51 protein-coding genes and 2 pseudogenes are annotated in these 50,219 nt (G+C 30.3%); 33 read left to right on the top strand and 20 right to left on the bottom strand.

Translation table 11 applies throughout. The features are described 5' to 3' along the window. The 6 genes and pseudogenes from F7B34_RS05680 to F7B34_RS05655 all read left to right on the top strand — a co-directional run. Positions 1–449: pseudogene (locus F7B34_RS05680) on the top strand (hypothetical protein); the annotation flags it as partial. Positions 450–518: 69 nt separating this feature from the next. Beyond that, positions 519–1,262 (top strand): hypothetical protein, encoded by a 744-nt coding sequence (locus tag F7B34_RS05675; RefSeq protein ID WP_292460867.1) that lies wholly within the window; start codon positions 519–521, stop codon positions 1,260–1,262. Between the two features lie 99 nt (positions 1,263–1,361). After that, a complete protein-coding gene (locus tag F7B34_RS05670) occupies positions 1,362–2,876 on the top strand; it encodes a hypothetical protein (protein WP_292460866.1) in 1,515 nt (504 codons plus the stop codon). Further along, positions 2,863–3,183 carry a hypothetical protein gene (locus tag F7B34_RS05665; RefSeq protein WP_292460865.1) on the top strand — a complete coding sequence of 107 codons (321 nt, stop codon included), beginning with the start codon at positions 2,863–2,865 and terminating at the stop codon, positions 3,181–3,183. The genes F7B34_RS05670 and F7B34_RS05665 overlap by 14 nt, the downstream gene beginning before the upstream one ends. Before the next feature lie 21 nt (positions 3,184–3,204). Next, positions 3,205–4,353, top strand: coding sequence for a winged helix-turn-helix transcriptional regulator (locus F7B34_RS05660; protein WP_292460864.1), 1,149 nt, complete (start codon positions 3,205–3,207; stop codon positions 4,351–4,353). A gap of 80 nt (positions 4,354–4,433) precedes the next feature. Further along, positions 4,434–5,213, top strand: coding sequence for an NAD+ synthase (locus tag F7B34_RS05655; protein WP_292460863.1), 780 nt, complete (start codon positions 4,434–4,436; stop codon positions 5,211–5,213). A gap of 189 nt (positions 5,214–5,402) precedes the next feature. On the opposite strand, the gene cofG is transcribed toward F7B34_RS05655, so the two are convergent. The 3 genes from cofG to F7B34_RS05640 all read right to left on the bottom strand — a co-directional run bounded on the left by cofG (position 5,403) and on the right by F7B34_RS05640 (position 7,968). Continuing rightward, on the bottom strand, positions 5,403–6,599 hold the full coding sequence (gene cofG, locus F7B34_RS05650) for a 7,8-didemethyl-8-hydroxy-5-deazariboflavin synthase subunit CofG (RefSeq protein ID WP_394355315.1): 1,197 nt from the start codon (positions 6,597–6,599) through the stop codon (positions 5,403–5,405). Next, on the bottom strand, positions 6,592–7,506 hold the full coding sequence (locus F7B34_RS05645; RefSeq protein WP_292460862.1) for a dihydroorotate dehydrogenase: 915 nt from the start codon (positions 7,504–7,506) through the stop codon (positions 6,592–6,594). Before F7B34_RS05645 ends, cofG begins: the two co-directional genes overlap by 8 nt. A 69-nt stretch (positions 7,507–7,575) precedes the next feature. Next, positions 7,576–7,968 carry an Rpp14/Pop5 family protein gene (locus F7B34_RS05640; protein WP_292460861.1) on the bottom strand — a complete coding sequence of 131 codons (393 nt, stop codon included), beginning with the start codon at positions 7,966–7,968 and terminating at the stop codon, positions 7,576–7,578. 202 nt (positions 7,969–8,170) lie between these two features. Between F7B34_RS05640 and nadC the strand changes: the two genes are divergently transcribed. Both nadC and glmU read left to right on the top strand, forming a co-directional pair. Then, complete coding sequence (gene nadC, locus F7B34_RS05635) at positions 8,171–9,022, top strand: carboxylating nicotinate-nucleotide diphosphorylase (protein WP_292460860.1); 852 nt, start codon at positions 8,171–8,173, stop codon at positions 9,020–9,022. A gap of 173 nt (positions 9,023–9,195) precedes the next feature. After that, positions 9,196–10,422, top strand: a complete 1,227-nt coding sequence (glmU, locus tag F7B34_RS05630) for a bifunctional sugar-1-phosphate nucleotidylyltransferase/acetyltransferase (RefSeq protein ID WP_292460859.1) — start codon at positions 9,196–9,198, stop codon at positions 10,420–10,422. Between the two features lie 90 nt (positions 10,423–10,512). Here the strand turns inward: glmU and F7B34_RS05625 are convergent, their stop codons facing one another. Next, the gene (locus F7B34_RS05625) at positions 10,513–11,733 is read right to left on the bottom strand and encodes an acetylornithine transaminase (protein WP_292460858.1); all 1,221 of its coding nucleotides are present in this window, start codon (positions 11,731–11,733) and stop codon (positions 10,513–10,515) included. A gap of 166 nt (positions 11,734–11,899) precedes the next feature. Here F7B34_RS05625 and F7B34_RS05620 point away from each other — a divergent pair, with 166 nt between their 5' ends. Both F7B34_RS05620 and flaK read left to right on the top strand, forming a co-directional pair. Then, on the top strand, positions 11,900–12,496 hold the full coding sequence (locus F7B34_RS05620; protein ID WP_292460857.1) for a class I SAM-dependent methyltransferase: 597 nt from the start codon (positions 11,900–11,902) through the stop codon (positions 12,494–12,496). 171 nt (positions 12,497–12,667) lie between these two features. Further along, on the top strand, positions 12,668–13,363 hold the full coding sequence (gene flaK / locus F7B34_RS05615) for a preflagellin peptidase FlaK (RefSeq protein ID WP_292460856.1): 696 nt from the start codon (positions 12,668–12,670) through the stop codon (positions 13,361–13,363). 29 nt (positions 13,364–13,392) lie between these two features. On the opposite strand, the gene F7B34_RS05610 is transcribed toward flaK, so the two are convergent. Together F7B34_RS05610 and F7B34_RS05605 are read right to left on the bottom strand one after the other, a co-directional pair. Continuing rightward, a complete protein-coding gene (locus F7B34_RS05610; protein WP_292460855.1) occupies positions 13,393–14,238 on the bottom strand; it encodes a TatD family hydrolase in 846 nt (281 codons plus the stop codon). After that, positions 14,235–14,690, bottom strand: a complete 456-nt coding sequence (locus F7B34_RS05605) for a UPF0146 family protein (protein ID WP_292460854.1) — start codon at positions 14,688–14,690, stop codon at positions 14,235–14,237. The genes F7B34_RS05610 and F7B34_RS05605 overlap by 4 nt, the downstream gene beginning before the upstream one ends. A 129-nt stretch (positions 14,691–14,819) precedes the next feature. Between F7B34_RS05605 and F7B34_RS05600 the strand changes: the two genes are divergently transcribed. Then, positions 14,820–15,575, top strand: a complete 756-nt coding sequence (locus tag F7B34_RS05600; RefSeq protein ID WP_292460853.1) for a class I SAM-dependent methyltransferase family protein — start codon at positions 14,820–14,822, stop codon at positions 15,573–15,575. Positions 15,576–15,882: 307 nt separating this feature from the next. Here the strand turns inward: F7B34_RS05600 and F7B34_RS05595 are convergent, their stop codons facing one another. The 3 genes from F7B34_RS05595 to F7B34_RS05585 form a co-directional block, all read right to left on the bottom strand. Next, positions 15,883–16,572: a DUF166 domain-containing protein gene (locus F7B34_RS05595; RefSeq protein ID WP_292460852.1), complete on the bottom strand. Its 690-nt coding sequence runs from the start codon at positions 16,570–16,572 to the stop codon at positions 15,883–15,885. A gap of 21 nt (positions 16,573–16,593) precedes the next feature. Beyond that, positions 16,594–17,211, bottom strand: a complete 618-nt coding sequence (locus tag F7B34_RS05590) for an OsmC family protein (RefSeq protein WP_292460851.1) — start codon at positions 17,209–17,211, stop codon at positions 16,594–16,596. A 73-nt stretch (positions 17,212–17,284) separates the two neighbouring features. Next, on the bottom strand, positions 17,285–17,656 hold the full coding sequence (locus F7B34_RS05585) for a ferredoxin family protein (protein ID WP_292460850.1): 372 nt from the start codon (positions 17,654–17,656) through the stop codon (positions 17,285–17,287). A 343-nt stretch (positions 17,657–17,999) separates the two neighbouring features. On the opposite strand from F7B34_RS05585, the gene F7B34_RS05580 reads away from it, so the two are divergent. The 10 genes from F7B34_RS05580 to F7B34_RS05535 all read left to right on the top strand — a co-directional run bounded on the left by F7B34_RS05580 (position 18,000) and on the right by F7B34_RS05535 (position 26,210). Then, a complete protein-coding gene (locus F7B34_RS05580; protein WP_292460849.1) occupies positions 18,000–18,467 on the top strand; it encodes a 4Fe-4S binding protein in 468 nt (155 codons plus the stop codon). Between the two features lie 2 nt (positions 18,468–18,469). Continuing rightward, positions 18,470–19,537, top strand: coding sequence for a tungsten-dependent formylmethanofuran dehydrogenase subunit FwdF (fwdF, locus tag F7B34_RS05575; protein WP_292460848.1), 1,068 nt, complete (start codon positions 18,470–18,472; stop codon positions 19,535–19,537). Positions 19,538–19,582: 45 nt separating this feature from the next. Beyond that, on the top strand, positions 19,583–19,822 hold the full coding sequence (locus tag F7B34_RS05570; protein ID WP_292460847.1) for an ATP-binding protein: 240 nt from the start codon (positions 19,583–19,585) through the stop codon (positions 19,820–19,822). Positions 19,823–19,854: 32 nt separating this feature from the next. Then, complete coding sequence (gene fwdD / locus F7B34_RS05565) at positions 19,855–20,244, top strand: tungsten-dependent formylmethanofuran dehydrogenase subunit FwdD (protein ID WP_292460846.1); 390 nt, start codon at positions 19,855–19,857, stop codon at positions 20,242–20,244. Positions 20,245–20,277: 33 nt separating this feature from the next. Further along, on the top strand, positions 20,278–21,981 hold the full coding sequence (gene fwdA / locus F7B34_RS05560) for a tungsten-dependent formylmethanofuran dehydrogenase subunit FwdA (protein ID WP_292460845.1): 1,704 nt from the start codon (positions 20,278–20,280) through the stop codon (positions 21,979–21,981). Positions 21,982–22,031: 50 nt separating this feature from the next. Next, positions 22,032–22,847, top strand: a complete 816-nt coding sequence (fwdC, locus tag F7B34_RS05555) for a tungsten-dependent formylmethanofuran dehydrogenase subunit FwdC (protein ID WP_292460844.1) — start codon at positions 22,032–22,034, stop codon at positions 22,845–22,847. A 162-nt stretch (positions 22,848–23,009) separates the two neighbouring features. Next, complete coding sequence (locus tag F7B34_RS05550; RefSeq protein ID WP_292460843.1) at positions 23,010–23,516, top strand: 6-carboxytetrahydropterin synthase; 507 nt, start codon at positions 23,010–23,012, stop codon at positions 23,514–23,516. 113 nt (positions 23,517–23,629) lie between these two features. Next, positions 23,630–24,193 (top strand): CBS domain-containing protein, encoded by a 564-nt coding sequence (locus F7B34_RS05545; RefSeq protein WP_292460842.1) that lies wholly within the window; start codon positions 23,630–23,632, stop codon positions 24,191–24,193. Positions 24,194–24,386: 193 nt separating this feature from the next. Beyond that, positions 24,387–25,223 (top strand): CBS domain-containing protein, encoded by an 837-nt coding sequence (locus tag F7B34_RS05540; protein ID WP_292460841.1) that lies wholly within the window; start codon positions 24,387–24,389, stop codon positions 25,221–25,223. A gap of 126 nt (positions 25,224–25,349) precedes the next feature. Beyond that, positions 25,350–26,210 carry a fumarate hydratase gene (locus F7B34_RS05535; protein WP_292460840.1) on the top strand — a complete coding sequence of 287 codons (861 nt, stop codon included), beginning with the start codon at positions 25,350–25,352 and terminating at the stop codon, positions 26,208–26,210. Between the two features lie 62 nt (positions 26,211–26,272). On the opposite strand, the gene F7B34_RS05530 is transcribed toward F7B34_RS05535, so the two are convergent. The 3 genes from F7B34_RS05530 to F7B34_RS05520 form a co-directional block, all read right to left on the bottom strand. Then, on the bottom strand, positions 26,273–27,361 hold the full coding sequence (locus F7B34_RS05530) for a DUF123 domain-containing protein (protein ID WP_292460839.1): 1,089 nt from the start codon (positions 27,359–27,361) through the stop codon (positions 26,273–26,275). 40 nt (positions 27,362–27,401) lie between these two features. Further along, a complete protein-coding gene (locus F7B34_RS05525; RefSeq protein ID WP_292460838.1) occupies positions 27,402–27,947 on the bottom strand; it encodes a hypothetical protein in 546 nt (181 codons plus the stop codon). A 194-nt stretch (positions 27,948–28,141) separates the two neighbouring features. After that, positions 28,142–29,164 (bottom strand): type II glyceraldehyde-3-phosphate dehydrogenase, encoded by a 1,023-nt coding sequence (locus tag F7B34_RS05520; protein ID WP_292460837.1) that lies wholly within the window; start codon positions 29,162–29,164, stop codon positions 28,142–28,144. A gap of 249 nt (positions 29,165–29,413) precedes the next feature. Between F7B34_RS05520 and F7B34_RS05515 the strand changes: the two genes are divergently transcribed. Together F7B34_RS05515 and F7B34_RS05510 are read left to right on the top strand one after the other, a co-directional pair. After that, complete coding sequence (locus F7B34_RS05515) at positions 29,414–30,271, top strand: zinc metalloprotease HtpX (RefSeq protein ID WP_292460836.1); 858 nt, start codon at positions 29,414–29,416, stop codon at positions 30,269–30,271. A 42-nt stretch (positions 30,272–30,313) separates the two neighbouring features. After that, entirely contained in the window at positions 30,314–30,967 is a 654-nt protein-coding gene (locus F7B34_RS05510) for a DUF5612 domain-containing protein (RefSeq protein ID WP_292460835.1), read from the top strand. Between the two features lie 24 nt (positions 30,968–30,991). Here the strand turns inward: F7B34_RS05510 and F7B34_RS05505 are convergent, their stop codons facing one another. After that, entirely contained in the window at positions 30,992–32,125 is a 1,134-nt protein-coding gene (locus tag F7B34_RS05505; RefSeq protein ID WP_292460834.1) for a tRNA (guanine(10)-N(2))-dimethyltransferase, read from the bottom strand. 131 nt (positions 32,126–32,256) lie between these two features. On the opposite strand from F7B34_RS05505, the gene mfnF reads away from it, so the two are divergent. Beyond that, positions 32,257–33,237, top strand: a complete 981-nt coding sequence (mfnF, locus tag F7B34_RS05500) for a (4-{4-[2-(gamma-L-glutamylamino)ethyl]phenoxymethyl}furan-2-yl)methanamine synthase (RefSeq protein ID WP_292460833.1) — start codon at positions 32,257–32,259, stop codon at positions 33,235–33,237. Between the two features lie 146 nt (positions 33,238–33,383). Further along, a complete protein-coding gene (locus F7B34_RS05495) occupies positions 33,384–34,586 on the top strand; it encodes an argininosuccinate synthase (RefSeq protein WP_292460832.1) in 1,203 nt (400 codons plus the stop codon). A 68-nt stretch (positions 34,587–34,654) separates the two neighbouring features. Here the strand turns inward: F7B34_RS05495 and F7B34_RS05490 are convergent. Both F7B34_RS05490 and F7B34_RS05485 read right to left on the bottom strand, forming a co-directional pair. Continuing rightward, positions 34,655–35,282, bottom strand: a pseudogene (locus tag F7B34_RS05490) (sulfite exporter TauE/SafE family protein). A gap of 230 nt (positions 35,283–35,512) precedes the next feature. Next, positions 35,513–36,454 (bottom strand): malate dehydrogenase, encoded by a 942-nt coding sequence (locus F7B34_RS05485; RefSeq protein ID WP_292460831.1) that lies wholly within the window; start codon positions 36,452–36,454, stop codon positions 35,513–35,515. 236 nt (positions 36,455–36,690) lie between these two features. Here F7B34_RS05485 and F7B34_RS05480 point away from each other — a divergent pair, with 236 nt between their 5' ends. Next, positions 36,691–36,906, top strand: a complete 216-nt coding sequence (locus F7B34_RS05480) for a hypothetical protein (protein WP_292460830.1) — start codon at positions 36,691–36,693, stop codon at positions 36,904–36,906. 170 nt (positions 36,907–37,076) lie between these two features. Here the strand turns inward: F7B34_RS05480 and F7B34_RS05475 are convergent, their stop codons facing one another. Next, on the bottom strand, positions 37,077–38,498 hold the full coding sequence (locus F7B34_RS05475) for a transposase (protein WP_292460829.1): 1,422 nt from the start codon (positions 38,496–38,498) through the stop codon (positions 37,077–37,079). 85 nt (positions 38,499–38,583) lie between these two features. Next, positions 38,584–39,186, bottom strand: a complete 603-nt coding sequence (locus F7B34_RS05470) for an IS607 family transposase (RefSeq protein WP_292460828.1) — start codon at positions 39,184–39,186, stop codon at positions 38,584–38,586. 226 nt (positions 39,187–39,412) lie between these two features. Here F7B34_RS05470 and F7B34_RS05465 point away from each other — a divergent pair, with 226 nt between their 5' ends. Together F7B34_RS05465 and F7B34_RS05460 are read left to right on the top strand one after the other, a co-directional pair. Further along, a complete protein-coding gene (locus F7B34_RS05465) occupies positions 39,413–39,616 on the top strand; it encodes a molybdopterin-binding protein (RefSeq protein ID WP_292460827.1) in 204 nt (67 codons plus the stop codon). Between the two features lie 149 nt (positions 39,617–39,765). After that, entirely contained in the window at positions 39,766–41,322 is a 1,557-nt protein-coding gene (locus tag F7B34_RS05460) for a carbamoyltransferase C-terminal domain-containing protein (RefSeq protein ID WP_292460826.1), read from the top strand. A 57-nt stretch (positions 41,323–41,379) separates the two neighbouring features. Here the strand turns inward: F7B34_RS05460 and F7B34_RS05455 are convergent, their stop codons facing one another. The 3 genes from F7B34_RS05455 to F7B34_RS05445 form a co-directional block, all read right to left on the bottom strand. After that, complete coding sequence (locus tag F7B34_RS05455; RefSeq protein ID WP_292460825.1) at positions 41,380–43,119, bottom strand: pentapeptide repeat-containing protein; 1,740 nt, start codon at positions 43,117–43,119, stop codon at positions 41,380–41,382. Between the two features lie 163 nt (positions 43,120–43,282). Next, complete coding sequence (locus tag F7B34_RS05450; RefSeq protein WP_292460824.1) at positions 43,283–43,741, bottom strand: LAGLIDADG family homing endonuclease; 459 nt, start codon at positions 43,739–43,741, stop codon at positions 43,283–43,285. Positions 43,742–44,233: 492 nt separating this feature from the next. Beyond that, positions 44,234–44,893, bottom strand: a complete 660-nt coding sequence (locus F7B34_RS05445; RefSeq protein ID WP_292460823.1) for a thymidylate synthase — start codon at positions 44,891–44,893, stop codon at positions 44,234–44,236. Positions 44,894–45,066: 173 nt separating this feature from the next. Between F7B34_RS05445 and F7B34_RS05440 the strand changes: the two genes are divergently transcribed. The 5 genes from F7B34_RS05440 to frhG form a co-directional block, all read left to right on the top strand. Then, positions 45,067–46,206: an amidohydrolase family protein gene (locus F7B34_RS05440; RefSeq protein ID WP_292460868.1), complete on the top strand. Its 1,140-nt coding sequence runs from the start codon at positions 45,067–45,069 to the stop codon at positions 46,204–46,206. Positions 46,207–46,311: 105 nt separating this feature from the next. Continuing rightward, complete coding sequence (locus F7B34_RS05435) at positions 46,312–47,580, top strand: MBL fold metallo-hydrolase (protein WP_292460822.1); 1,269 nt, start codon at positions 46,312–46,314, stop codon at positions 47,578–47,580. A gap of 182 nt (positions 47,581–47,762) precedes the next feature. Then, a complete protein-coding gene (gene frhA / locus F7B34_RS05430; protein WP_292460821.1) occupies positions 47,763–48,992 on the top strand; it encodes a coenzyme F420 hydrogenase subunit alpha in 1,230 nt (409 codons plus the stop codon). A 131-nt stretch (positions 48,993–49,123) separates the two neighbouring features. Beyond that, positions 49,124–49,675, top strand: coding sequence for a coenzyme F420-reducing hydrogenase, FrhD protein (frhD, locus tag F7B34_RS05425; RefSeq protein WP_394355316.1), 552 nt, complete (start codon positions 49,124–49,126; stop codon positions 49,673–49,675). Positions 49,676–49,715: 40 nt separating this feature from the next. After that, a partial coding sequence (frhG, locus tag F7B34_RS05420; RefSeq protein ID WP_292460819.1) for a coenzyme F420 hydrogenase subunit gamma occupies positions 49,716–50,219 on the top strand: 504 nt, incomplete at its 3' end.

Raw genomic sequence — 50,219 nt, 5'->3', positions numbered from 1 at the left:
GAAGTGAAAAATCACCTTATGTATATGCCTACGATTTAATACCTCAGAATTTCTCAATTGTAGGTAATATTTCAGTAAATAGAAGTTATATGTTAAATAATACTGGAAACCATTCTGTATCTGACCCAAGATATAACATGAGTATATACTGGGCATTGAATCCACTTAACGGTGGTGCAAACGGTGATGGTTCTTACAACGATTCCACTGAAATAAATAACAATGAAACAGTAGTAATACACTATAAATTAAATGGAACAGGGGAATTCAATCCATCAGATGCATTCATAGTAGGTATCGACCCTACGCATTCATTACTTCCTACAACATCACCCAAGATATTACTTGTAAGTGGTGCAGTGGCTGATAATTACGAAACTTTACTTATGCTTCTCAGTGGTTTAATCGGTGTAGGGGCTGTAATTAGGGGAAGAAAATTAAATAAATAAAAATATTTATATAATTAAAGTTTATATAGAAAAACATTATAAAGGCATATAATGCATAAAGGGGATATTATGAAAAGGTTCTATATTTTTTTTCTTTTATTAATAAGTATATCCTATGTCCATGCAGATGTTGAAAAGATTGCAAATTACAACCTTGTGGTGGATGTTGATAATGGAGGGGGATATGCCCATGTAAAAAATGCATTTATTATTAAAAACCTTGTAAATTACCCCTTAGTTCCTGGAATTGGAGAGTTGAGATTACAGGAAAAAGGTCCAAAAAAAATCTTGGGAATTCCAATCCCAGGAACAAAAGATGTAAAATCTATCGATATAAAAAATTTAAAGGGCTATTATAAAATAGGCAACGGCGAATTAAAACCTATGAAGGTATATGTAATAAACAATACAAACTTTACAACAATTTGCTATGAAATATGGGAACCAATGGATAAAAATTCCAATGTTACTGTTGTATTGGAATACGATGCAAACATTGTGGATAATGGGGTATTTTTTAAGACTTTAACCATTCCTGTTGGATGCGATATGGATATAGACAATTTAAATGTAAAGTTTAATTCAAAATACCATTTAACTTATCAAAAACCAGATAAATCTGAATTTAGTGTTCCAAAAAATACATTACTTATGATAAACACCGAATTTTCAATACTTCCTTTACCAAAACTACCAACTCATGGCTATATATTATTGTGGTTGGTAATCTTGGCTACGCTTGTTTCTATATTCATATCTATTGAGATTAAGAGAATGGGAAAAGAAAAAGAGAATGGAAATAATAAAAAATAAAAAAATTAAATAAATTTCTTCTTCTTTTTTTAATTTTGTCTAATATTGTACTAAAAATTATAAATATGATTTTTTTATATATTATATTTTGGTGTTTATATGAACTATAAATATACTATAATGTTGGTGTTATGTTTATGCTTATTTAACACGATATCTAAAAATTCTGCTGAAATATATAACTATGAGGATGTGGTTTTTTATCCAAATAGTTCAATTCATATAAATATATCAAAACTTTACATAGATTACAGCAATCCAGAGGCTTTTAGTGTATATATCTATTACAACAATGTAAGTGCCTATATTCCCTATCCAAAAAATATTACAATAGATACTCCTCCTGTTCCTTTAAATCTATCTATAAATATCTCTGGAAATAAGGAAGACAATAAATGGAATATATATTACAAAATTAACAACAGTTATAATTTCAATCTACCATGCAACATTTCATTTCCAAAAGGTTATAATATTAAAAATATCTCTTTAAATATCCCTGCTAAATCTATTAAAACTATCCACCTAACAAAATATTCAAACTCCGATACATTATACTTTAACGATAGCAATGTAAGTTTTGAAATTCCCTCCAATATTGCGATAAGATATTCAAAATCTATTCCATTTTCCATTACAAAATATTCTATAAAAATTAACAATACCAAAGAATGGATAGCAAATTACACTCTAATTAACAATCAAAATATAACATTATATTGTAATATATCATATTGGGCAGTTGTAAATAATTCAAAAATCGAGCTTGGAAATACGAGTTGTTTATTATATTCAAATCAAAGTATATCCAAAACCTTTAAAATATATACAGATAATGTCCCAATATTTTATGTATATTTTGATGCATACAATAATACATACAGAAAGATATACATAAGACCAGCACTTAAAATTAACAATAGGTATATCATTGGCATGGCAAAGGTTAAAGGATTATGGTTTTACTCTCCATCCATTAATCCCCCTGTTATTAATCCTATTTCACCAATTCACAATCATAAAAAAGAAAATAAAGAAAAAGAAGAGGAGAAAAATAATAGGGAACAAATAGAACCTTCACATAGAAAAAAAGAGGTTGAGGAAAAGAAAAAGACAGTTAATAAAAATAAAAAAAGTGAGAATATAGAAAAACCTAAATATCCATTGTTAAAGTTTCCAGTTGTATCCCATAAGTCATTTAGCAAACAAAAAGCTGTTTTGATATCAAACACTTTATTTCCACCATTACTGTCAGCACTGTTCCCAATGCTACTTAGAAGAAGAAAGGTGCTAATACTAAGCTGTAAATTACCTAAGGAATATTTAGAACATGCCTATTCAGAATTCAACAGAATATATATTCCAGGCAATAAATACCTTAGAGGAGATGTTAAAAATATAACTATGTATGGTTTGGACAAAGAAGATTGGGCATATGTTAAAGATTTACATGAAATATATGATATTCCGCTAAATGATGCAAAAGCTATAGTTATATCTTCAAAAACACCCAATGCAACAGTTTATTTATCAAATAAAAAATCCTACAAAATAGCTCTTGAAATAGGTTTAAATGTATTTTTTATTAAAGGTGCATATTATGAAAAAAAATAAAAGAGGATATATGGGGAAAGCGGAGGATGATAATATGGAAATTAATAACAATGACAATATCATTGAAATAGATGAAAAAACCGAGATAATAGAGAAGGATGTTATAACAATGTTAAAAAAACAACAGAAAAAAAAGAGAAGAGATACTTTAATGGGTTCATTGTTGATAACAATCTCTGTAATCCTACTTGAAATTTCACTGCTGATTTTTATAGATATTATAAAATTGGATGTTATATATGGATTTGTAATTTTAACGATTGTAGTAATAACCATGAGTTTTGGTATATATTTGTATAATCGTTAGAATTTTAATTATGGAGATAATATGAAAAATTTTAAAACATATATGTTTCTCTTTTTGATGTTTTTTTTGTATGTATCCAATGTATCTGCATTGGAAAATTTTTACGATATTGAAAAGATAGATAGTCTTTGCTACAATAATTCAATATATTTAGAGTATAAAAATAACACCCCTGTTTTTTATAATAATATAAAAAAGCAATATATCATTAAACCCCCATATATTTATTCGGATAAGGAGTTCTATCCTTTGATTAAAAAACTGAATTTTAAAATTAGCAATAATACATATAACTTAATAATATCCAAAAGGGACCTTAACACTACAAAAGATGCCATAATTTTTGCTCCAATACTTTCTAAAAAAATTAACATATCCACAAACATATATTGGGAAATAAATCCATTAAAACTTAATAAAACCAAAGTCATTGGTCACTATATTTATCCTGAGATGGGAGAAGTTGTTGCAAGATATGAAAATGGAGAGCCTGCTGCAATAAAAGTAGGTAATAAATTGTATGTAGGATTTGAGCCAAACGAGTACAGTTTAGCTAATTTAATATATATATTTATAGTTAAAAAGACCTCATTCTCTATTTTACCAATTATATTAATTATACTTACCTCTTTATCTCTTATTTTACTCACATTTGAAGATATAAAAAGAAAAATTATGGAATATATTTATAATATACTATCAACAATAACTTTTGTTATATGGAGAATAAATGTAAATAACAAAGATAAGGTTCTTTTAAATAAAAAACGAAAAGGAATCTATGAATACATAGTTGATAATCCAGGATGTCATTTGAGAAAAATTTCGGAAGACTTAAATATGGCATTATCAACAATAACATGGCATTTAAGAATATTGGAAAAGGCAGAATTAATAAAATGTAAAAAGGTAGGAAATAAAATTATTTACTATCCAGAGGGCATGGATAAGGAGGATTTGTTGTTATTGTATTTAACAGACACCCAAAGTCAAATATACGAGTATTTACTAAATAACAAATCTCATTTAAGAAAGATAGCCAGAGATTTAGATTTAAATGTTGAAACAGTTAGATACAACCTAAGAAAGTTAGAGGATTTAGAGCTCGTAAAAAGTAAAGAGGAAAACAATAAAATTGTATATTATAGCGATAAAATTATAAATATATAAATATAAATAGTTTTAAAATAAGAGGTATTTCTATAAAAAATTATTAATTTTTGGAGTATAAAGATATATAAGGTGAAATAATGAAATATGGTAAAGAAGAATTAAAAGAATTAACTAATAGATTAACCAATTTTGTAAATGATATGGTTAAAAATGCCAGTGCAAAAGGGGTTGTAGTTGGTTTAAGTGGGGGTATAGACAGCTCGTTAGTAGCCACTTTGTGTGTGAAAGCCCTTGGAAAAGAGAGGGTTTTAGGTGTGATAATGCCTGAGAAGAATTCAAATCCAACGGATAAAGAACATGCTATATTAATTGCAAAAAAATTAGGTATAAGGTATATAATTTCAGATATAACTAACATTTTAATTGCATTTGGAGCTGGAGGGTATATTCCAACAAGGGAATTTGATAAGGTGGCAGATGGAAATCTTAAACCAAGGATAAGGATGTGCATATTATATTACTATGCAAATAAAAATAATTTGCTTGTTGCAGGAACTTCAAACAAATCAGAAATATATATGGGCTATGGAACAAAATACGGAGATTTAGGAAGTGATTTTTTATTAATAGGAAATCTTTTTAAAACTGAGGTTAGAGAGCTCGCAAAATATTTAGGTATTCCAAATGAAATAATAAACAAGGCACCATCAGCAGGACTTTGGGAAGGTCAAACTGATGAAACTGAACTTGGAATAACTTATGAACTTCTTGATAAAATTTTAATGAGGATTGAAAACAATGTGGATAAAGAATTAATTTCAAAGGAATTAAATGTTTCTATTTCACAAATAGATAATATTTTAAAAAGGATAGAATTAAACAAACACAAATCAGAACCATTGCCAATACCAAAATAAATATTTTTATTATTATATCATAATCCCATCCATGCTCGTTGCCATGCTAAATGAATTAAATGGAAAAAAATATAAAATAAACCTAGGGAAGGGAATAAAGTAATAATAAAAGAAAATGGGTACTGCTGGTTTAGAATTAAGTAGTTTTATTTTTTATTAAATATGTATCTTTTACTCTATTGGTTATTTCTATTTTTTATAAGACATAATTTTTTCAAGCACCTTATTACTTAACCATGTTTTATTAATATATTTTTCATAAACTGGCAATCTCTCCTTTAACACGTATCCAAATTCCTCAGTATATCTCCTTAACTCCTCAATCTCCGGCCATGGGGCTTCTGGATTCACATAGTCTTTTGTTAATGGAGATACTCCTCCCCAGTCATCGACACCTGCAAATAAGAATAACTGACCAGTTTCAGAATTTAGATTTGGAGGAACTTGTATAGATATATCGTTTAATATTAATTTTGCCACGATTAAAACCTTCAACATTTTCAAAGGAGAAGGTTCTTTAAAGTCCTCCATGGGTATGCCTTTTTTCGACCTGAAATTCTGAATTATAACTTCCTGAATATGCCCATATTTTTCATTAAGTTTTTTAATGTCATATAATGATTTAACAATTTCCTCGTTTGTTTCACCTATCCCAATTAAAATACCTGTTGTAAATGGAATTTTTAATTTTCCAGCATTTTCAATCATTTTTAATCGTTTTTTCGGCTCTTTTCCAGGGCTGTTCTTATGTGCAATGGTTTTAAAAAGCCTTTCACTTGAATTTTCAAGCATAAGACCCATGGAAGCATTAACTTCTTTTAATAGTTTTAGTTCTTTATAATTCAATATTCCGCAATTTGTATGTGGCAATAACTGGGTATTATTAAGGCACCATTCTTCCAAATCATAAAGATATTCTAAAATGTTATTATATCCCATTTTTCTTAAATCTTCCCTTATTTTTTCGTTTTCATCAACCCTTTCTCCAAAGGTAAATAATGCCTCTTTACAGTCGTATTTATCCCCTTTTAAAAGGATTTCTTTAACCTCATTTTTATTCATCAATTTATAATTTTCCCTTCTAAATGTGCAATACCCACAGATATTTCTACACCAATTGCACAATGGAATAAATACATTTTTTGAGTATGTGATGTATTTTTTATTATTTTTATTATTTTTAGCGTTTTCCATTTTATTTATTAATTTTAACTTATTAACTACTTCAGATGGATTATTTGAGTTTAAAAATTGCACAAATTCTTCGAATTTGCTAATTTCCTCGCTTACGCTCTGAAATTGCACAAATTCTTCGAATTTGCTAATTTCCTCGCTTACATTTGGAAAGTCATCAAATTTATTATCATTAAAATTTTTCTTACTCATGAGCACCCCCTATTATATCTTTGAGTTTGAGATTCTTCTCCTTTAAAAATGCCTCCATCTCATCACAGATTTTATTAAATATATCGTATCCTCTATAATAAACACCAGTTCCAACCTGAACCGCATGAGCTCCTGCCAACATAAATTCAATAGCATCATATCCAGTAGTTATTCCTCCAACTCCAATTATTGGGACATCAACAACCGAATAAATATCATATATATTTTTTACGGCTATTGGCTTTATAGCTTTTCCAGACATTCCACCGACTTTATTTCCTAATATTGGTTTTTGAGTTTCTATATCTATTACCATTCCAGGACCTAAGGTATTTATTGCCGTAATACCATCAGCTCCTGCTTCAACAACTGTTTTTGCTATCTCCTTTATATCCACTACATTTGGAGTAAGTTTTGCTATAACGGGAATATTTACAGTATCTTTTACAGCGGAAACAACCTTATATGACAAATCTGGATTTTGACCTATCTGAGCTCCGTAGCAACCACCGGCATGTGGGCAGGATATATTTAACTCTATTAATTGCACATGGGGCTCAATAATTTCTGCAACCTTTGAAAACTCATTGGGGTCTTTCCCATATATGGAACCTATTAATTTTACATCCATTCGTTCTAAATCGTCCTTAACTCTTTCAAGTTCCTCGATATATTCTCTTACTCCTGGATTTGGAAGTCCCATAGCATTTAAGAAACCTCCCTCAACTTCAACTATTGTTGGATTATTATGTCCTTCTCTTTTTTCCATTCCAACTGACTTTGTGCATAGGGCTCCTGCACCGTTTTTTGCTATCCTTTTTAATGCACTTCCTGTTTCACCCATCACTCCAGCAGCTAAAAATACAGGATTTTTAAAATCAATTCCAAATATACTGGTTTTTAACATGATAGCACCTTTATTTTTTATATAGTTAGTTTAAATTATTTTACTATTTTATGGTTTTAGGTTTTTTAATTATTTAGATTGCATTTCTCTTTTTCTTCTCTGAATAACTTTATAATATTCTTCATGAGGAACTTTTAAAAATTTTTTCCTCGATTTTTTTATGCTTCCTGAAACTCCCAATATTATTATATTTATTGGATGTTTTTTATATTCATTAAATAAAATAAGTGCAGATTTCACAAAATCCACTTCATCACGACATACCCTTAAAAGACCCTTTGGATGATTATAATCAATTAACCATGGATTGCTCTTTGAACAGCCCCAAACTCCATAGTAATTAATAATTGCAGTTCTGATTATATTTACTACTTCGCTTCCAGACAATTCCTTATAATAAAGAATTTTAAATGAAATATATCTTTTTTTCTCCCTTAGTGTAGGAGGAAGTGTTTTAAGCATAAGATACCACCTTATAATATATAAATGAAAGAATAATTTGATAATATTTCAATACATACTATATATGTTATATAGCTAATTATAGGAGATATAAAATTATATTAAATGTATTTATGTTCAAAAATTAAAGAAATCCAAGAATACTTAATAAATACTTTTATTTTAAAATTTAATAAATAATATAAAATATTATGGTGATTTTATGATAAATGAATATGCAAAAAAACTCTTAAAAGAATCTCTTATTTATGATGTTGGTTTTGGAGATTTAACCACAGAATTGATTATTCCAAAAAACCACGAATCCAAGGCAATAATAAGAGTTAAGGAGAATGCGGTAGTTTGTGGAATAAATATTGTAGCGGATTTCTTGGATGATTATAATCTAAAATACAAAACCTTTGTAAATGAGGGGGATATTGTCCAGAAAAATACCTATATAATGGAGATTTATGGAAATACAAAAACAATCCTAATACTTGAAAGAACAATTTTAAATTTTTTAATGCATCTGTCTGGAATAGCTACAAAAACATACAATATAGTAAAAATGGTAAGGGAAATAAATAAAAATGTAAAAATTGCCTGCACGAGAAAAACCCTTCCAATGCTGTCAATGGTTGAAAAATATGCAGTTTATATTGGAGGAGGCGATACCCATAGATTCAGATTGGATGATATGGTGATAATTAAAGATAATCACATCGAAGCCGTTGGAATCGAGAAATGCTTTAAGGAGATAAAAAAACTCAGTTTCTCAAAAAAGGTGGAGATTGAAGTAGATAATTTAGAGCAGTTAAAAGAAGTATTAAAATACAGACCAGATATTGTATTGCTGGACAATTTTAAACCTGATGATATTAAAAATGCCCTTAATATAATAAATGAATTTGAAAATAAAAAAGGACACAGACCCCTTATTGAAGTTAGTGGAGGAATAAATGAAGATAATGTAATGGATTATGCAAAATACAATATTGATGTAATATCCATGGGATGTTTAATACATTCCGCCCGTGCCGTTGATATGGGGTTGGATTTATTTAGAATGTGAATTACCTCTTACCTTATGGATTTGGGTTAAACGAAAACCTTTCGGTAATGGGAACTTCTCGACGGAATAAGTTAATTTTATTATATTTTATTATCGTGATAATTTTTATATTATTATAAATAAATAACAAATATAACTTAAATTTAGAAATTAATTATAACATGAGGGAAATAATGGATGCAGTTATATTATGTGCTGGAAAAGGAACACGATTAATACCCCTGACGGAAAACAGACCAAAGTCAATGATTCCAATAGCGGGGAAGCCGATTTTGGAGCATATAATTAATAAAATTGAAAATTTTGTAGATAACATATATTTAATTGTGAAGTATAAAAAGGAAATAATAATAAACCACTTCAAAAATCATCCAAAAATAACTTTTATAGAACAGAAAGAAATTGATGGAACAGGATATGCCGTTTTAATGGCAAAGGAATACATAGATGATGATTTTTTAGTAATAAACGGCGATGTTATTTTTGACGACGATTTAAAAGATATTGTAAATTATAAAAACGCAGTGGCATTAACTGAGGTAGATAATCCTGAAAATTTTGGGGTGGTGGTTTTAGATGATGAAAATAATATAATAGAATTACAGGAAAAGCCGAAAAATCCAAAATCCAACCTTATAAATGCAGGCATATATAAATTTGAAAAAAACATATTCAATATATTGGAAAATTTAAAACCATCGGAGAGGGGGGAGGTAGAGCTCACCGATGCTATAAAGGAGCTCATCCAAAATGGAACTATAAAGGGCATAAAATTAAATGGATATTGGAACGACATTGGAAGACCTTGGGACTTACTGGATGCAAATAAACATCTTTTAAAAGATATTAAAAAAGATATAAAAGGAAAAATTGGAAAAAATGTTGTAATTGAAGGAAATGTAATAATAGAAGAAGGGGCAGAGATAAAACATAACACCGTAATTGAAGGACCTGTAATAATAAAATCTGGTGCAGTAGTGGGTCCTATTGCATACATTCGACCAAATACCGTTTTAATGGAAGATACGGGAGTTGGAAACTCATCAGAGGTAAAAGGAAGCATTATAATGAAAAATACAAAGGTTCCGCATCTTTCCTATGTGGGGGACAGTATAATTGGAGAAAACTGCAATATAGCCTGCAATACCATTACGGCAAATTTAAGATTTGACGATAAGCCAGTTAAAGTAAATATAAAAGGAAAAATTGTTAAAAGCGTTAGAAAACTTGGAGTAATAATGGGGGATAATGTGAAAACAGGAGTTCAGGTTTCGTTTATGCCAGGGGTTAAAGTTGGAAGTAATTGCTGGATTGGAGCAAACTGTTTAATTGATAAAGATGTGGAATCAAACAGTTTTGTTTATAAAAAAGAAGAGAAAATAATAATTGCTAAAAGATAAAAAAATAGTTCTTTTTATTTTTATTCATTATTTATCTTTCATTTTATTTAATTATTTCCATTTATTATCTAGTTTATTATTTAGTTTTATTTATTCATTTATTTCCGAAAATACCTCATCCAATGCATTAACCAATTCATCAATATGTTCTTTTTCCACAATAAGGGGCGGTAAGAATCTTAAAACTGTATCTGATGTGCAGTTTATTAAATAGCCTTTTTCAAGCATTTTTTTAACAATATCTCCACCGTTAAAGGACAATTCCATACCTATCATTAATCCCATTCCTCTAATTTCCTTTATGAATGGATATTTATCTTTGAGATTCTTTAATTTGGCAATAAAATAATCTCCCATTTTTTGAGTGTTTTGCAATAGTCCTTCTATAATGCTAACCGATGCATAGGCACTTGCACAGGCAAGTTGATTGCCCCCAAATGTTGTCCCATGAGCTCCGGGAGTGAATGCATCAGCTATTTCTTCCTTTGCAAGGGTTGCACCTATTGGGAATCCACCGCCAAGGGCTTTTGCAAGTGTTAGTATATCTGGTTTAATATTATAGTTTTCGTAGGCAAACATTTTTCCAGTTCTGCCCATACCGCACTGAACTTCATCGAATATTAAGATGATATTTTTATCGTCGCATAGGTCCCTAGCACCTTTTAAATAGTCCTTATTTGCAACATAAATTCCACCTTCTCCTTGAATTGGTTCAAGCATTATAGCAGTCGTTTTATCACTTATATTTTCCTTTAAAGCTTCTAAATCGTTAAATGGGACATATTTAAATCCTCTTGGAAGAGGTCCATATCCTTCTTGATATTTTGGTTTTGCAGTGGCAGTTATTGTAGTTAAAGTCCTTCCATGAAATCCATGTTCCATTGTAATTATTTCCCCTTCTCCGATATTGTTATTTTTTCCATATTTTCTTGCAAGCTTTATTGCAGCTTCGTTTGCCTCTGCACCGCTGTTTGAGAAAAAAGCCCTATCCAATCCGCTCAATTCAACAAGTTTTTTTGCCAATTTTACCTGTGGCACTATGTAGTATATATTTGAGGTGTGCATAAGGGTTTCAGCCTGTTTTTTTATAGTTTCAACAACTTCTGGATGACAGTGTCCAACATTATTTACGCTAATTCCTGCAAGGAAATCTAAATATTTCTTACCATTTATGTCCTCAACATACATTCCATCTCCTTTAACAAGGACAACAGGAAGACGTCCATAAGTTTTCATTATATATTTTTCATCCTCTTCCATTACGCTTTTTTCGTTTATGTTGTTATATATTTCATCGAAAAATTTAGCCATTGAACCACCATAAATTTAATATGAGTTTATAATTATAGTAATTACATATTTACAAATATAAAATTATCTAATATATAAAAATTGGAAATAAATAGAAATTAAATATAATTAAATAGAAATAAAAAATAAATATTAAAAAATGGAATAAAATTAAAACTGTGAGATTATGCATTATTTTTCTGAAAAACCAGAATCAGCACATAAGGAAATGATAATTGAAGGAATTTTAAGAAATAAAAAACTTATTTTTAAAACAGATACTGGAATATTTTCCCCTAAGAAGATAGATAAGGGCACAAAAATATTGGTTGAAGCACTGGAATTAAATAAAAACTACGATGTGCTGGATATTGGGTGTGGATATGGTGTTGTAGGCATAGCAATAGCCGATGAGGTAAATTCCATAACAATGACTGATATAAACAAAAGGGCAGTAAAGCTTGCAAAAGAAAACATAAAATTAAACGATACAAGCAGAGATAAAGATATAACGGTTGTTCAGGGGGATTTATACGAAAATGTTAAGGATAAAAAATACGATGTAATTATTTCAAATCCTCCAATAAAAGCAGGAAAGGAAATAATCCATAGAATAATAAAAGAGGGAAAGGAACTTTTAAAAGATAATGGTAGCATCTGGGTTGTTATTCAGACAAAACACGGGGCAAAATCACTTACAAAATTTATGGAAGAAGTTTTTGGAAATGTGGAGATAATAACCATTAAAGGAGGGTATAGGGTATTAAAATCGATGAAAATATAAATTAAGCATTAATATAAGGTTCCAACCGACACGAAGCGAAGCGTAGTGGAGGTTATTTATAGCAACTTTTTTAAAGTTTGCGTGGGAATAATAACCATTAAAGAAGGATATAATATATTAAAGTCTAAGCATAATAAAAAAGGATAGAATGGAAAGATAAGAAGGGATATCGTGATAAATTATATATTCGGTTTAATGGGGCTTCTTGTGGCATCAATACAGGATTTTAGAAGTAGAGAAATTGAGGATTATATTTGGGTGTCTATGGTAGTTTTTGGATTGGGATATCACATATATTTATCAATTACTACTGGAAATTACTATTATTTAATCAATTCCATCTCTGGATTTGTGTTATGCTTTATACTGGGCTACTTAATGTTTTTATGCGGCGTAGGGGGAGGGGATGGCAAAGTGTTAATGGGTATGGGAGCTCTCACTCCAAAGTATGACATGCCGATTTATTCCACTTTTGGAAGTATTTTAAATATCAATTACATCCCCACATTTCCAATAATGGTTTTTATAAATGGCATGTTTTTTATGATTTTTTTGCCAATAATTATTCTTTTAAAGAATCTTATAAATGGAGCTAAACCAAAAAGCATTAAACAATTTATTATGCTATGCTTTGGAGAAAAAATGAAAGTTAAAGATGCAAAAGATAAAAATAGGCTTGTAATGGGTCATGAAGATGATTTTAAATTTTTTCCTTCATCAGAAGACGACGATTTTTCAAAATATGATGATAATGAATACATCTATGTAACCCCTATGATTCCTTTGATAATTCCCATCACAATATCCTATATAATTACTCCCTTTATTGGAGATTACTTAATTTATTCACTAATCCCGTTTAAATAGAAAAGAAAATGAAAATTTATAAAAAATAATTAAAATAATTCAATATCATACAATTTCTCAATATTTTCCTTATGGATTTTATAAACTCCCTCCTCATCAAGTAATCCAGAGTCTATAAGTTTTTTTGTCCGTCTTGGAACTGTTTTTATCCCTAAAACAACGCCCGGTCTTTTTAAATCATCTATGTAATCTGTTTCCATCACAAACCTAAGGGACTTTTTTACAGCTTCTGATGCTGGTTTAGATGCCACTATTGATGGGAATATACCGTATTTTTCCCCCTCCAACACCATATCTCCACAGTGGTGTTTTATAACCTTTTCAGGATTTAAATTAAGGGATTTTGCCATATCTCTAAATTCTTTAAATTGCTCCTCTGATGCACTTTCGGCGTGGATTTGAATGGCACAGTCCAAATCCTTTGCAATTTCCATGGCGTATAATAATATCTCATTTGAAGTTTCCCATATTTCATTATTCACAGGATAATGAGGTCTTCCAACTTCACCAATTCCCACCAAATAATCATTTTTCTCAATAAGCTCCTTCGCATAATCCAGTGCATCAATCATTTTGTTTTTTGCCTCTTCCAATTCTATACCCTTGTTTATCATCACCGTTAATTCTGCTGGGTGAGCTCCTACTAATCCATAAGCTCTCACACTATCTACATTTTTATTTATGGTTTTAATATCATTTAGCAATACATCCATGGGCTTTTTTAAGTCGCCGTCAAAGGCAGGTTTGTTTAAAACTATCATTACCTTTCCGCCGGCATTTTTAAAGATTTTTGCAACCTTTTCAGCACCGTATCCATTTACACCATCCACATGAATGTGATTGTCAGTAATTGGAAGATTTTTTATATCGTTCATAGTTCCACTCCTTTCCATTCATATAGAGCATTTCCTCTATAATTAACTAATTTTAAATCATTTATTGGAGTCTCGCCGTAAAGTGGTTTTATTAGTAATGGAATACTGTATTTTTTACATATATTCAATATAAACGGTTGTAAATCCCTCGGAGGTCTTATAGAATATATTATATCTGCATCTTCGTAGATGTTTAGTTTTGGGTCAAATATATCATCAACAAAGGCATTTAATCCTTCTTTTTTTGCTTTCTCCACAGCATCCTTATTGGCATCTATTGCAATTAAATTTATATTTTCACGAATAGCTATGGATTTTGCCACATTAAAGTGATATCCAATTCCTATTTCTATAATTTTGAATAATTTACTGTTTTTATTATTATCATTTTTTTTATTATTTTTATTATTTTTAATATAGTTTTTAATAATATAATCGCATACATAATCCACAATATCACCTATATTATAATAATTTATAATTATCATATATAAATGCGAGAATAAATAGTGAAAACATTAGAAAACTTCGTTTTTTATTTCATTTTATTTCATTACCTAAAAGAAAAAAATGGTAATAACATGACGCTAAAATATCAAAAAATCGGGGATATATTGCTTGTAAAGAAAAAATTAACTAACAATGAAATAAATTATTTAATAAATAAAACAAAATGCAAAACAATAGTTAAATACACTTACATAAAAGGAGATATGAGAAAACCAAATATAGAACTACTTTATGGGGATAAAACAGAAACAATTCATAAAGAACATGGATGTTTATTTAAAATTGATGTTTCAAAGGTCATGTGGAGCATGGGAAACATTGAGGAAAGAAAAAGAATGGCATATACCTCAAATCCTAATGAAACTGTTGTTGATATGTTTGCAGGTATAGGATACTTCACCATACCAATGGCAAAATACTCAAAACCTAAAAAAATATATGCTATTGAAATAAACCCCGATTCCCATTATTATTTGGTGGAAAATATAAAATTAAATAAATTAAACAATGTAGTTCCAATATTGAGCGATAATAGAGATGTGGAGTTAAAAAATATGGCAGATAGGGTAATTATGGGTTATATTTTAAAAACAAGGTTCTTTTTGGATAAGGCATTTGAATTTTTAAAAGAAGGGAAAAAATGCACCATTCACTACCATGATACATTAGCTGAAAAAATAATGGACACTGAACCAATTAATGAAATAAAGCACCACGCTGAAAAACATGGATATAATCTTCTTTCCTATAAAATACATAAAATAAAAAAATACGCACCTGGGGTTTGGCATATTGTAGTGAATGCCGAGCTCATTAAGGATAAATAAAATAATAAAATTATAAAAAATAAATAAATATTATATAAAAGGGTGAACTACTCCGACCTTACGGACGGAGCTTCCTGCTTCCGACCCATAGTCTCCACAGGCGTCACTTCGGACTGTCCCAGCCCTAGGCTACCTTTTCTTTTCGGTAGCAATAAATATTGTGAGAATAGTTATATAAATAATTTTCGGCTTTCATCCCCCAGTAGCGAAGTGGAGGGCTACAAAATCCGAAGGATTTTGTTTAATCCCTTACGGAAGGGAACTTCTCGCCGAAACAAGTTAAAATTACTATTATTAATATATAATTTTATTCAGTTTTAATACCATTTAACACAGCTTTTTTATGGATTTCCAATGCCTTTTGCTTTTTGCACTCTTTTCTAAATATTTTTATTTTTCCAGCTACACATGGGTACCGTTGAATCATCATTGCAGATTTTTTGCTTAAATCTTCTATATCTTTTGCATCAAGACCCTTCATGGATTTAGCCATGAATAATGTGCTTCCACATATAGAGCTCCTAATAACTTTAACATCTTCAACTTTATCATCTTTTATATAAATTTCAACCTTTGGAGTTCCGAATTCTTCTAAAAATTCTTTTAACTTTGGATATTTATTTATTAAATCTTCCACATCCTTTTCATCCAATAAACACATCTCATCTGGGCATATAGCATCAAATTTGCTTAATTCTTTTTTCTGCCCTTCTCCACTCCATGTAGCAACGATTATGGCAACATCAGGATTTTCTTTCTTGGCTTTTCTGCAAACTTCGTATGTATTGTCTGGATGCTGAGTATATAACAACAGAACATCTGCTTCTTTGAATTTATCCATTACTTCTTTGGGCAGTTCTATTTCATCAATAATAATATCTGTGGGTTTATCTATTTTGCATAGTCCTATAAACTCATTTTTCTTTCCAAATGAATTTATAGTCCCTTGAATTCTATATCCATATGCCCCATCGGTTATCACTAATATTTTTGCCATATTTATACCTTTTTTATTTTCCTATTCAAATATGACATTTTTTATGAGCTCACATTTTAACGAGTTGCTTATTAAACATTTCTTTGAACCTTCCAATATTATGTTGGTGAGCTCCTCTTCTGACTTACTGCCATCTTCAATTTTTACATGGATGTTCAATGTAATTTGTTCAATACATCCTTTTTCAAAACTTTTTTTAACAGAACCATCTACCATTACTTGACCTTTGATACCGAGCTCCTCCAAAGTTTTTCCTACTGCAATGGCTGTGCAACCGCATAATCCGGATAGAAATAAATCCATAGGATTAATTTTGTCCCCTACTGAACCTTTTCCCCCTTTTGATGCTATCTTTAATCCTTTGATATTTATATCAGTTTCAAATTCCTTTACAAATGTTGAATTTATGCCTTCATCGTAGTATTTGGATGTTATAATATCAACGATTTTTTTTATTAACTCCTCTCTTTCTTTTTTAGGTATCTTTGATAAAAAGTTATTTAGACATTTTGGCATCATCTTAGGCATCATCTTAGGTGCAAAATTTTCTGCCATATTTGAATCTATCATTTCATCCATCATTTCCATCATAAATTCAGGTTTCATATTTTTCATCATCTCACACATCATCTCTTTCATAAACTCACCTGTTTATATGGTATTTTTTAAGTAAAAAAAATAAAAATTATATAATTAAAAAATTTATATCTTTTTATATTAAATCATGCTCTTTTAATTTTTCAGCGGCTTTTTTAAGGAGTTTTTCTTTTACGATTATCTCCTGCATGTATCCCCTATCTGGAAATATTAATGCATTATGGGGACATAGATTACCGCATGTGGTGCATGAAACTACACAGTTGTATGGTCTTGCAACAACAGGTTTTTTCATCTCTTTATCCCAATCAAATACTACTCTGGTTCCGCATGTAATATAGCATATACCACAGCCTGTGCATGCATCGTAGTTTATTTTAGGGTACCACTCTATGCTTTTTCTATCTATTCCCCACCAGGGCATTACTGTAAAATCTTTTATTGTCCTTCCCAATGGGTCTTTCCCAATTACAGGCAAATCTTTCATTATTTCACCTTTTTTTATTATTTTTTATTTTTGATATTTATTTACAAATATATTGAATAGATATCATTGTATTTAAACTTTTCGATACATTGATTAATTTTAATATATTTTAAATAATTTTAAATATATAGATATATGGCTATATGCTTACATTATTATATATATTTACTTCCAATTATAATAAACTTAATCTCTCAAAATTCTAAGAATTATAATATATATTATGTGAATGTTAATAATACTAACTCTAATATATATTACTTTCTACTTGATGTTAGAAGAATATTATATATAATATTAAAACAAATGTGATAATGACTAACATCAATAAAAAGATGACATCATGCCAGAACATATACTCTCAGGAATTAAGGCAATAGTAGCAATGAAGTTAAAAAGAGAAGGAAGATTACAGAGAGAGATAGCAGAGTATCTAAAAATGGATAGGTCAATAATTTCTCATTATATACATGGAAGACATCCATCGGATAAAGTCATGAGAGTTTCAGAGGAAATAGTAAATTTACCAGCAGAATATGGTATTAAAATTATAAATTCAATGAGTGAAGATAGAGAGCTCACAAAGAAAATCATAGAAAATATATATCAAGTAAAAATTGAAATTGAAAGAGATAGGTGCATTCTCTGTGGAGAGTGTCTTGAATGTCCTTATAATGCCATTTTTAAGAATTCAGACCATTTAATAGAAATAAATAATAACAAATGCGTATTATGTATGGAATGTATATATATTTGCCCAGTAAATGCTTTAAATATTAAAAAATTCTTACCAAATGAATTGGAGGAATAACAATGACAGTTGATGCAAAAAAAGAAAGATATAATGGTACCATCCAGATAGTAAGGGATGGAACTGTGGAAAATAGAGTTCTAAACTGGAACGACAATCAATGTGTTGGATGCGGTATTTGTAGCGATATATGTCCTGTTGGAGCAATTGAAATGGGACCATTAGGGGCTATTTTTAAAGGAGATATTGAGGCTCCAAAATTGGATATTGACGATACAAAATGTGTATTGTGTGGTATGTGTGCATCTGCATGTCCATTTAACGCCATGGATTTGAAAATAAATGGAACATCAACAAAGGAACTCCCACAATATCCAAAGATAAATAGAGATATTACATTAAATCAGGATGTATGTGTTTTGTGTGAGCAGTGTGAAATCGTATGTCCTCAGTGTGCAATAGAGGTTGAAAGAGAGCTCCCCGAAAGAAAAACGATGGTGCTTGGAGAAATAACTATAAATAAGGAAATTTGTGTATTGTGTGGGATATGTGCAGAATACTGTCCAGCTGATGCCATAGAACTTATACCTGGTAAAATGAATGCTTTGGAATTGAATCCATATAAAGATATTGTAGTAGATACCGATGCCTGTGTATTTTGTAAGGTCTGTGAAAAGGCATGTCCTCACAACGCCATAGAGGTAATATGTTATAAATGTCCTCTTGCAAACAGAATTAAAAAGCCAGAATTATATAAGGAAATCACTGGAAAAACAACAATTAATAAAAATCTCTGTGTATCATGCAGTTGGTGTGAAAATATATGTCCAGTTAATGCCATAGTAGTGGAAAAACCATTTGAAGGAGAATTACTCATAGATGAGGCTGCATGTAATGCCTGTGGAGCTTGTATTGCAGCATGCCCATGTAATGCATTGGTATTTCCACAACCTGAAGAACAAGGACAAAAACTTCCTAAAATAGCCGTGAATAAAAATGTGTGTGTATTGTGTGGAGCATGCACGCATGCATGTCCTGTAAATGCATTGGAGGTCAAAAGAACAAAAATAAACATGACGGGAGTGACTGCACCTGCATGGAAGGAATCATTTGAAAAATTGTTAAAATAATGTATAATCTTAAAAAGTTAAAACCAAAAAATAGTAGGTGGTTAAATGTATAAATTGGAAGTGTATCCTGAAAAGTGCCACGGATGTGGAAATTGTGTGGTAGCATGTCCTGTAAATGCAAGGGATCCAAACACATACGGTGGAAAAGGACCAGAAGATGAGAGTATAATAGTTATTAAGGTTATAAATGGTGTAGTTAATATCATAAACGGAGATTTATGCGGTGGATGCGGTGCCTGTGTTGAAGCCTGTCCAGTGAATGCTATAAAACTCGTTATAAAATAAAAATAGAAAAGAAAAAAATATTTGGTGATATGATGAAATTTAAATTAAATACTGGTAGAACCATATGGCAGGGAGAAGCTATTGAAGCTGGTAAAAATCTTGAAATGTATAGAAAAGCCGCAGGAGTTTGTTATTTCAATGAAGAAGACATGATGAAGTTAAATTTAAAGGAAGGAGATTGCGTAAAAGTTAAATCAGCCTATGGGGAAACAGTAGTTAAAGTAAAAAAGACCAACCAACCTATGCCAGAGGGTATGGTATTTATTCCAATGGGACCTTGGGCAAACTGTGTAGTTATGCCTGAAACAAACAGCACTGCAATGCCTTCTTTTAAGGGACCTCTTGATGTGGAAATCGAAAAAACAGATGAAGAAGTTCCGATAATGATGGATTTAATGAGGAAAAAATATATTGAGTGTTAATAATAATTAATGATATTTATTTGAGGTGATTTCATGGAGTATATTATAAAAAATGGGATAGTATATGACCCATTGAATGGAGTCGATGGAGAAAAAATGGACATCTGTGTGAAAGATGGCAAAATTGTAGAATCTGTTTCAAGTGATGTCTTAGAAATAGATGCAAACAATTGTGTGGTTATGCCGGGGGGTATGGATTCCCATACTCATGTTGCAGGCCCCAAAGTTAATGTGGGAAGAACCCTTAGACCAGAGGATAGTAAAAAGGACATATTTAATAAAAAAGGACTTAGGTCAGGTTCGGGTTTTTCAGTTCCCTCTACCTTTAAAACAGGATATGAATATTCTGAAATGGGATATACATTTGTTAATGAAGCTGCAATGCCTCCATTACTTGCTAGACATACCCACGAAGAATTTATAGACACCCCACAATTGGACAAAGCAGCCATGCCATTATTTGGAAATAATTGGATGGTTTTGGAATATTTAAAAGAAGGAGATTTTAAAATGTGTGCTGCCTATGTGGCATGGCTTTTAAGGGCTACAAGAGGATATGCTATAAAAATCGTCAATCCAGGAGGAACAGAGGCATGGGGTTGGGGAAAGAATGTTCATGGTGTTGATGATCCTGTGCCTTATTTTGATATAACAGGGCGAGAGATACTTGAGGGTCTTGCAAAGGTAAATGAAATGCTTGGATTGCCTCATTCAATACATGTACATCCAAATGATTTAGGACACCCTGGAAACTGGGAAACTACATTAGCTTCAATGGATTGCGTTAAAGATATTGAGGCAAAACCAAAATACGGAGAAAGAACAACTACATATTACAATACCCATTTACAATTTCATTCCTATGGGGGAACCTCTTGGAAAGACTTTGTAAGTAAAGGTATAGAAACAGCAGAATATGTAAATAAACATGACCATGTAATGGTAGATGTTGGACAGGTAACACTTGACGAAACAACAACAATGACAGCAGACGGTCCAATGGAATATGACCTTCACATGACAAATGGTTTGAAATGGGCAAACTGTGATGTCGAGCTTGAAACAGGTTCAGGGGTTGTTCCATTTATTTACTCACCAAAAGGACCAGTTTATTCAGTTCAGTGGGGAATTGGATTGGATATATTCCTAAATATAAATACCGATAAAGTTATTTTATCAACAGACCATCCAAATGCAGGGCCATTTACAAGATATCCAAGAGTAATAGCATGGTTAATGAGCAAACAATACAGAGACGATTGGTTAAACAACAAAGTTCATGCATGGGCTAAGCAAAAGTCATTTGTTGCAGACAACGATAGAGAATATTCAATATATGATATAGCAAAGGTAACAAGAGCAAATCAGGCAAAAGTATTGGGTTTAAGTAAAGAAAAAGGGCACTTGGGGGTTGGAGCTGACGCTGATATTGCAATCTATGAAATAGACCCAGAAGAAAAAGATGGAAAAGTGATTGAAAAAGCATTTAGATATGCTAAATATGTATTAAAAGGCGGAGAATTAGTAGTTAAAGCTGGAAATGTTGTCAAAGAAGTATATGGGAATACAATATATATAAATGCAAAAGTAGATGAAGCACTTGAAGAGGAGCTCATGAAAGACCTTAGGACAAAATTCAAGAAATACTATTCAGTAAATATTGACAACTATCCAGTTTCTGACCACTATGCAAACAGCTGGAAGGCTATCAATATTGATGCAACAGATATTAAATAATTAAATATTATTAATTTAATATATTATAATTTATATTATTAGGTGATAAAATGGAACTTATTCTTACATTAAAAAAAGAAATTATGGTTCCCGTGGAAATGGATAAGATACTTCCAGAAAAAGTTCAGGATTTATCTGAGGAAGAAATAAAAAGCATCGAATTACCGCAGGGAAGAACAACAATTACAGTTGGAGAGCTCTTCGATGTTGAAGTAAAAGAAAGTGAAACACCAAGATTGGTTATAAAAAACTCGACGGCTAAATTAAAGAGAATCGGAGAAAAAATGACCACTGGTGAAATAGTCGTTGAAGGAGATGCTGGAATGTATGTTGGCGTAGAGATGAAAGGCGGAAAGATAGTGGTTAATGGAAACGCTGACAGCTGGGCTGGACAGAACATGAAAGGTGGGGAATTAATTATTAAAGGAGATGCTAAGGATTATGTTGGTTCTGCATACAGAGGAGATTGGAGAGGTATGAGCGGTGGAACAATAGTTGTTGAGGGAAATGTAGGAAATGAAATTGGAGAATATATGAAAAAGGGAATAATACATATAAAAGGAAACACTGGCATAATGCCTGGAATACATCAAAGTGGGGGAATAATCATTATAGATGGCGATGTTGAGGCCAGAGCAGGCGGGGAAATGCTCAAAGGGGCTATTGTTGTAAATGGAAAATTAAAAGAACCGCTGGCATCCTTTAAATTTGAAGGAATTGTTGAAAATCCAGTTATAAAATTAACTAAAAAAGATAATGGAATGCCAATAACAGGTAGGTATTATAAATTCAGCGGAGATTATGTAAATAATAAACCAAAAGGACAACTATATGTATCGGTCGAAAACAATCCTGATTTAAGATAATGTACGGGATTATAATATTTAACTTTATTTTTAAATTTCAATTTTTTTTAATTTTATATAATATATATTTTCAAGTATATTTTCGATAAATTTATAAAATAATTATATAATATCAATATATATTTAATAATTATATAGATATAAAAAATTTAGAGGAAAACAATGATTTTAGAGTTAAATGGAATGTACGCTGGATTAAGATTTGCATCAGCACATATTGTATTTGGACACGACACATGTGGAGTAATTCATGGTCATTCATATTATGTGGATGTTAAAGTATGCGGAGCTCCTTCTGGGGAATTCGGTTTTATCTGCGATTTTAAGGTATTAAAAAAGATAGTAAAAGATATATGTGGAAAACTTGACCATAAGCTTTTAATTCCTGAAAATCATCCTAATCTAACCTACAGTATAAATGGTGATTATATAGAATTTACATTCTGCAAAGGAGAAAAAGTAAAAGAATATAAAATCCCACTGGAAGATGTAGCTATTTTACCAACAACATCTACCACAGCAGAGGAACTTTCAAAGTATTTTGCCGAGATTATTAAAAAAGAATTACAAGCATTAAACTTAAATAGTAGTAGTATTTATTGGGTAGAAACCACTGTAAATGAGGGAATTGGACAAGGGGCATCTTATCGAGCTACTATGGAACATTAGAATTTAGATTTTTATTAACTAAAAAAAATAATAATTAAATGAAAAGATATATAAATAAAATATAAGAATTATAATGTATATAAATATAATTTTTAATATTGTGGGTGATGTTTATGGAAATTAATGTAAGTGTAAGTGAAGCAATGAGTAGCCCGGTGGAGACAGTGAATCTAAATACTACGGCATATGATGCAGCAAATATCTTAAAAACAAAGGGCATCGGCGGTTTAGTTGTTGTGAATGATTTGATGAAACCAGTTGGTATTATAACAGAAAAAGACTTTGTTTTAAAAATTGTTGCAAGGAATTTAAAATCAAAAGAAGTCCTTGTTAAGGAAATTGTTTCTCCAAAACTTATCTACATATCCCCGAAGGCAACCCTAATGGATGCTGCAAAAATAATGGCAGAGAAAAAAATTAAGAGGCTTCCTGTAATAGAAAACGACGAATTATTGGGTATAATTACAGTTAGTGATATAACAAGCATATCTCCAAAATTATTTGATATACTTGTTGAAGTTTCCAAAATAAAAGGAGAAGGAGGTTATCAAACTACAATCAACAAGGAGGATGAATATACAGAGGGAATATGTGAGGTATGCGGAAATCGGGGGATGGTAAGATATATCAATGGGAGATATATATGCGACAATTGTTTGGATGAAGACAATATCTAATTAATTATAAATTTATAGTATTTAACTTCATTTCTTTTTTTTCTTTTTTTTTGCAGAGGGATAAAAATCTTTATGAAATATATAAACATTTATTATTCTCTTTCATAATATATAAATAATAAAAATTATTATAATAATATAATATAATCGTTACATTAATTATAATATAAATCATCATCCTCAGAGGGATAATTTGAAAATAAAAAATATAGTTAAAGGAAAAGAAATAGTTAAGGTATATCCAACAACAACCATACGAGATGCATTAATTACAATGAATGAAGAGGGCACAAGAAGAATTACCGTTGTAGATGCCGGAACAAATAGAGTTGTGGGTGTTATAACCTCTATGGATATAGTAGATTTTATGGGTGGAGGTTCAAAGTATAACCTCGTAAAATCAAAGCATAATCATAATCTTTTAGCCGCAATTAATGAACCTGTAAAGGAAATTATGACTAATGAACCCATATGTGTAAAGGAAAATGCAGTGTTGAAGGAAGTAATTACATTATTCATAGAAAAAAATGTTGGAGGTATGCCTGTTGTGGATAAGGATTATAAATTGATATCTACAATAACAGAAAGGGATATAATTAAATATTTAAGAGATAAAATAGATAAATCCAAAAAAATAAATGATTATATGACTGAAAATCCAGTTGTAGCTACATCGGGAGAGAGGTTAAAGGATGTTGCAAGAACTATGTTGAGAAATGGATTTAGAAGGTTGCCAGTAATTTCTGAGGGTAAATTGGTGGGTATGATAACATCCACTGATTTTATAAGACTTTTAGGTAGTGATTGGACATTTAATCATATGAAGACTGGAAATGTAAGGGAAATAACAAATGTTAGAATTAAAGATATAATGATGAAAGATATATTAACTGTTGAGAAAGATACTTCATTGTGTGATACTGTGGATGTAATGACCAAAAATAATATAGGAGCTCTCCCAGTAGTTAATGATGGAAAATTAATAGGTATAATTACTGAAAAAGATATAGTATCTTATTTCAAAGAATAAATATATATATTTTTATATTTTAGTTAATTATAAACTTAAAATTTTTAAAGTTATAGTTATAATTATTTATTACCCTTTTTTATCTCTTTTATTTTATCTATTTTATTATTAATTTTTGGTGATTTTATGAATGGCGATATTGAAAAAATTTCCAATATTGTAGTTGAATTATTTAAAGAGGCAACAATAACTCTCCCACAGGATGTTAAAAATGCTTTAATCGAATCAGTTGAAAAAGAAGAAAATGAATTATCTAAAAATACCTTAAAGGCAATTGTGGAAAATATAGAAATTGCAGAGGAAAAAAACATCCCAATGTGTCAGGACACTGGCGTTCCAATAGTGTTTTTAAAGATAGGCAGAAACATCAATTCATCGGATATTATATGTATAATTGATAAAATCAAAGAAGGAGTAAAAAAAGCAACAGAGGAGGTTCCTTTAAGACCAAATGTTGTTCACCCACTTAACAGGGAAAATTTAAAAACAAATGTTGGTCTCGGAGCTCCGTTTATAAATTTTGAATTTGATGAAAATTTAGATGGAGAAATAGAAATAACAGTTTTTCCAAAAGGTGCAGGAAGCGAGAATATGAGTGCTTTAAAGATGCTAACTCCTGCTGAGGGAATAAATGGTATAAAGAACTTTATCCTTGAAACTGTTGCCAATGCAGGTGGAAAACCATGCCCTCCAATACTTTTAGGTGTGGGTATTGGCGGAACTGCTGATTTATCATTAAAACTTGCAAAAAAGGCACTTTTAAGAAAAATAGGTGAAAGACACAAAGATAAAGATATAGCAAAGTTGGAAATAGAGCTCTTAGAGGATATAAATAAATTAGGTATTGGAGCCATGGGACTTGGAGGAAAAATAACCGCACTTGATGTATTTATTGAAATAATGGGATGTCATACCGCATCATTACCAGTTGGAATATGTATTCAATGCTGGGCTAATAGGCGAGCTCAGAGAAGAATAAAATTATAAAATTTAAATTATAAATAAAAAAATAAAAAGACACATAAAAAAGATATAAAAAAAGTAGATAATTAAGGTTTCAAATAAAACAAATGGCTTTTACATTTACAGTCGGAGCTCCCAAAACCTTCAACAAAATCAAACATTTTCATCAAATCCTTTGATACATCACACTCAACGGGGTCATTTGATATATAAATCTCTTTTATAGTCCCGTGTTTTAATAAATAATCAATATGCCAATGCATTTTTTTATCATCTTTTAAATGTCGCCCTATTCTACTTTTTAAATTATTAGAATTTCCCATTGCAGAGCCAACATAAAAATAATATCCTTTTTTAAATCGTTCCATTCTGTTTTTTCCAAAGGTTATATTTTTTGAATTATTTAATTTTATTTTTAAAATGTAGGTTCCTTTTTCATTTGGAATGTTATTTTTTGAAACCTTCTTAAAATTATACTGCTCTAAAATTTCGCTAAAATACTTTAATTTTTCATAATATGGGCAGGTTTCTTTAATTTCATTAAAACATTTATCACATTTTGGAATTGGGGAGCAAACTTCCCTTCCATAAACCACCAATAAATTATTTATAATTTTCCAATATTTTTTTGGAAGTTTTTTTCTCAATTCTATTTCTGTTTCATCAGGGTTTTCAGTATTTACATACTCCCATCTGTTGCAAATCCTATGAACATGGGTATCTACACATATTCCATAATCATCAAATGCGAGAGTGATTACTAAATTCGCTGTTTTTCTCCCAACGCCCGGAAGTTTTGTTAAATCTTCCAATTTGTTGGGTATTTTTCCACCATATTCGTTTTTTACAATCTTTGCTAAATCTTTTAAATATTTTGCCTTAGTTTTGTAAAATCCAACAGGGTAAATAAGTTTTTCTAATTCATTCTGGTCTATATTTAGTAAATCATCTGTGTTTTTTATTTTTTTAAATAATCGCTTTGAAACCTCTGATGTGGTTTCATCCTTTGTCCTTGCACTTAAAACAGTAGATATAAGAACTTTAAATGCCTTAGTTTCTGCATCTTCAACTTGTTTTGATATTTCTTCAACCGCAGGGTTTTTGTTTAATTTTTTATATAATGTATCTAAAAATCTCTGGAAATTTGAATTATTTTTATTTTTAATATTATGCATATTTTCACTTTTATAAAAAATAATTAAATAAGTATATATACTATCTATATGCTCTTATTTTTTTCAGAACTTCTTCGTATTCGCTCTGATTTGGTATATGGTATCTTATTTTACATGTTCTATTTTCCTTAGTTAAATATCCATTTTCTCCCCTAATTGCTACATAATTAAAACCTGCTTTCTTCCCCATAACTTCAAATAACATCGGTAATGGACATCCATCACCATCCAATTCAGCTCCTCCAATATTTTTTGGGCAATACCTGCAACCGTTAGCTTTTTGATGAATTTGAATTTCAAGGACATCACCATTTGAAATTACATCTAATCTATCACAAATATCTAATGCCCTATTTATATCCATAACAAAATCTTTAAAATTCGAATAGTTATCCTTTATATGCTCCCCAGATTTTAATATCTCATATAGATTAGGTCCAATTACCTTTGCTACTACATCTATGATTTCTTGTGGCTCAGTTATGAATTCTGCTATCATACCTAACAATGAGGCACAGATAAACTGCTGAGGTGATATATTGCTATTTACAATGTTATTTAAAGTATCTTGGTCAAGAACTTTCATAAATTCCCCCAAATATTCCTTTTACATTTATTTTGAAACATGTGAAGTAGTTAGGTGCAATTATATGTGTATAATATTATATAATTGTATGTGTAGACGGCAATATATAAATTATACACATATGCATACTTACACTTATTAAAAATTAAATGTGGTAATTATTAAATAAACATAATTTTCATTTATTGTTATAATTATTTCATTAATCCCATAGCTTTGTTTGTCATTTCAATAGATTTCATGTTGTCATCTTCCATCTGCAACATCGACCTTATACAATCTACATTTTCAGGAATTACATCGCTTTCTTGATGGACTGCCTGCATTAAAAACAATTCATTATCTACTACATTTATACTTTCTTTCCATATAGCTATCTCATTCAAATCATATCTAACCCTTCCCAAATCTCTTGCAAATTCAATGATTGTAGCGGTTGAGTTTAAACCCTCTTCTGCACTTACCATAAATACCCTTGGAGTTTTCTCAATAGCATCAATTATATCGTCTTTTGTTGTTCCCGTGGTTTCCACCATTAACGAATGCATGTGCATCAGTGTTGTAGGAACTATTACCGCGGAAGTAATTATTTTACCATCGAGTTCTGGAACCACAGAGCACACATCTGGACCATGGTGGGAGGGAATAGTTGGTGGATTTGGAACTATTGCGTTTATTGGTCCCCTTTTTGCATCGTTTGGGTCTGCTCCTCTTCTTATTAAAACTACTCTTGCTTTTACAATATCAGTGGCTGAATTTATAGCATATAAAGTTCTACATAATCCTGTGGTATTGCAGGATACCGTCCTTATATAATCTTTACCATAACATCTATCGTAACTCCAAAGGGCATTAAAATTATCTTCCACATATTGTGCTTTTTCACCACCTTGAAGTATGGCTTTTACTTTATATTTTTTATATATATTTTCCAAATTATCCTTTCCTATTCCCCCCGGAGCACAATCTACAACAATATCTGCATCCTCTATTACATCAAATATTGTTCCTTCAATATCTACTCCTTTTTCCTCAAATAGAGATTTTCTCTCAGGAATGGCAGCATATAACTTATATCCTTTATCGACAGCCATTCTTGCTTCAAAATCGGGTTTTGTTTTTGTGACGCCGATAACTTCCATATCTTTTTGTTTTGAAACTGCATCAGCTACTCTTTTACCTATTGAACCATAACCATTTATTAAAACCTTTGCCATTTTATCAACCCCATTATTTTATAAATAAAAATATAAAAATATATAAAATATATTTATTGAACTATAAAATTTATATTATTAAACTTTTATAATATACCTAATTAAATTTATATGAATATTATTATATTTTAAGTATATAATATTTTTGATGAAATATATTATTATGGAAAAGTTTATACTTAAATATAGAATTATAAAATTTTATTATTATGTGAATAACATAAAAATTAAAAAAATAGGAGGTATCCTATGTTGGCTACATTAAAAACAGTATTGCTAATGGCACTATTAACTGGTATATTATATGGAGCCTGTATGCTCTTTCATATTCATCCATTGATAGCAATAATAATTGCTTTAATACCAAATCTAATAGCCTACTTCCTCAGCGATAAAATAGTATTGATGAGTTATGGTGCAAGAATCGTGGATGAAAGCGAAGCTCCTACTATTCACAGAATTGTTGAAAATGTAGCAAGGCGAGCAGGTATCCCAAAACCAAAAGTTGCAATAGTAGATACCCCAACACCAAATGCATTTGCAACAGGTAGGGACTCAAAACATGCAGTGGTTGCAGTCACAACAGGCATATTAAATTTATTAACTCCACAGGAGCTCGAAGGTGTAATTGCCCATGAGATAAGCCATATAAAACATAGGGATATATTGATAAGCTCTATCGTTGCCGTAATAGCTGGTGCTATAGTGTATCTTGCAAATATGCTCCAATGGGGTTTGTTGTTTGGGTTTGGAAGAGACGATGAAGATAATCCACTGACATTCATAGGTTCAATATTGTTTGTGATACTAGCTCCAATTGCTGCGACCATTATACAATTTGCAATTTCCAGACAGAGAGAATTTTATGCTGATGAGGGCGGTGCAAAATATTCAAATCCTGTGTATCTTGCAAATGCCCTTGCAAAGCTTGAAAGAGGCGTAAGTCTATATCCATTGGAACATGGAAATCCTGCAACAGAGCATATGTTCATAGTAAATCCATTTAAAAGAGAAAGTCTGCTAAAATTGTTTTCAACGCATCCACCAACAGAGGAAAGGATAGAAAGATTAATGGAGATGGCCAGAAACCCAAGATACTTGAAGTAATAAATATTATATTATATAATAAATTTAAAAGAAGGTAAAAATATGGAAATTGGACTGACTGTTATGGCAGACAACAAAATAGGAGTCTTACACAAATTAACAGGCATTATTTCAAAATTAGGCGGAAATATACTTTATACTCAGCAATTTGTAAAGAATGACAATAGTGGATTAATTTATATGGAAATAGAGAATATAGATGATGAAAAATTCCTTGTAAATACAATAAAATCAATGGATTGCATAAAAGAGGTGGAGGTTCATAACACACTTAAAAAAATATTTGGTAAAAGAATAATTATTATAGGTGGGGGAGCTCAGGTTTCACAGGTTGCACTTGGGGCAATAAGTGAAGCAGATCGACATAATATAAGGGGAGAAAGAATAAGTATCGATACAATGCCAGTAGTTGGAGAGGATAATTTAGCCGATGCAGTTTTATCTGTTGAAAAACTTCCAAGAGTGGGGCTTTTGGTTCTTGCAGGTTCTCTAATGGGTGGAAAAATAACGGAAGCCGTAAAAAAACTTAAAGAAAAAACAGGCATATATGTTATATCTCTAAATATGTTTGGGAGTGTTCCAAAAGTAGCTGATTTAGTGATTACTGATCCCATACAGGCTGGGGTGATTGCAGTTATGACAATTGCAGATACTGCAAAATTTGATATAAATAAAGTAAAGGGAAGAGTTATCTAATTAACTCCTATTTATTATATTTTATTATTTATTTTTTATGTTATTTTTATTATATTCGCAAATCCATTCAACAATATCAACGATTTTTCCATTGGTTTTAATGCCGTTTGGATTGTGATGAGTTCGCGATACTTTAAATCCATTCTGTTTTAACCCATCCATTAAATCATTTATTGGTGGCACGAGCTCCTTTATAAAACTACAAATTTCATGAATATCATAGCACCCGATTTGGTTTATTTGGCATTCCTCAGATATGGTTTTTATAATCTTTCTGCTCCTCTCTGAGTAGTTTCTATCATCTGCAACTTCTAATGCACCATTTACAATATTTAAATCGTTTATTTCATCTAAATAAAACAACCCTCCAAATCCTTTTTCAAATCCTTCATCACGGGTTTTTACAATCTTTTCTTCATTAACAACCTTGATATATCCTAATTTTTTAACAGCCTCATCCGCCTTCTTTGCTCCCCTCTCAGTAATTAAGAAAGTTCTGGCATAATGGTCTGTAATATGTGAGAAAATAGGTCTAAGTCCTATATCGTATTTAGATGCCACCCTTATGGCGTATCCAATTAACAACCTTATAGCTAATTCCTTATCGCCTTTTAATGGAATAGCATCGTAGTTTCTAATGCATGCCTTTTTATAAGCTCCGCACAAAACCGCCGTATCTGTGGCAGTCATGCATAAAATCCCGTTTTTTGTAATGCAACTCCTTACAGCACTGTCGATATATGGGTTGGGAGAACCGAAGGGGTCTAAATCCACCACATTGAATGTTCTGAAATTCTCTGAAAGAAGAACATTGGCATCCTTATGTATGATTTCCACATTATCCAGTTCATTTACTTTTAGGTTTTCCTTTGCCAATTTTACAGCATTTGGATTTATATCTCCAATTACTATCTTTACAGTTCCAGAAGGGTTTTTTAATTCCTTAGCATATCTTAATCCTCTTGCACCGCTTCCACCTAATGGGTCGCATATTATAAATTCATCCCTTTTGTAATTGTTTAAGAAACTCTGAATTACCGAAACAGAAATATCTCGGTTGATTTCCATTATTGGATTGTAAAATATTTTGTCCTTTTTTGACAGAGTCCTATCCTTTGGAACTTTTAATTTTGTGTTTCCCTCGGTAATGATTTTCATGAGCTCACCATATATTTCCTTTAAATATAGCATATATTAAATATAAGTTTATGAAATGATATTTGGTAATTTAAATTAAATTAAATAAATAATATTATTATTTTATATATAATCATCTTATTGGTGAAAATGTGATACTTGGAATAGATATTGGCGGTGCAAACACAAAAATAACTGAACTAAAAGATGGCGATTATAAAATTCATCACATATACTTTCCAATGTGGAAAAATAGTGAAAAACTAACGGAGCTCCTACAAAATTACAACAATGAAAATATAAAAAAAATAGCAGTAGTGATGACGGCTGAGCTCGCAGATGCTTATGAAACTAAAAAGGAAGGTGTGAATGATATATTAAATTCCGTTGAAAATGCCTTTCCAAATAAGGAAATTTATGTTTTTGATGTTGATGGGAATTTTTTAACAACCGATGAGGCAAGGAGGGAATATTTAAAGGTTTCTGCATCAAACTGGACAGCTACGGCAAATTTTGTGTGCAACAACATAAACAACAATTGCATACTTGTTGATATGGGCTCTACAACAACGGATATAATACCCATAAAAAATGGAAGCATAATGGCAAATAAAACAGATTTGGATAGATTGATGAATAATGAACTGGTTTATGTGGGAACCCTTAGAACTCCACTGTCATTTTTAGGAAATACTGTATTATATAATGGAAAAGAAACAAATATATCATCTGAATACTTTGCAATCACCGGGGACATAAGTATTATTTTGGATAAAATTGCATCGGAACAATACACATGCGATACCCCTGATGGTGCATCCCCCGATAAAAAAAGTAGCATGATAAGAGTATCAAGGGTCTTATGCGGTGATTTGGAGCAAATAAATGAGAAAGAGGTAATCGATATAGCAAACCAGTTCTACAACAAACTTTTAAATCTGATAAAATACAATGTTGATAAAGTTTCTGAAAAATATGTATTAAATGATATTGTAATTACAGGACTTGGAGAGGAGATTTTAAAGGATGCGTTAAAGGATTACAATATTATCTCAATTAAAGAAGAATATGATGGAGATGTATCCCTTGCCACCCCAAGTTTTGCCGTGGCTGACTTGCTCAGCAATAAATAAAAATAAAAATGAGATGATATATTAACAAATAACAATAATAATATAATAAAAATAATACATAAATATAATTAATATATCCATTTTAAATACTTATAAATAATCTTGTTAAAATAGGATAATTTTTTATTAATTTAACGGGTGATATAATGGCAGAAAAGGAAAAAATAGCAGTTTTGGCATATTCAGGAGGACTTGATACAAGTTGCTGTTTAAAATTGTTGGAAGATAAATACAATTATAAGGTAGTTTCAGCATGCGTTGATGTTGGACAGCCAGAGGAAGAATTAAAAGAACCAGAAGAAAAGGCAAAAAAATACGGCGTTTATGCACACTATACAATAGATGCTAAGGAAGAATTTGCAAAGAACTATATATTCAGGGCAATAAAAGCAAACGCAATGTATGAAGGCTATCCGTTATCCACATCATTGGCAAGACCCCTTATAGCTTTAAAATTGGTTGAATTGGCTAAGGAGTTAAACGCTGATGCAGTAGCACACGGATGCACTGGAAAAGGAAATGACCAATTTAGATTTGAAACAATAATTAGGGCAAAAGCGCCAGATATGGAAGTAATTGCTCCAATTAGGGATTTAAACTTAACAAGAAATGAAGAAATCGAATATGCTAAACAGCACGGTATTCCAATACCTACTGAAAGTAAAAAATACAGTATTGATGAAAACCTTTGGGGAAGAAGTATTGAAGGGGGCGTTTTAGAAGACCCAATGTTTGAAACACCAGAAGACGCATTCGCATGGACAAAAAACCCAAAGGAATGTAAAAAAGAAGAATATGTTGAAATAGAGTTTGAAAATGGGGTTCCTGTTAAAATAAATGGAAAGGAATTAAATCCAGTTGATATAATAAGAGAAGCAAATAAAATAGCAGGAAGAAACGGCGTTGGAAGAATAGATATAATCGAAGACAGGATATTGGGCTTAAAATCAAGAGAAAACTATGAATGCCCCGGTGCTGTTATGCTTATAACTGCACACAAGGCATTGGAGCAATTGGTTCTCACAAGAGAGGAATTGAAGTTTAAGGAAATGGTAGATTCCATTTACGCAGATTTAATCTACAAGGGACTTTGGCATGAACCATTGAGAGAAGATTTAGATGCATTCATCGACAAAACACAGGAAAGAGTATGCGGAAAAGTTAGATTAAAATTATACGCTGGTTCAATGAGAATAGTGGGAAGAGAAAGCCCTTGTGCATTATACAGTCAGGAGCTCGTATCATTTGAAGATAAAGATTTAGACCAAAGGGAAATTGTTGGAATGGTTAAATTCCATGGATTGCAGGCAGCACTTTATGAAGCTGTAAAAAACAAAAATAGAAAATAAGAACTTTTTATTTATTTTTTTATCATTATAATTTTGTTTTTTTAACTAATTTATTTTAATTTTCTATTTTAAATAAAATACTCCAATAATGGATGACTTATTGTATATATGCCAATTAATAGGATTACAACACCACTTATTAATGGAAGTTTGTTTATGTTTTTACTTTGAACATACTTTTCTATAAACCGTTTTCCCCTTACAAATAGTGCCAAAAGTAATGATATGCTAAGTGCAAGCCCCAAACTAAATATAAACACATAGATGAGCCCATTGTATAGATTACCACTTGTATGCTGAACAACAGCACAGCAAGAGCCGCAGGGCATGGAACAAGTCCCGCAGAAAGACCTATTGCTAAAATCCCTTTTTTCGTATCTATGTTATGACTATGAGGATGGAAATAGTTTTTTAATATCCTACGCCTACTGTAATTAATATCCCTCCACCTATTAAACTCATAATATCGTGGGTCATCTCTGAGCTCATGGTTCCAATTAAGTATATCGAAAGAATACCAAATAAAAAAACAATTGAAGTGTGGGAAATAACCACAGTAATACCAAGAAGCAGCGCATCTTTTAAACTTGCCCCAGTTCCCATAACATAGGCTGCCATAACTGATTTTCCATGTCCCGGTTCAAGGGCATGCATAAAACCAAGTGTGAATGCAGTTAGTGTCCATAGGAGCTCCATAAATATCACCATTGTAATATCAGCTATTTAAATAGATTAAATATATTATTACCTAATAATACTAAATAATAGTTAATATATAAATATGTTATTACTAAAAAAAGTAAATTGTTGAATATTAAAAATGTCTTTAATTAAAAATTTTAATAAATTATGTGAAAAATAAAAAAATGATATTAATCAATTATAATCAATATAATCAATAAATTGTTAAAACTAAAAAATAGAAATTAAATGTCTTTAACTTCATTCCAGCAATTTTTTACAACTTCAACAGAGCGTTTAAATGCGTTAAATTCATCATCGCTTATTTTTATAGGAACTACTTCGTCTATTCCATTTTTTCCAACTTTAACGGGAACTCCAATACATACGTCTTTTATTCCATCTATTTCTCCATCCAAATAGGCGGAAAGGGTCAATAGCCGTTTATCATTGTTGGTTATGCATTTAACAACATTCACTATGGCAGAGGCTGGACCATACTCAGAACCTCCTTTTAATTCTATTATTCTTTTCCCCCCATTTTTTACAAAATCAACTGTTTTTTGGTATGGAAAGTTTTCAAAACCCGGCAGTCGAGTTATGGGAATACCTCCAATTGCTGTGGCGCTTAACAATGGAACCATTGTATCTCCATGCTCTCCAATTATTCTTGTTCTAACATCATCGATATGCACTCCGAAATATTTTGCAATTGCCACCTTAAATCTCATGGAATCTAAATGGGTTCCCAATCCAAAAACCTGATTTTTTTCATATCCGCTTTCAACCAATGCCTTTTGTGTCATTACATCAACGGGATTTGTTACTATGAACAATTTTGTGTCGCAGGTTTTTGAAATGCCCCTCACATATTTTTTAACGATTTTTGCATTTTCTTTTGCCAAATCAAGTCTTGACATTTTATCATTTCTTGGAACGCCTGCTGGAATAATGGTAATTTCACTTCCATCCACCACTGAAAGGTCTTTCTCACTATGGACTTCAATTTCGGCATCCCTTCCCTCAGCTGCAAGAGCGTCATATATATCCATTTTTATTCCCGTTAATTTGCTCAAGGATTTTTCTCTCGATATTAAATTTATATGCTTTATATAAGGTTCTTTTGCAAGCAAAAAGGACACTGCTGACCCAATTCTTCCAGAAGCCCCAATTACAGACACCTTCACAATCTCACCCTTTATAATTAAAAAATTTGATTAAATATTAAACCATAATCTATATATATGTTAAGATTTGTAATATTAATAACAAATTTATTATTACCAAATGTTATAAAATATATGGTATTATTACTAAATTTAAAATGAAAAATTATAAATAAGGATTATATATTATTAAGATTTAATTTAACAAATATAAAATTTATTTTAATTAATGGGATAATTTATTTGAGGTTGGTGTTATGAAAAAATTCAACATAGAGGATATGGACGAAATAGATAAAATGGCAATAAATATATTAATAAATGCTCCTCTAATGTCAGAACATGAGATGAAATGTACAATAAACATGTTAAGAAAAATTGCAAGGAAAAAAAGGAATAATGGACGGAAAAAGGTAAATGATATATTGGATTATTGGGCTAACAAAGCTTATGCTGTTTCAATGAAATCCTAATTATTTTTAAATTCTAATTATTTTTATTTATATATTTATTTAACATATAAGGTGCATCAAAAGACATCCAAATTATACCAAATACATTCATACGAATACATTTAATACAATCTGAATATCTTTATCATCTGCACCCGCTCCTACTAATGTAGTAGGCATGTCCCTCCTCCCTACCATTCTATATAGAATGGCTCGGAAGTTGCTTTATTTAAGACGAATTCACAGAACTTAAAGATATTATTTTTAATTGGATTGCATAATTTCATTATTACTTTTGAATCCAAATTATTAAACAATTCCTTTGCTTTTAAACCAACTTTTAAAATATTAAATGCTCCATTTACATCAGCATGGAGCACTTTATTTATTTTAGTATCTTTGAATAAACTTCTTGTGAATCTAACTCCCGACATGGAGTTTTTTAATATTCCTATTTGCTTACCTTTTTCTTTATCGTCATCTAATTTTAAGATTTTTCTAAATTTTCTTTGTATCTTTAAAACATCATCAGAAATACAACTTGATTTAGAAGTCCATGATTCATCAACTTCATACAATTTAATCCCAAACCATTGGAGTTTATAAACTAATTTATCAAGGAATAACCTAAATGGTATTTGGATGAAATTTTGATTATTCTTTTTGCTCATATTAGAACATTGTTTTGCTTCCAATAGATTATTACCAACATAAACACAATCATGTCCTGTTCTATGTAAATACAATGCTAACGCCTTAGCTATTTGATGAACTAAATTTTCCATCCATTTCTTTCTATCTAAATACAAGTTTTTGATTCTTCTTTCCAATTCTATTATTTTCAATAATAACTCATCATTCTTATTTTCTTTATATTCATTTCTTAATAAATCCAACTCACTTCTTAAACTAGCTAATAACTTATTAAACCATTGGTTATAGGATTTTAGATGAGCTGACTTAATAACTAAGGATGGAATGTTTCTACCATTAGAAACCAATGTAATGAAATTCTCTACCCCTAAATCAATCCCTGCTTTATGATTAAATAATGGATTCAATTCTTCTATGTATTTATCGAATACAATATCAATAAATGCAAATCCCAAATAGTAAGTAATCCTAACACTCGATGGATTAATCAAATATTTGGGCATTTTAACTTTAACCTTTTTCCCATTGTGGAGTTTGATGTGTAAAATTCCATTAAGGATTTTAAATGAAAGTTTATTTAATTCTACTGTAAATCTATCTATGTTTTTTAACTTCTTTGGTTTGGGGGGTTTCGGTACTCCATTGAATTTAGAAGGTTCTTTTAAGTATTCTTCATAAGCTTTTCTATATGCTTTGAAGTTCTTACATGTGATTCTTATAACTGATTGAATAGCATAAGTGTTGCTGATGTCTTTCTTTAATTCTTTCATATCCTTTAACAATTTGGATAATTTAGTATCTGAATTGATGATTTTTAATAGTTGGTTTAACTTTTCTACTTTATTTTGGTCTTTTGTTTTGGATATGTTTAATTTATCAACTAATAAAGAGTAAAGCAGGGCTTCAATAGTTAGGTAATACCCTAACTTCTCTTTTAGTTGATGTATTAGGATGAACAACATGTTTCTGAAATGTGCTAAGATTAATGAGAACTTTGTAAGGTTTTTAAGGCGTGAATCATAAATGAAAATTCGGTTATTACTTTCATTTTATCCACTCTTTAATATTTGATTTTATCAATCTTCGTTTAGAATAAAACTTCATTGGGAATGAATGTAGTAAAGTTATTATTTCCTCCAATATTTCATCTACATCAGTTTTATCATTGTTGTAGTCATTAACAACTATGATTTCAACACCGTATTTTTTAAATAAACTCTCAAAAAAATTCCAACCTATTCTTGTTAATCTATCCTTATGAGAAACTACAACTCTTTCTACTTCATGATTTTGAACCATTTCAAATAGTTTCCAAAACTGTTTTCTATTATCAAAATCTAACGCTGAATTTATATCACTGTAAATTCCTTCTATCTTCCAGCCGTTAGATATGCAAAACTGTTTTAATAATTCTACTTGATTATCCAAATCCTTTTTTTGTTTGTTAGTTGAAACTCTCGCATAGATTATTGTTTTTCTATGTGGTGGTTTCCCATGCATTTTTAGTAAGTAATTATAAACACTTTCTTCATCATAATTTAATCTACCATTTGGTAATCTTTCTGCTTTAATTTCTCCCCTTTTAACTAATCTGTATAATGTTATTCTAGATATATTCAATGTATTCAATACATCTGATGCTTTCATATTATATCACCGAATATATAATATGGCATTTTTTTATATATAAATTTTTCGTCTGAATATATCTGAAAACATCATTTGAATATATATGAATGAAAAAGAATTAAAAATATGTGTTATATTTTATCGGAGCTCCGCAATATCTTCTCCACATATCGATAACTATATATAAATTAAATACCTATTACCATTATAACTGAAATAAATAATTAAATAACCTGGTGAAAATATGAAAGTAAGTGTTAGAAATAAATTAAAAGGAACTGTGGAAGATATTAAAGTGGGGCAGGTAATGGCAGAAGTTTTTATTAAAATAGGAGACCAAATAGTAGTTTCCGTAATTACAAAGGATGCTCTGGATGATTTGGACATTAAAGTAGGGGATGAGGTAGTGGCTTTAATCAAATCAACATCCGTTGCAATTGGAAAATAAATATTAATTATGTATTTATTTTATCTATTTTTAACTACAAAATAATTTTTTATTATAATATTTTTTATTTTTTAACAATAAACAATAAACTTTAATTCTTTTTTTTAATAGTTTAAAACTTTATCTAAAATTTATTTCAATGTGATTGTATGATATTGGGAATCCACGACGGACATAATGCAAGTGCCTGTTTGATAAGAGATAGTAGTATAAAATATGCCATAAGCGAAGAAAGATTTACAAGAAAGAAAAATCAAAGAGGATTTCCAAAATATTCTGTAAATTATATTTTAAATGAAATAAATGATGCAATAGATTTAATAACCGTAGGAGGTATGTTTAGAAAGGGAAATAGGTTAAAAGCATTAAAAAGTTTTCAAAAAGAATTAAATGTCCCCATGGTTTATTTTAACCACCACTTATGCCATGCTTCATTATATAAATTATCGGGTTTTAAGGAGTGTTTGGTAATTACAATAGATGGGGGCGGGGATTCCCTTTCTTCAACGGTATCAATTGGAAATAAAAAAGGTTTGGAAGTGATTGCTCAAAGTGATTTGATAGATTCTGTTGGGGATTTCTATGCCTCTATTACGGAGGCTTTGGGATTCAAACCTATGGAAGATGAAGGAAAAGTGATGAGTTTATCCAGTTATGACTGTGCAGATGCTGATATCGATTTAAAAGTTATTGATTACGATAGTAAAAGGAAATCCTTTGAGAATTATCTTGGTGTTGTTGGATATGAAGCTACAAAGGCATTAAAAAGGATTCTTGATTTAAAAGATAAAAATATGGATTTCAAAAATAAGGTGTTAATTTCGAAATATGCTCAAAAAACCCTTGAAGATGTTGTTTTAAAAATGATAAAAGATTTTTCAGAAGAAACAGGCATAAATAATATAGTTTTTAGTGGTGGAGTGGCACAGAATGTGCGGTTAAATAAAAAAATAGCGGAAAATTATAATTTATATGTTCCACCATTTATGGGGGATGAAGGGCTTTCTGTTGGTTCTGCATTGCTGTTTAATGATAAAAAGAATAAAAAAACCAAAAATAAAGAAATAACCTTAAAAAATACCTATTTAGGATATAAAATTAAAAATGAGAGTTTAGAGCTCCTATGTAATAATGACAGTAATATTTGCAAAAATTATAAAATAACATATTTGGAAGAAAAGGAACTCCCCGAAATTATTGGAAATTTATTAGTAAATAATAAAGTTGTCTGCCTTTGTAGAGATAAAATGGAATTTGGACCTAGGGCATTGGGAAATAGAAGTATATTGGCACTGCCTAAAAGGAAAAATGCAAAAAAGATTAATAGAATGTTAAAAAGGGATGAATTTATGCCTTTTGCACCAACTATGCTTTATGAGCATATTGATGATTATTTGATTAATCCTTCATACAGTCCATTTATGACTTTACTGTTTGATATAAAACCCGAAAATAAGGATAAGATAGATGGTGTTGTTCATGTGGATAATACTGCCAGAGCTCAGACATTAAAGAGGGGATTTAATAAAACCTATTACGATATAATAAATTATGTTTATGAAAATACGGATATTCCAGCAGTTTTAAATACAAGTTTTAATTTACACGGCGAACCCATTGTTTGCAATGAACAAAATGCCTTAAAATCCTTTAAGTCTGTTGGTGATGCCTTATTATTGGGAAACTGGTTAATTGAGAAGAAGTGAATTGTGGGGGAATTGTAGGGGAGCTCCCGTGGTCTGCAATAAATACATACTTAAAAATTATTTTCTGCTTAATCTTCTCCTAAGTGCGATGTAGAGATTACCTAATAAAATTAAAGATGCCATTCTTATAAATGGCTCTAATGCCCATAATGATTTATCGTTTGTTCTCATTTGTAATGATATTCTTATTACTTCTATAAATGAAATCCACCAAAATTCCACTATCTTAAAAATATCCCACTCAATCCTTTTACATCTAAAACTCGAAGCCAAAATTGTAAATGCCCCCAATATACAAATTATCCACCATCCTATTTTTTTTACGGATTCCCCGTAATCAGATATTATGCCATAAATATGGATAAATAGTTTTTCAAAATCATTTTCTGAATATTCTTTTTTAAATTCCATTTCTAATTTATACAAATCAGATGCTTCTTCATAAGTTATATTATCTTCAATGGATAATCTTAAATTTCTATATTCTGCAAGGACTGATTTTTCATTTAAATACTCTAAAAAGTCTTTATAAAATTCTTTATGATGTTCATCCTCTCTAAGAATATCATATATTTTTTTATATATGGCATGTTCTTCTTTGTTTTCTTTCTTAATCTCAAAAAATATATGGCTTAATATTTTTTCATTATTTTCTTCGATATTATGTAATAACATTACTTCCCGCATATCCGTCATTAAAAATGATGTTTTAGACAATTGGAAATTAATTATTTTAGTATGTTTGTTTAAAAATTGGGCATTATTAAAAATGGCTATATTATTGTATTTGTTTATTGTCTTTACTATTTCTTTATTAATCTTATCTAATTCTTCTTCGGATTTTACTTTATATCTATATTCTGCCATGTTTTTAAATGTGCAATCGATAAAAGATAATAAGCCAAAATAAATATCCCTAAAATATGCGATATCTTCAAAAGTTGATTTATCAAATTCTAATATACCACTTATTGTATTTTTAAAATCAGCGTCTTTTTTAAATGTGGTGTGTTTAAATATCGCATGTTCAAATATCGCACTACCAAAATCAGCCTTCTTATTAAATGTAGTATTGCTAAAATAAGCCTCTTTCTTAAATGTGGTGGTATATCTTAAATATCCAAAATAAGCCTCTTTCTTAAATATAGTATTGCTAAAATTAGCATTTCCCTCAAATGTAGTATTGCTAAAATAAGCCTTATCCTCAAACATAGTATATATAAAATAAGCCTCTTTCTTAAATGTGGTGGCATATTTAAAATCAGCCTTCTTATTAAATGTAGTATTGCTAAAATCAGCATCCCCCTCAAATGTAGTATTGCTAAAATCAGCCTTCTTATTATCAGCCTTCTTATTAAATGTAGTATTGCTAAAATAAGCCTCTACCTTATATTTAGTATAACTAAAATCAGCATCCCCCTCAAATGTAGTATTGCTAAAATAAGCCCACCCATTAAATATAGTATCTCTAAAATCAGCATCTTTTTCAAATGTGGCATATCCAAAATAAGCATCTCCGTTAAATGTGGAGCTCCAAAAAACAACTTCTTTGGTGAATACTATTTTAACAGGTTTTTTAACTACCCCATCTACGAAACCTTTAAATATAAAATCATCTTTAAATTCAACCTTGAAAATCTGAACATTTATATCTATGGTTATAATTATTTCATCATCTTTTTCTTTAATTGTAGCTCCTTTTAATTTCTTATTTTTAATTTTATTATATATATGTTCAATAGAAGCGATACCACCAACAACGCAATCATTTAACTTAAAATCTTCCCTATTTTCCAAACATTCTATAAATTTATCATAAAAATCTTCTGTTCTTCCGTCTTCATAATATATCGTAGGAGCTCCTATAATTCCACCCCCTAAAAATGAAAAATTATTCTAAATATTTCAAACATTCAGGAAAATATTTTTTAATATAATCCCTGACCCTATATTCTCTTATTTATATATCCTTTATAGCATTTCTTATCGCTGTTCTACTTCTATTTATTATTTTCGATATTTTATTTATATTGTGCCCTGTTTTATACAATTCTTTTATTTTTAATTTTTCTTCATTTGTTAATTGTTTTCTTCTTTTTATATTGCATAATATTTCCATTCTACTTAATTTTCTATTTATAGAAGTTCCAATTAAATTTTTAAAATCATTATAACTATTCGGTTTAATATATATTATAATAATATCCTTTGTTTTTCTTTTTGCAATGCTGATATAATAGTCAATATTTAATTTATCTAAAAAATAACAACATAAATCAATTAATTTTTCATCTGAATTTGCTATTTGAATATTCCCACTTATAACTTGCCCTTTTTTACCATATTGTAATGCCACAGAACCCTCTGAATCAAACATTCCTTTTAAAAATGCACATATATATTTTTCACAGCCTTCCAATAATTTTTTAAAATCTTCATATTTATTTAATGACTGATACCAGTCATAAAAATATCTTGAATTTACACGTACTACATAGCTATCATTTTTATTTTCGAATCTTTTTGGATATTCTGTAATGTTTATAAACCCTATTTTTTTTCAAATGTTTTTTAAATTCATCAACAAAATCTTTATCAATTACTTCTAATTGAATTGAATAACGTCCTTGTTTTTTATAAGCACATACACATCCATCTCCTTCTATTACTCCTAAAACATATGCTAAACTTTCAGATGGTTCTAAATTTAGTAATTTTGAAGATTTTATATAATTACTTTCATATGTGCTTCTAATTTTAACACCATATTTTTTTAAATAAAGCTAAACTGTTGTACTATTAACATCATACATTTTACCTATTTCGGTCGTGGTTAATTTTTCATGTTCATAAAGTCTAATAAATTCACTAATCATCTCATCATTAACTTTTCTTTTACCCACATTCTCACCTATAAATAGTTTAAACAATCTGGAAAATACTTTTTGATATAATCAGCATCCCTATCGACATAGATATGAGCATTATATATAAAATGAGTATAACTTTTTAATGTTGAATTTGTTTTTTCTGCCACATATTCACCTAAACTAATTAAACCTACGGCATTAGAGTGAAAGGCAAGTAAAATATCATTAGAACGAAATAATACGCTCATGTATAAGTAATTTCCAGATTTCTGAAATCCTATATGGTTTAAGCATGGAACATCCTTTACTTTTTGGTCAATGTATGGATTCCAAAGGGATATTATACATCTTCTTGATTCTGGATTAGTATTAAGTTTATTTATCACATACTCTATTTGGTCATTTTTCAAGGATTTATCATAACTTGGATATTCCCTAATTCGTTCATAATAATCATAAACAAACCGACCTTCCCCTGAATTTCCATATAATAAATTATTCGTGTATTGTTCCACTGCCTTTTTTCCAAGAGGATATTTTGGACTTATACTTTTTAATTTCGGATTTGTGATTTCTATTACTGTATTTCGAATCTCTCTACACTTTTGCCCGTCTTCTGTTATCATGTCTTCTCCATCTTTTAGTATTTTCTCAACTAAATATTCATAACTCGCCCTTACCGATGGTTTTTTAATAAACATTTTATCACTTGGTTATTTTATAATTTTTTAATAATTTTTTAATTTTATTTTAACTTATTTTAATTCCATTTTATATTTTTTATATGTTTATTAACATAAACTAATTATCATATAGAATATTTTTGGTTTAATTTTATTTATTTTATTTTTGAGGTGAGCTCATGAACACAAACATGGACACAATATACATAAAATCAAATTTTTTATATGGAAGTGAATTTGAATATAAAAAAGGTATTTTAGTAATCGAAGATAGTATAATAAAAGGATTCACAAATGAAGACATTAAAAATTATATAAAATACGACGGAGTAATAATGCCGCCCCTTATAAATGCTCACACCCATATTGGCGATAATATTATAAAAGACATCGGAATAAACAAAAGCCTTGATGAACTCGTGAAACCACCAAACGGATTGAAACATAAATTTTTAAATACTTGTGATGATAAAGATTTAATACATGGGATGTTGGATGGATTGCATGAGCTCCATAACAATGGAATAAAATATTTCTGTGATTTCAGAGAAAACGGATTAAGGGGCATAAATATTTTTAAAGAATCTTATAAATTGTTTAAAAAATCGTTTACCCAAAACATTAAAAATAATACTCTCCTAAAACCCATAATATTGGGAAGACCTACAAAATCCAACAATGAAGAATTAAAGAAAGAGATAAGGGATATTTTAAAAAATTCCGATGGAATAGGGTTAAGCGGATGTAATGAATATACTGACAAGGATTTAAAATTTATTAGAAGTCAGGATTATAAGATTTTTTCAATACATGCAAATGAGCATAAAGGTTCCGTTGATTACTCAAAGGAAACCTATGGAAAAACCGAAATAGAAAGAATAATTGATTTAAAGCTCAATCCAAATTTTATAATACATGCAACCCATGCAACATCTCATGAGGCGGAACTCCTATATGAATACAGCATACCTGTTGTAGTCTGTCCAAGGGCAAATGCATCATTTAATGTGGGATTACCCGATATAATTAAACTTTTAAAAAATAATGTGCTTGTTGGGCTTGGAACAGACAATTTCATGGCTAACTCCCCATCCTTGTTTAAAGAAATGGATTTTATCTATAAATTGTATCACATTGACCCAAAAGAGATATTGAAATTTGCCACAATAAACAATGCTAAGATTTTGGGGCTCAAAGATGTTGGATTGATTGATGAAGGCTATAAAGCCACATTTACATTTATTAAAAAATCACCTTCAATAAAATACTCTAAGAATATCGTAGCATCAATTATAACACGATGTGAAAAAGGAGATATTATAAATCAGTGAAAAATTACTGAAATACAATAATATGGTATTTCAATATCAATGTTTTAAATTAGCAGTTTTAATTATATTAAAATATTAAAAAATTAAAATATATAAGATGATAATATGTCAATAATTAGATTTCACGGAGGATGTCATCAAATAGGAATGTCCTGTGTAGAGATAAATACGAAAAAATCAAAAATATTACTGGACTGCGGAATGAATCCAGCGGATAACAGTCTGCCAAATATAAATTCAACCGACATAGATGCAGTAGTGGTATCACATGCTCATTTAGACCACTGCGGTGCAGTTCCTTATTTTAATTTTAAAAAAATATACTGCACAGCTCCAACCATAGATTTAATGTATGTAATTTGGAAGGATATATCAAAACTTTCCAAATTATATGGGGAGGAAGATATAAAACGAGCCATGGACGCCATCGAGACGTTAAATTACCGAGAAGAAAAAAAAATAACAGAGGATATTTCTTTAAAATTACATGATGCAGGCCATATTCTTGGAAGCTCTTCAATATATTTAGATATAGATGGAAAAAAAGTATTATATACTGGGGATATTAATGAAATAGAAACTAAAACCCTACGTCCTGCGGATACCAATATAGATGAAATAGATACATTGATTATAGAATCAACCTATGGTTCTCCAATGGATATAAAGCCAGCGAGAAAGGTTTTGGAAAAACAGCTTGTAGAGGAGATTTCAAAAACCATAGAAAAAGGAGGAAAGATAATTATTCCAGTATTCGCAGTTGGAAGGTCCCAGGAGATTATGGCTATAATATCCAATTATATGAGGAGCGGATTGTTAAAAACCATTCCTGTTTATGTGGATGGCTCGTTGATTCACACTACTGGGGTATATCTGAGCTATTCGAAATGGCTAAATCCAAAGATAAGGAATAGTCTTGAAAACAGGATAAATCCATTTGGTGATGTGAAGAAAGCAAATAAGCAGGTATTTAATAAAGACGAATCTTGTATAATAATATCCACATCTGGAATGGTTCAGGGCGGTCCTGTTTTGCAGTATCTAAAACTTTTAAAGGACCCAAAAAATAAGATTATATTAACGGGATACCAGGCTGAAGGCACATTGGGAAGGCAACTCGAAGATGGAGCAAGAGAAATAGTTCCATTTAAAAATAAACTTCCTATAAATGGAGAGGTGGTTAAAATAGAATTTTCTGCCCATGGGGATTATAACTCATTGGTAAGATATTTAAAAAAGATACCAAAACCAAAAAAGGTCTTTGTAATGCATGGAGAAAGATATCAGGCACTATCCCTTGCTATGACGATATGGAAAAATTTCAAAATTCCTGCAATGGCCCCAACTGTGGGGAGCATATTACCCTTATTTTAAAATATTATTTTTTATTTTTTATCACTATTTTAATTATTTTTATTAAATAAATATTAATAAATTAATTTTTTTTAGGATTTAAAAAATTAAACACCCTTATTTAGATATTTAAAAAGATATTTCTTTATATAATGCCATTAAAAAAATATATTATAACTATTTCTATTTTGGAGGTGACTCATGTGGCAGAAACAGTAAGAATTACGCCAACAACAAGGCATGAAGGGCATGCTAAATTGGTATTAGAGGTAGATGACGAAGGAATTGTAAGTAAAGCATATTATCCAAATACAACCCCTGTAAGGGGATTTGAAACAATGTTGAAAGGAAAACCTGCGAGTTTTGCACCTATTGCAGTTATGAGAATTTGCGGTATTTGTCAGGCAACACATGGTATAGCATCCTGTGAGGCAATTGAAAATGCAATTGGCTGTGAAGTGCCAAAAGATGGTATGTTACTAAGAGAGCTCGTAGGTTTAGGAAATAGAATGCACTCCCATGCGCTGCACCATCTATTAACTGCGGATGACTTCATAAAACCTGAGGAAACCGGTTTAAGGACAGATGCCATAAAACTCATTCAGAGAATGAGAAAAGCTGGTCAGTTAATAGTGGATATTGTCGGGGGAGAGGGAATACATCCACCGAATATTGTAATAGGTGGTATGAGAAATAACATCTCTGAAAGGGCGAAATCAAAATTATACTATGCATGCAGGCAGTATGAAAAAGATGCTCAAACAATGTATGAAATCTACACAGGATTAATCGAAAGATACCTTGAAGAAATAGGAATACCAGATTTAGGAGCTCATGAATATCCATATATAGCATCTCACACAACCTATGGTAATAGGAATGCTATAAACTGGAATGATGTTACAGAAATTCCTGCTCAAAGATATTATGAAAACTTGGAGATAGCCCAAACTGCAACAAATCAAATACCATTTTATGCGGGAGTTCCAACAGAGGGAGGTCCAAGAGCTCGAATGGTTAAATTTGGAAATTTCAGAGAAGGCGGAAGTGCTATGGATATAAATATTGCAAGAGCCCAGGAAAACTTTGGAGCAGTTTATAGGGCATTGGAAATTCTTGATGAGTTAAATATTAACGGAAAAACAAAGGTAACTCCTGAATACAAAGATGGTTCAGGAATTGGAGTTCATGAAGCTCCAAGGGCTATGAATACTCATATGGCCACAGTAGGAAAAGATGGAAAAATTAAATCTTATAACATCATAGCGGCATCAACATGGAACTTCCCAATAGTTGAGAAGGCTATTGAAAAATACCCCCATCAATATGCGGAAGTTATCATGCGTGCCTACGACATATGAGCTTCATGTGCAACACACGTCATCGTAAAAGATGATGAAACAGAGGAAGTAATTGAAGTAAGAAGAATTTAAAATAAAAAAAGAATGCTCAAAGGGAACCCATCGGGACCTGAGAGCAATGCTTAAAATATATAATTTGATGTTATATTTAATATTTCAAAATATTGGTTGATTGTATGAATTTAGAAACCAAAACTAAAAATATGGAAAATAACGAATTGATAGATAATAATGATGAATGTGATTTAACTTTATCTTACTTTAAGGAGATAATGGTTTTAGCCTGTGGAAATATTTTATTTGCGGATGATGGATTTAGCGTTCATGTTATTGAAAGACTTCATGAGCTATTAACTGAGGAAGAAAAAAAATATGTGTCTCTTGTAGATGCTGGTGCAGGAGCTCCTCAACAGGTTCTTTCATTGATGGATGAAACTTCAAAGACTAAAAAAATCATAGTAGTTGATATAATCGATTATGGTTTAAAACCTGGGGAAATAAAAATACTTGAAAAGGAATATTTGCCAAATCCTGAACATACTAAATTGGATATTCATGACTGGCCACTTTCAAGAGCTCTAAGGGACGTTTGTGATAAATATAATATTGAATTAAAAGTTATAGGATGCCAGGCAAAATACGTTTCTGAACCTGATGTGGTACTTGAATTGAGTGATGAAGTTAAAGAAGCCGTAGATAAAGCCGTAGATATAATATTGAATGAGATAAGGAAGTATAAGGAATTAAAAAATTAAAAATTAATTTTATAGAAGTTAAAATTAAGGAGGAGAAATCATGGTGACTGTGGCACATGTGCAGTTAAGTAGTTGCTGTGGATGTTTAATCTCATTATCAGACACCTATGAAAAGCTTTTGGATATTTTAGGTGCTATTGATTTGGTATATTGTCAGACCTTGGCTGATGTAAGGGAGATTCCTGAGGCAGATATTATTTTATTGGAAGGTTCAGTCTGTTTAGATGACCACCATGCAATGGAGGTAGCTCAAGAAGCTAGAAAGAAAGGAAAGATTTTGGTTGCACTGGGAGCATGTGCAGCAACAGGTGGAGTTACAAGGTTTTGCAGAGGAGGGCAGATGTCAAAACCTGTTCATAGCTCATTCTCACCATTAACAGAAGTTGTAAAATGTGATTTGGCAATTCCTGGATGCCCACCATCACCAGAATTAATAGTTAATGTAATTACAGCAGCTTTAAATGGAGATATGGATTATTTGGAACCATTTGCAGAATTTGCTCAGAATAACAAAGAAGCCTGTGGATGTGATTTAATTACAAAT

This window comes from Methanothermococcus sp. (assembly GCF_015523155.1).
In the GTDB taxonomy this organism is placed as follows: Archaea; AGJL01; Methanococci; order Methanococcales; family Methanococcaceae; genus Methanofervidicoccus.
This window is presented reverse-complemented; position numbering and strand designations above follow the sequence as displayed.

Excerpts from the sequence above, each read along its gene's own strand:
- F7B34_RS05535 (WP_292460840.1), top strand. The coding sequence starts at position 25,350 with ATGAATGGCGATATTGAAAAAATTTCCAATATTGTAGTTGAATTATTT.
- F7B34_RS05590 (WP_292460851.1), bottom strand. The coding sequence starts at position 17,211 with ATGAAAGAGATGATGTGTGAGATGATGAAAAATATGAAACCTGAATTT.
- F7B34_RS05510 (WP_292460835.1), top strand. The coding sequence starts at position 30,314 with ATGGAAATTGGACTGACTGTTATGGCAGACAACAAAATAGGAGTCTTA.
- F7B34_RS05655 (WP_292460863.1), top strand. The coding sequence starts at position 4,434 with ATGAAATATGGTAAAGAAGAATTAAAAGAATTAACTAATAGATTAACC.
- fwdC (WP_292460844.1), top strand. The coding sequence starts at position 22,032 with ATGGAACTTATTCTTACATTAAAAAAAGAAATTATGGTTCCCGTGGAA.
- fwdA (WP_292460845.1), top strand. The coding sequence starts at position 20,278 with ATGGAGTATATTATAAAAAATGGGATAGTATATGACCCATTGAATGGA.
- F7B34_RS05580 (WP_292460849.1), top strand. The coding sequence starts at position 18,000 with ATGCCAGAACATATACTCTCAGGAATTAAGGCAATAGTAGCAATGAAG.
- glmU (WP_292460859.1), top strand. The coding sequence starts at position 9,196 with ATGGATGCAGTTATATTATGTGCTGGAAAAGGAACACGATTAATACCC.
- nadC (WP_292460860.1), top strand. The coding sequence starts at position 8,171 with ATGATAAATGAATATGCAAAAAAACTCTTAAAAGAATCTCTTATTTAT.
- F7B34_RS05665 (WP_292460865.1), top strand. The coding sequence starts at position 2,863 with ATGAAAAAAAATAAAAGAGGATATATGGGGAAAGCGGAGGATGATAAT.
- F7B34_RS05465 (WP_292460827.1), top strand. The coding sequence starts at position 39,413 with ATGAAAGTAAGTGTTAGAAATAAATTAAAAGGAACTGTGGAAGATATT.
- F7B34_RS05515 (WP_292460836.1), top strand. The coding sequence starts at position 29,414 with ATGTTGGCTACATTAAAAACAGTATTGCTAATGGCACTATTAACTGGT.
- F7B34_RS05470 (WP_292460828.1), bottom strand. The coding sequence starts at position 39,186 with ATGAAAGCATCAGATGTATTGAATACATTGAATATATCTAGAATAACA.
- cofG (WP_394355315.1), bottom strand. The coding sequence starts at position 6,599 with ATGAGTAAGAAAAATTTTAATGATAATAAATTTGATGACTTTCCAAAT.
- F7B34_RS05440 (WP_292460868.1), top strand. The coding sequence starts at position 45,067 with ATGGACACAATATACATAAAATCAAATTTTTTATATGGAAGTGAATTT.
- F7B34_RS05570 (WP_292460847.1), top strand. The coding sequence starts at position 19,583 with ATGTATAAATTGGAAGTGTATCCTGAAAAGTGCCACGGATGTGGAAAT.
- F7B34_RS05645 (WP_292460862.1), bottom strand. The coding sequence starts at position 7,506 with ATGTTAAAAACCAGTATATTTGGAATTGATTTTAAAAATCCTGTATTT.
- F7B34_RS05595 (WP_292460852.1), bottom strand. The coding sequence starts at position 16,572 with ATGGCAAAAATATTAGTGATAACCGATGGGGCATATGGATATAGAATT.
- F7B34_RS05600 (WP_292460853.1), top strand. The coding sequence starts at position 14,820 with ATGACGCTAAAATATCAAAAAATCGGGGATATATTGCTTGTAAAGAAA.
- F7B34_RS05480 (WP_292460830.1), top strand. The coding sequence starts at position 36,691 with ATGAAAAAATTCAACATAGAGGATATGGACGAAATAGATAAAATGGCA.
- F7B34_RS05660 (WP_292460864.1), top strand. The coding sequence starts at position 3,205 with ATGAAAAATTTTAAAACATATATGTTTCTCTTTTTGATGTTTTTTTTG.
- F7B34_RS05530 (WP_292460839.1), bottom strand. The coding sequence starts at position 27,361 with ATGCATAATATTAAAAATAAAAATAATTCAAATTTCCAGAGATTTTTA.
- F7B34_RS05670 (WP_292460866.1), top strand. The coding sequence starts at position 1,362 with ATGAACTATAAATATACTATAATGTTGGTGTTATGTTTATGCTTATTT.
- F7B34_RS05525 (WP_292460838.1), bottom strand. The coding sequence starts at position 27,947 with ATGAAAGTTCTTGACCAAGATACTTTAAATAACATTGTAAATAGCAAT.
- fwdF (WP_292460848.1), top strand. The coding sequence starts at position 18,470 with ATGACAGTTGATGCAAAAAAAGAAAGATATAATGGTACCATCCAGATA.
- F7B34_RS05640 (WP_292460861.1), bottom strand. The coding sequence starts at position 7,968 with ATGCTTAAAACACTTCCTCCTACACTAAGGGAGAAAAAAAGATATATT.
- F7B34_RS05545 (WP_292460842.1), top strand. The coding sequence starts at position 23,630 with ATGGAAATTAATGTAAGTGTAAGTGAAGCAATGAGTAGCCCGGTGGAG.
- F7B34_RS05505 (WP_292460834.1), bottom strand. The coding sequence starts at position 32,125 with ATGAAAATCATTACCGAGGGAAACACAAAATTAAAAGTTCCAAAGGAT.
- F7B34_RS05610 (WP_292460855.1), bottom strand. The coding sequence starts at position 14,238 with ATGAACGATATAAAAAATCTTCCAATTACTGACAATCACATTCATGTG.
- F7B34_RS05435 (WP_292460822.1), top strand. The coding sequence starts at position 46,312 with ATGTCAATAATTAGATTTCACGGAGGATGTCATCAAATAGGAATGTCC.
- F7B34_RS05620 (WP_292460857.1), top strand. The coding sequence starts at position 11,900 with ATGCATTATTTTTCTGAAAAACCAGAATCAGCACATAAGGAAATGATA.
- F7B34_RS05625 (WP_292460858.1), bottom strand. The coding sequence starts at position 11,733 with ATGGCTAAATTTTTCGATGAAATATATAACAACATAAACGAAAAAAGC.
- fwdD (WP_292460846.1), top strand. The coding sequence starts at position 19,855 with ATGAAATTTAAATTAAATACTGGTAGAACCATATGGCAGGGAGAAGCT.
- F7B34_RS05585 (WP_292460850.1), bottom strand. The coding sequence starts at position 17,656 with ATGAAAGATTTGCCTGTAATTGGGAAAGACCCATTGGGAAGGACAATA.
- F7B34_RS05495 (WP_292460832.1), top strand. The coding sequence starts at position 33,384 with ATGGCAGAAAAGGAAAAAATAGCAGTTTTGGCATATTCAGGAGGACTT.
- F7B34_RS05445 (WP_292460823.1), bottom strand. The coding sequence starts at position 44,893 with ATGTTTATTAAAAAACCATCGGTAAGGGCGAGTTATGAATATTTAGTT.
- F7B34_RS05460 (WP_292460826.1), top strand. The coding sequence starts at position 39,766 with ATGATATTGGGAATCCACGACGGACATAATGCAAGTGCCTGTTTGATA.
- F7B34_RS05550 (WP_292460843.1), top strand. The coding sequence starts at position 23,010 with ATGATTTTAGAGTTAAATGGAATGTACGCTGGATTAAGATTTGCATCA.
- F7B34_RS05675 (WP_292460867.1), top strand. The coding sequence starts at position 519 with ATGAAAAGGTTCTATATTTTTTTTCTTTTATTAATAAGTATATCCTAT.
- frhD (WP_394355316.1), top strand. The coding sequence starts at position 49,124 with ATGGAAAATAACGAATTGATAGATAATAATGATGAATGTGATTTAACT.
- F7B34_RS05520 (WP_292460837.1), bottom strand. The coding sequence starts at position 29,164 with ATGGCAAAGGTTTTAATAAATGGTTATGGTTCAATAGGTAAAAGAGTA.